This window comes from Metabacillus hrfriensis (assembly GCF_030127205.1).
GTDB lineage: Bacteria > Bacillota > Bacilli > Bacillales > Bacillaceae > Bacillus_P > Bacillus_P dongyingensis.
Map to the genome: position 1 here is coordinate 57,672 of NZ_CP126116.1, position 57,671 is coordinate 115,342.

Genomic DNA, 57,671 nt, shown 5'->3' on the forward strand with positions numbered 1-57,671 from the left:
TGACGATTTAGCAGTTATTGGAGATCGGGAACGCAATAAAAGGAAAGTGCATGAAAAAGAAATGCTTGAGCAGTCTCTGTACTTATTAAAGCAGGATTACCGCTTATTGCAGGAAAAGCGTGAGTATGGAGCGACGGCAAGCTACAGCCACAATGAGGAGTTTTTTCATTTGCCTGGGAAAGTGCTCCACTTAGATGGCGATCCGCTATACCTGCAAAAGTGTCTGACTCTCTATGAGCGTGTCGGTGTCCCGGTCTTTGGCGTACATGTGAAAGAAACGGAGATGCAGGAGGTTGTAACGGATCTTATTGAAGAATACCGGCCTAATATCCTTGTCATAACAGGTCATGATTCATACTCAAAGCATAAAGGCTCGATTAATGATCTCAATGCCTACCGTCATTCGAAGCATTTCGTTCAAACTGTGCGCAATGCAAGAAAAGCCGTCCCTCATCTAGACCAGCTGGTTATCTTTGCGGGTGCCTGTCAGTCTCACTTTGAATCTTTAATCAGTGCAGGAGCCAATTTTGCGAGCTCGCCATCGCGAGTTAATATTCATGCATTGGATCCAGTGTATATAGTCGCTAAAATAAGTTTTACTCCTTTTATGGAGAGAATTAACGTCTGGGATGTCCTGCGCAATACGCTTACAAGAGAGAAGGGTCTTGGCGGGGTTGAAACAAAAGGTGTCCTCCGTACAGGCATGCCTTATCACAGGCATGAGGATTCCAATTCTTAGGGCTGCTTTCCACTTTGAGAGAGCGGTCTTTTCTTCTGATGGTGAAAAAAAGCGCAGCTTTTATTGGAAAAATGAAAACATTTCCTATCTTTACATAAAAATTAAGAAATAGGTAAAGCCTAGTTTGTAGAGAGAACGTGAATTTTGTTGAAAATATTTTGTTGACAACGAACTTTTATCACTGTTATAATTTAAATTTTATTTGACTTAAAATAGGCTATCGTGTATACTGAAATTAGTGAGGTGGATGCAATGGCAAAAACTTTAGTCGATATCAAAAATTCCCTGGATTCTAATCTTGGAAAGCGGCTTACGCTTAAAGCAAACGGCGGCCGCAGAAAAACGATTGAGCGTTCAGGTGTTCTTACAGAAACATACCCAGCTGTTTTCGTTGTACAACTAGATCAAGATGAAAATGCATTTGAACGTGTATCATACAGTTATGCCGATGTATTAACTGAAACAGTGCAATTAACATTTTTTGAAGATACTTCAGGTTCAGTGGCAGTTGCTGGGCAGTAGACACATGTTTGCTGCTTTTTTTTTTGGTTAAAAATCATTTAATGATTCTTTATTTATTTTGGATAACACTAACGCAAAGCCGCACATACTAATAGTGCCGCTTTTTTTTATGCGGTTAAATCAAGCAGGATTTAGAATCAGACGTAAATTAAAGGGGTGTTCTGTGATGGGAAGACGTCAGGGAATCATGTCCGATGAATTTAAATACGAACTGGCTAAAGACTTGGGGTTTTATGATACGGTAAAAAATGATGGCTGGGGTGCAATCAGATCGCGCGATGCCGGCAACATGGTGAAGAGGGCGATTGAGCTTGCAGAACAGCACCTATCAAGTCAGAATAAATCATAAAGCATAAAAACAGACGGCAAAAGCCGGGGCGATAAGCTCCGGCTTTTTATCACAATAAAAACAGGCTCATTATTTCAAATGTTCCACCAATAAAGTGAAATGTCGAAAACTGCGTTATATTCATTCTATTTGTGGTACAATGTGGATAATTTCAGTTCGTTAAAAGTAGGTGAAAATGTTGCGTATTTTGGAGAAAGCGCCAGCTAAAATCAATCTATCGCTCGATGTCCTTCATAAGAGAACAGATGGTTTTCATGAAGTGAAAATGATCATGACGACCATCGACCTGGCTGATCGCGTCGAACTTGTGGAGCTTGCGTCTGATGAGATCAAAATCATTTCTCATAATCGATTTGTCCCGGATGACCAGCGGAATTTAGCTTATCAGGCTGCTTTATTATTAAAAAAGCGGTGCGGTGTAAGAAAAGGAGTCTCTATAGCCATTACAAAGGTGATTCCTGTGGCTGCCGGCCTGGCAGGGGGCAGCAGTGATGCAGCTGCTACTCTTAGAGGTTTGAACAGGTTATGGAAGCTTGGACTTAGCTTAGATGAGCTAGCAGAGCTTGGAGCCGAGATAGGCTCAGATGTTTCATTCTGTGTCTACGGAGGAACTGCACTGGCTACGGGCCGGGGTGAAAAGATTCAGCATATCGATACTCCGCCTCATTGCTGGGTCGTACTGGCAAAGCCGACGATTGGCGTATCTACTGCTGATGTGTACCGCAATTTAAATTTGAGTGCTGTTACTCACCCAGATGTAGAAGGGATGATTGAAGGAATCAAGGAACAGGATTTTGATCAGATTTGCAGCCTTTTGGGAAATGTGCTGGAAGATGTTACCTTAAAGATGTATCCAGAGGTAGCTAATATTAAAGATCAAATGAAGCGGTTTGGTGCTGATTCTGTGCTGATGAGCGGCAGCGGGCCTACTGTTTTTGGCCTTGTCCGCTATGAATCGAGGCTTCATCGTGTGTATAACGGATTAAGAGGTTTTTGCGATCAGGTATTTGCTGTAAGATTGCTTGGGGAACGGAATAACCTTGATTAAATCCGTATATTAAGTTATATTATCTTTAAAATATTCGGATTTTGGAGGTTATTCCATGAAATTTCGTCGCAGTGGAAGGCTTGTTGATATGACTTATTACTTGCTACAACATCCACATGCACTTGTTCCTTTAACTTTTTTCTCTGATCAGTATCAATCGGCCAAGTCTTCAATCAGTGAAGATTTGACGATTATAAAGCAAACTTTTGAACAGCGTGGCATTGGTTCACTCTTAACCGTGCCGGGCGCAGCCGGCGGAGTTAAATTTATTCCTAAAATCGGGATAAGCGAAGCAAAAGTAATTATTTCTGAACTTTGCAGTTTAATCGCTAAACCTGAACGCCTGCTGCCCGGGGGATATTTATATTTAACAGATATACTAGGAAACCCGACTATGGTGAATCAGATTGGACGTTTATTTGCATCTGTTTTCGCTGACCGCAAAATTGATATTGTCATGACGGTAGCAACAAAAGGGATTCCTGTTGCTTACGCAGTAGCAAATCAGCTTGACGTGCCAGTTGTCATTGTAAGAAGAGACAGCAAGGTAACAGAAGGGCCGACTGTCAGCATCAATTATGTTTCAGGTTCATCAAAGAGAATTCAGACAATGGTTTTATCAAAAAGAAGTCTTAAAGTGGGTTCGAATGTCCTGATTATTGATGACTTTATGAAAGCCGGCGGAACAATAAATGGAATGGTCAGCATGGTAGAAGAGTTTAATGCAAATCTTGCCGGAATTGGCGTGCTGGTTGAATCAGAAGGTGTAGAAGAACGCCTTGTGGATGAATACATATCTGTAGTGAAATTAACAGATGTTGATGTAAAAGAGAAACAAATCGATGTCATGGACGGAAACTTCTTTCGCTTCTTAAACCAAGTAACTTTATAGGGAGAGATTATGATGAGAAAAGTTGATACAAAAAAAGCTCCGGCGGCTATTGGACCTTATTGTCAGGGGATTGTCATTGACCGATTATTCTTCAGTTCGGGTCAAATTCCGCTTACTCCTGAAGGTGAAATGGTGAATGGCTCAATTGAAGAGCAGACACATCAGGTTTTTTCGAATTTAAAAGCTGTGCTTGAAGAAGCGGGTGCCTCTTTACAGACTGTTGTAAAAGCAACTGTATTTTTAAAAGATATGAATACCTTCGCTGCATTCAACGAAGTGTATTCCGAATACTTCAGCGAACATAAACCTGCCCGTTCATGTGTTGAAGTAGCAAGATTGCCTAAAGATGTGCTGGTAGAAATTGAAGTTATTGCTTCTGTTAACTGATCATTTTAGGATGGAGCTTTTGCAAGATGAGCCATTTATGATTAGCTGTATATTTAAAAAAATCATTAATTAATGGCAAAAACACAAGCATCCAGATTAAATGAGCACAATCACCTGATTTTTCAAAATATTTTTCCATTCTTGCAGGAAAAAGAAAAATTCCGTTGAATAACTTAACTAAAGTTTTTCATACAGGAAAAGGTGGTGAACAGAATGGAAGTAACTGACGTAAGATTACGCCGCGTAAACACCGAAGGCCGCATGAGAGCGATTGCATCAATAACGTTGGATCATGAGTTTGTTGTTCATGATATCCGTGTGATTGATGGAAACAATGGACTTTTTGTGGCAATGCCAAGCAAACGCACTCCGGACGGAGAGTTCCGTGATATCGCACATCCAATTAATTCTGGAACTCGCGGGAAAATTCAAGAGGCAGTATTAGCCGAGTATCATCGTTTAGGTGAACTTGAAGTTGAATTTGAGGAAGCAGGCGCTTCTTGATTATATGAAGCACTTTAAAAGTCGGGTAGGACTTAGTCCTATTCGGCTTTTTTTTTATCAAAACTACTGCTGAAATGATTGAAAGGGCCTTACATATCATGACAATTTTATGAAAAATTATGTACTTTCATATGTTTTCTTGAAATAAGGTGCTATTTGAGATATATTTTTCTATGGATAAAAAGGTATATTGGAGGCCTGAAAATGGATAACCGATACGCAGTAATTTTAGCTGCAGGACAAGGCACTAGAATGAAATCAAAGCTTTATAAAGTGCTGCATCCAGTTGGCGGCAAGCCGATGGTTCAGCATGTTGTTGATGAAGTTTCTAAATTAGAATTAAGCAAAATCGTTGCCATAGTAGGTCACGGAGCGGAAAAAGTACAAGATCAGCTTGGCGAAAGCGTCCAATATGCTGTGCAGGGCGAACAGCTTGGAACGGCACATGCTGTTATGCAGGCAGCAGCTCATTTAGAAGATCAAGAGGGAACGACTATTGTTATCTGCGGAGATACTCCTTTAATAACAGCAGAAACAATGGCATCTTTACTCTCTCATCATTCAGAAATGAAAGCAAAAGGTACAATTCTTACAGCGAAAGCAGAAGATCCTGCCGGTTACGGCCGCGTCGTCAGAAATGCGGAAGGCCACGTTGAAAAAATTGTAGAGCATAAAGATTCAAATGCAGAAGAGCTATTGATCAAGGAGATCAATACAGGCACTTATTGCTTTGACAACCGCGCTCTTTTTGATGCGCTGAAAAAAGTGTCAAATGATAATTCTCAAGGTGAATTTTATCTTCCTGATGTGATTGAAATTCTTAAAACAAACAATGAAATCGTTTCTGCATTCCAGACGGCATCATTCGAAGAGACGCTTGGAGTAAATGATAGAGTAGCTCTTGCGCAAGCTGAGCAGTATATGAAAAAGCGGGTAAACGCCTTTCATATGAAAAACGGGGTTTCCATTATTGATCCTGAGAACACATACATCTCAAGTGATGCTGAAATTGGACGGGACACTGTAATTTACCCCGGCACTATTATTTCAGGCAATACCGTCATTGGAGAAGATTCTATTATTGGACCTCACACTGAAGTGAAAGACTGCACGGTTGGAGATCGCACAACAATCCGCCAGTCTGTTGCACATGACAGTGAAATCGGTCATGATGTAAATATCGGGCCTTTTGCTCACATCAGACCTGCATCGTCTATTTCGGATGAGGTGAAGATCGGCAACTTTGTTGAAATCAAGAAATCCTCAATGGGCAAAGCAAGCAAAGCTTCTCATTTAAGCTATATTGGCGATGCTGAAGTCGGCGCAGATGTGAATCTTGGCTGCGGATCCATTACTGTCAATTACGACGGCAAGAATAAATTCCTTACAAAGATTGAGGACGGCGCTTTCATAGGCTGCAATTCAAACTTAATTGCACCGGTAACAGTAGGTCAAGGTGCGTATGTTGCGGCAGGTTCGACTATTACAGATGATGTACCAGGCAAGGCGCTTTCTATTGCGCGTGCAAGACAAGTGAATAAAGATGGATATGTGAAGTAAAGAGTGCACAAGAAATCATGCTTCTCAATATTATAAAACCTAGTGGAGGTCTCCTTTAAATATGTCTAATCGTTATGCAGATTCCAATTTAAAGATTTTTACATTAAACTCGAACACAGCTTTAGCTGAAGAGATTGCAGATGAAGTTGGTGTTGATTTAGGTAAATGTTCGGTAACTCGTTTTAGTGATGGAGAAGTTCAAATTAACATTGAAGAAAGTATCCGCGGCTGTGACGTTTTCGTTATTCAATCAACGAGCGCGCCAGTTAATGAACACTTGATGGAAGTATTGATCATGATTGATGCGCTTAAGCGAGCATCTGCTAAAACAATCAATATTGTTATGCCTTATTATGGCTATGCACGTCAAGACCGCAAAGCGCGCGCTCGTGAGCCGATTACTGCTAAGCTTGTTGCGAACTTGCTTGAAACGGCTGGCGCAGACCGCGTCATCACTCTTGATCTGCATGCTCCGCAAATTCAGGGATTCTTTGATATCTTAATTGACCATCTCATGGGTGTGCCGATTCTTTCAGAGTACTTCCTTGAAAAAGACTTAAAGGACATCGTTATTGTTTCGCCTGACCACGGCGGGGTAACACGTGCCCGCAAGCTTGCAGACCGTTTGAAAGCGCCGATTGCGATCATCGACAAACGCCGTCCGAGACCGAATGTAGCTGAAGTAATGAACATTGTAGGTAACATTGAAGGCAAAACAGCTATCCTAATTGATGATATAATTGATACAGCCGGAACGATTACACTTGCTGCTAACGCATTAGTGGAAAACGGGGCAACAGAAGTATATGCTTGCTGTACTCATCCTGTTTTATCAGGACCTGCGATCGAGCGTATCCAAAACTCAAATATTAAAGAATTAGTTGTAACGAATTCAATTAATTTGGGTGAAGAGAAGAAAATAAGCAAGCTGAAACAGCTATCAGTTGCTCCACTAATTGGTGAAGCCATTATCCGAGTTCATGAAGAGCAATCTGTCAGCACTCTTTTTGATTAATGCATTTGAAAAACACCCTCTTGCCTTTTAGGCCCTGAGGGTGTTTTTGTGTTATAAAATCGTTAAGAAACTTTATATGGAAAGAAAAATGTTTAGATGCCGGCAATAATGGGAATTAAATAAGACATAACTTATCGTTAGGAAGGTGTTTTGGACTATGACAACATTAAAGGTACAAGAACGAACAGTATTTACAAGCTCAGCAAGAAGAAAGGTTCGTGAACAGGGACAAGTTCCTGCTGTCATTTATGGAAAGTCAACGGATACAAAATCAATCTCCTTAGATAGCATTGAATTAATTAAAACGCTGCGTGAAGAAGGGCGCAACGCCATTATAAAGCTTGATTTAGATGGAAAATCACATTCGGTTATGCTGTATGAAATGCAGACAGACCCGCTCAAAAACGAAATCATTCATGCGGACTTTCATGTCGTTAACCTTAAAGAAGACGTTGTCGTTGAGGTTCCGATTACGCTGACAGGCGATGCAGCAGGGGTAAAAGACGGCGGAGTGCTTCAGCAGCCAATGTATCAGGCATCAATTACAGCTAAGCCTGGTGATATCCCTCAGTCCATTGAGGTCGATATTTCAGAGCTTGGCGTCAACGATACACTGATGATTAAAGATGTTAAGGTTTCAGGGAAGTACACATTCAATCATGAAGAAGATGAAGTTGTCGCTTCTATTCTGCCTCCGAAGCAAGAAGAAGAAATTGACAGCGGCGAGCAGCAAGAAGGCGGCGAACCAGAACGTGTTGAGGGCAGAGAGAACAACGAAGATTCCTCTGAAGACAATAAACAATCATAATTTACAGAACGTAGCCATTTAATGGCTGCGTTTTTTATGGTATTGTTTAAATAGAGAAAAAGATACTAAAATTAGGGTGATGATAGGTAATTGGGATAACTCTGCTCCAATCCGCATCATCCTTTTTGAACATAATTGAGCGAGTATGGCTAAGGTATACACTATTGGTTAGCTTAGTTGTACCACTTCTAGAATAAAGGCAGGTACGAGAATGAAACTATTCATTGGACTTGGGAATCCAGGGAAGCAATATGAGGATACACGGCACAATGTCGGCTTTATGGCGATTGACGAACTATCAAAGCGATTGAACATTCCTCTTGATCGTTCAAAGTTTAACGGAATCTTCGGAATCGGTCATGTTTCAGGCGAGAAAATCATATTATTAAAACCACTTACATATATGAACCTTTCAGGTGAATGCATCAGGCCCTTGATGGACTATTATGAAATCGAGGATAAAGACATTGCTGTCATTTACGATGATCTTGATTTACCCGCTGGAAAAGTGCGTCTGAGAATGAAGGGCAGTGCGGGAGGCCATAACGGAATCAAATCAATGATTACGCATTTAAACACCCAGGAATTTAATCGTGTGCGAATTGGAATCGACCGTCCGGCTGGCGGCATGAGTGTTTCAAATTATGTTTTGGGCTCATTTGGGAAAGAAGAACAGCCGAGCATAAAAGACGCGATTGCAATCTCTGCAGATGCATGTGAAAGCTTTATTACAGAGCCGTTTTTACAGGTGATGAACAAATATAACTAAAGAGTATAAGCGAGCTCCTGAAGGTTCATACTAGAGTTAAAAACCTTTTCAGGAGGGGCTTTTAAGTGGCGCTACATTATAAATGCCGTCATTGCGGCGTAAATGTTGGAACAATTGACAGCGTTTCAGTATACAGTGAACAATTGGGATTCCATCACCTGTCGCAGGAAGAGAGACAAGAAATGATATCATACGAGTCGAATGGCGATATACTTGTAAAAACCATTTGCGAGGATTGTCAGGAAGCATTAGAGAGAAATCCTGATTATCATCAGCTGCAGCGTTTTATTCAATAGGAAAAGCTTTGGTGACGAAAGGAACCAAGGCATTTTTCCGTTAAATCCAGTAACTGAGCTTATTGCGCAGGAGCCGTGTTATTTGGCCCCTGTGCTCTGCTTCTAATAGAGAGATCGACATCCGCCTTTCTATCACTAACAAAAGGGGAGGTTTTAGCCTTTGCAAAGTTTGCAGCATTACTTTTATGATAATGACGATTTTCAGACGATTATTGAAGGAGTTCATGGAGGCCTGAAAGAACAGCTCGTAGCAGGCTTATCCGGCTCTGCAAGGTCTGTCTTTACATCTTCACTTTATCAGCATTCAAAAAAACCGATTTTAATGATTACCCATAATCTGTTTCAGGCCCAGAAGATTTATGAAGACCTGGCCAACCTTCTCGGGGATCAGGTCCTTCTTTATCCTGTAAACGAATTAATTGCTTCTGAGCTTGCTGTAGCAAGCCCTGAGTTAAAAGCACAGAGAATGGAAGTCCTGAATCAATTATCTCAAAATAAAAGAAGAATTATTGTTGCTCCGGTCGCAGCGCTCAGAAGGTTCTTGCCGCCGAAGGAAGCTTGGCTTGAAAATCAGTTTCATTTAAAGCTTGGGCAAGATTTAGATCTTGAAAAAACAATGGCATCTTTAATTACGATGGGGTATGAAAGAGCCGGAATGGTTTCTGCTCCAGGAGAGTTCAGTTTAAGAGGCGGGATTATGGATATCTATCCTCTTACCGAAGAATACCCGATTCGGATTGAATTGTTTGATACAGAGATTGATTCGATCCGCTCTTTTAACAGCGAAGATCAGCGTTCAATTGCTAAGCTTAAAGAAGTTCATATCGGTCCTGCAGAGGAACTCGTTGTTGATCAAAGCAGAATCACTGCATGTATACAGAAGCTGGAAAGTGGTTTAGCCTACAGTTTGAAGCGGCTGAAAGATGAAAAACAAAAAGAGATTCTGGCAGAGAATATCGGCTATGAGCTTGAACAATTAAGGAACGGCCAATTTAATCAGGAAATGTTTAAATATCTTTCATACTTTTATGCCAAGCCTGCTAGTTTACTAGATTATTTTCATGAGCAGACCATTGTCGTCATGGATGAAGTCAGCAGAATTCAGGAAATGTACGAAAATCTTGAAAAAGAAGAGGCTGACTGGTATACGAGCCTGCTTGAGCACGGAAAAATTGTGAATGATGTTCAGATGTCACATAAATATACAGATGTTTTAACAAAAACAAAGCATCCGCTTGTCTATCTATCCTTATTTTTGCGTCATGTCCCGCATACAAGTCCTCAGAATATCTTAAATGTCTCATGTAAGCAGATGCAGAATTTTCATGGGCAAATGAATGTGCTGAAAAGTGAAATTGATAGATGGAAAAAAGCAAAATTCTCTGTTGTATTTCTTGGTGCTACAGAAGAGAGAGTCAAAAAGCTTGAGGGTGTGCTGGCTGATTATGAGATTACAGCTGCTTTTTTGAAAAAAAATGAAGCGCCAAAGCTTGGCAATCTCTACATTATGGAAGGCGATCTTCAAACGGGGTTTGAACTCCCGCTGCAAAAGCTTGCCGTTATTACAGAGGAAGAACTTTTTAAAAAGAGAGTGAAAAAACAGCCAAGAAGCCAGAAAATATCAAATGCAGAAAGAATCAAGAGCTATTCGGAACTTCAAGTCGGAGATCATGTTGTTCATGTGAATCACGGGATCGGTAAATACTTGGGCATAGAAACCCTTGTAATTAATGGCGTGCACAAAGATTATCTGCATATCCGCTATCATGGCAGCGACAAACTGTATGTCCCAGTTGAACAAATTGATCTGATCCAGAAGTATGTAGGTTCAGAGGGAAAAGAGCCAAAGATCTACAAGCTTGGCGGCAGTGACTGGAAGCGGGTTAAGAAGAAAGTTGAATCCTCTGTCCAGGATATAGCAGATGACTTAATCAAGCTTTATGCCGAGAGGGAAGCAAGTGTAGGCTATGGGTTTTCGCCTGATGGCGAGATGCAGCGCGAGTTTGAATCGATTTTTCCATACCAGGAAACAGAGGATCAGCTCCGCTCCATTCATGAAATCAAGCTTGATATGGAAAGAGAACGGCCGATGGACCGGCTTCTTTGCGGTGATGTGGGCTATGGTAAAACAGAGGTTGCAATCCGTGCTGCATTTAAAGCTATTGCTGATGGTAAGCAGGTCGCCCTTCTGGTTCCAACGACCATCCTTGCACAGCAGCATTTTGAAACAGTCCGGGAGAGGTTTCAGGATTACCCGATTAATATAGGCTTGCTAAGCCGCTTTAGATCAAGAAAAGAAATGAACGAAACAGTAAAAGGTCTGAAAAGCGGCACTGTTGACATGGTAATAGGGACACACCGACTATTATCTAAAGATGTTACGTACAAAGAGCTGGGCCTATTAATTATTGATGAAGAGCAGCGCTTTGGTGTTACACATAAAGAGAAAATTAAACAAATGAAGGCAAACATTGATGTCCTGACTTTAACAGCTACACCAATACCGCGTACGCTCCATATGTCAATGCTTGGAGTCCGCGATTTGTCTGTTATCGAAACACCGCCTGAGAACCGGTTCCCTGTACAGACATATGTCGTCGAATATAATGGCGGGTTCGTCCGTGAAGCAATTGAAAGAGAACTTGCAAGGGGCGGCCAAGTCTACTTTTTATACAACCGCGTAGACGATATAGACCGTAAAGCAGATGAAATATCTATGCTTGTACCTGATGCACGTGTGACATATGCTCATGGAAAAATGTCCGAGAATGAACTGGAATCAACGATGCTTAATTTCCTTGATGGGCAATTTGATGTGCTTGTCAGTACGACAATCATTGAAACTGGGGTTGATATTCCAAATGTAAATACGCTGATCGTCCATGATGCCGATAAGATGGGTCTCTCTCAGCTCTATCAGCTAAGAGGCCGTGTCGGACGTTCCAGCCGAATTGCGTATGCTTACTTTACGTACCGAAAAGACAAAGTGCTGACTGAAGTAGCGGAAAAACGTCTGCAGGCAATTAAAGAGTTTACAGAACTGGGTTCGGGCTTCAAAATTGCGATGCGCGACCTTTCGATTCGCGGAGCAGGGAATCTGCTTGGTGCACAGCAGCACGGATTCATCGATTCTGTTGGTTTTGATCTTTATTCTCAAATGCTGAAAGAAGCAATTGAGGAACGAAGAGAAGACGGCCCGAAAGAGAAACCGTTCCAGGTTGAAATTGATCTTGAAGTGGATGCTTACTTGCCGGAAGAGTACATTTCAGACGGCAGACAGAAGATTGACATCTATAAACGATTCAGAGCTGTTGCTTCTTTAGCTGATTTAGAAGAGCTGCAGGAAGAAATTGTCGACAGATTCGGGGATTATCCTGCAGAGGTTGGCTATCTTCTGCAGATTGCAAAACTTAAAGTTTTTGCTGTCCAGGAGAAGGTAGATATGATCAAGCAGGAAAAAGACTCAGTAGCCCTTTTCGTCAGTGAGGATGCGAGCAGGCTGGTCGACGGACAGAAGCTGTTTGATCTGAGCAACAAATACGGCAGAGCCGTCGGTCTGGGAATGGACGGAAAAAGGCTTAAAATCACCATCCAGACAAAAGGAGTTATTGCTGATAAATGGCTGAAGATTGCATCAGAGCTTTTAAATGGTTTAGGCTCGGTAAAAAAAGTAGAGATTTCTGCTAACTGAGTTTAATACCCGTTCTTTTTGTCTAAGCTGAAAAGAAAATACTGCCTATTCAAGAAAATTTCACTGTGTTTGTGTATATTGCGTGTTTTAGTGAAGGATACTATCCCTAAGCAATGGTGATTGTTGCAAAAAGAAGCTCACTTTAGCTGGAGCAAACAATCATCAAGTACACAATCATCAAGTGAAAGTGAGGCAGCATTAGATGAAAGCAACTGGTATAGTACGTCGTATTGATGATTTAGGCCGTGTGGTGATCCCCAAGGAAATTCGCAGAACCCTGCGCATCAGAGAAGGAGATCCGCTTGAAATCTTCGTCGATCGAGACGGAGAAGTGATATTGAAAAAGTATTCACCAATAAGCGAGCTTGGCGATTTTGCAAAGGAATATGCTGATGCTTTATATGACAGCCTTGGACATCCCGTGCTGATATGTGACCGTGACACATACATAGCAGTTTCAGGAGGCTCTAAAAAGGAATACATGAACAAAAATATAAGCGAACAGGTAGAAAAAGCAATGGAAGAACGCAGCTCTGTGCTTAACACAGAAGGCGGGAATATCCAATTGATAGATGGAACAAGCGAAGAGCTTAAATCCTTCACAGTTGGACCGATTGTTGCAAATGGAGATCCTATCGGTGCTGTTGTTATCTTTTCAAAGGATCAGGCAGTAGGAGAAGTAGAGCATAAAGCAGTAGAAACGGCAGCTGGGTTTTTGGCGCGCCAAATGGAACAGTAGTCATTATTTATATATTGTTTTATCCGGGCAGCGATTTTTGCTGCCTTTTCCTATTGAATGCACTTATATAGTCACAGAACGGATTTAATGGCGAATCCTAATCTGTCTGCCTGCGTTAAACGGGCGCTTCCGCTTTTCTGAAGATGGAGCTGCTTACATGTTGTGGTATAATAGGCACGTTCAGCTTAAAATTGGAAGGAGAATTGGGCGATGAACGTCCGTTCTGATACATCAGCAAATCTCTTTCTGCAAGGTGCCTTTGTACTGACACTTGCGGGACTGATTATAAAGATAATGAGCGCTGCTTACAGAGTGCCCTATCAAAATATTGTTGGAGACATAGGGTTTTACATATACCAGCAGGTTTATCCTTTTTACGGGATTGCCATTATGCTTGCTACAACCGGATTTCCGGTCATTATTTCAAAATTAATCATCGAATTTGGAGACAGAGAAAACGATACTTCGATTTTTTCTATAGTAAAGATTTCATTTTTGTTCTTAATTGCAGTTTGTACATTATTCTTTTTATGCCTCTATTTTGGGGCAGAGTACATTTCGGAAATCATGGGGGACACAGAGCTTGCCCCGCTGCTTAAAATTATTTCATTTTCTTTTCTGCTGCTTCCCTTTATATCTATTGCGAGGGGTTATTTTCAAGGATCTGATAATATGCTTCCAACTGCTCTCTCCCAAGTGACAGAACAAGGGATCCGAGTTATAACGATCCTTTTCTTTTCATATATTCTGATTCAAAATGGATACTCCCTATATGAAGCGGGCGAAGGGGCTTTATTCGGCTCATTGACAGGGGGGCTTGCTGCTGCTGCAGTTTTATCCGTATTTTTGGCAAGAGACAAAAGAAGAGGTTCGCCTTTTCAAACAAGGAAATCATCCATTCACATAAAAACAATCGTTAAGTATTTATTAATTAATACAATGACCATTTGCATCACAAGCTTAATGCTGATTTTCATCCAATTGATTGATGCGATGCAGCTATATTCGGCGCTTCGCTCTAACGGAATCGAAATGTCCGCTGCTAAAGCTCTAAAAGGCATATATGACAGGGGTCAGCCCTTAATCCAGATTGGGACTGTCGCAGCAACATCCTTTTCCTTATCATTAGTTCCGCTTATCTCATATGCGAAAAAGAATCATGAAGCTTACGTGATAGCAGATAAAATAAAAAGTTCCATGAAAATCTGCACAGTAGTCGGAACGGGTGCAGCAGCAGGACTGATTATGATTATGGAGCCGACAAACATCATGCTGTACCGGGATGCTTCAGGAACGAAAGTACTGGCTGTTTTAAGCGTTTCAGTCATTTTTACTTCCTATGCCCTGACACTTTCTGCGATCTTGCAAGGGCTAAGCTTCACTTTTTTTCCTGCAGCTGCAGTTCTGATTGGAACCTCAGTTAAACTTGGTTTAAACATTCTTTTGGTTCCGACGATGAATACGGAAGGAGCAGCTGTTGCAACAATTGCTGCATATGCAGTGATCAGTCTTCTGAATGCCTATTATTTGAAAATGAAAGGCTACATGCTGATCAGCTTGATGGATCTTCTCAAAACTGCCGCTGCTGCAGGTCTGATGATTGCGGTGCTTTTCCTTTATATGTCGGTCTTTGATCAATATTGGGCGGACTATGACCGTTTGGCGGCTGCACTAGGATCATTAACGGGTGCTTTAACAGGAGCGGTCATCTATCTAATGGCCATTTTAAAACTATCTATTTTTACAAAAAATGAACTAGCGGCATTTCCGGGCGGAAAAAAGCTTGAGAAGTTTTTAAAATAAATGAAACGGGGTATGGAATGATGACAAAAAAGATTACAGTTGTAGGACTTGGGGGCTCAGATGCCAGTCATCTGCCGCTTGGAGTTTATCGTAAACTTACATCAGCCTCCCACTTGTTTTTAAGAACAAAAGAACATCCTGTGGTCGATGAACTGAGGGCAGAACTGCCGGATTTCAGGACATTTGACCACCTTTATGAAGAGAATGACAAGTTCGGTGATGTTTACGCTGAAATTGAACTGGAGCTATACAAGGAAGCTGAAGATAAAGAGATTATTTATGCTGTTCCCGGACATCCTCTTGTTGCAGAGCAGACGGTGCAATTGCTTCTTCAAAATGGCGGACAGAGAGGCTATGAGATCCATATAGCTGGAGGTCAAAGCTTTTTAGATGCTACGTTTACTGCGCTTCAAATCGATCCGATTGATGGGTTTCAAATGGTTGACGGTCTGACGATGAAGAGAGAACAGTTAAATTTCAGACAGCATTTGATTATATGCCAGGTATATGACCAAATGGTTGCTTCTGAAGTGAAATTAACTCTGATGGAAGATTTGCCTGATGACTATGAGGTTAAGATTATTACGGCGGCAGGCAGCAGTGAGCAAAAGATCGTAAAGGTACCCCTTTTTGAGCTTGACCGGGTTACGTCGGTTAACAACTTAACAAGTGTGTATGTACCTCCTGTAGAAGATGAGAGCATTCTGAATCATCAATTTTCAGCACTGCGAGCGGTGATTGCGGAGCTTCGAGGGCCAAATGGGTGCCCGTGGGATTTAAAGCAGACCCATCAGTCCCTGAAAAAATATTTAATTGAGGAATGCTACGAGTTAATAGAGGCCATTGACGAAGAAGATGATGAAAATGTGGTTGAAGAGCTTGGAGATGTTCTGCTTCAGGTCATGCTGCATTCTCAAATTGGCTCAGACGATGGCATGTTTTCCGTTGATGATGTCATTAGAACATTAACAGAAAAAATGATCCGCAGACATCCTCATGTTTTTTCAACTGCTGTTGTTAGCGGAACAGACGAAGTCCTGTCGAACTGGCAGGAGATTAAACGTGCAGAGAAGGGATCAGGTAAAAAAGAGTCCTTATTGAAATCCATTGCCGGATCACTCCCTGCATTATCTAAGGCCTACCATATTCAAAAGAAGGCTGCTAAAGTCGGTTTTGACTGGGATCATGCTGAGTCAGCATGGGAAAAGGTTCAGGAAGAGATGCAGGAATTCAAGGCTGAAACAGCAGAAAATCATGCTGATCAAACAAAGATCCTGGCGGAGTTTGGGGACATCCTCTTTGCACTGGTCAACATCGGCAGATTTTACGGAGTTGAACCTGAGGAAGCCTTATCGGCAACCAATCAGAAATTTAAAAGACGATTCGAATATATTGAAAAAAAGGCAGATGAACTAAACCTAAACCTGGAACAAATGTCTCTTGAAGAAATGGATTCTTACTGGGATGAAGCGAAAAGCAAAGGGCTATGAAGGGGTGCTTAAAAGATGAGACTAGATAAATTTTTGAAGGTTTCGAGACTGATTAAAAGAAGAACACTTGCAAAAGAAGTGTCCGACCAAGGCAGAATAACGGTTAATGGCTCAGTTGCAAAAGCAAGCTCTATTGTAAAATTGGGTGATGAGCTTGCCATTCGATTTGGGCAAAAACGCATCATCGTAAAAATTGAAAACCTGCAGGATTCTTCTAAAAAAGAGGATGCAGCGGGTATGTATTCACTTGTAAAAGAAGAAAAAATCAGCGAAGAATAGAATTTGATATCATGTGAGGGCTTGTTCTATTTCGCATTCTTGGCTCATAGAAATAGGTAAGAATATTTCTTAGAAGAATGCGGGGGTTGGCAATGAATCAATATTATGATAATCAATCACAGCCTAAGGGAACGATCCAGGAGCATGATGTTATTATGAGAGGCCGTAAACTGCTCGATATTACAGGCGTAACACATGTAGAAAGCTTTGATAATGAAGAATTTCTGCTTGAGACGGTGATGGGTGCTCTTGCTATCCGCGGAGAAAATCTCCAAATGAAAAATTTGGACGTAGATAAAGGGATCGTCTCAATAAAAGGAAGAATTTTTGATCTCGTCTATCTGGATGAGCATCAGACGGAGAAAGCTAAAGGACTCTTTAGCAAGTTATTTAAATGACGCTCTCCACTCAATTCCTGACGATGCTTTCCATGGTTTGTTCAGGCTGTTTTATTGGCGCTTCACTTGATACTTACGGCCGCTTTCTTATGCGGCCGAGAAGAGCCAAATGGGTTGTATTCATAAATGACATCTTATTTTGGCTCGTTCAGGGCCTCCTTTTATTTTATATTCTCCTGAATGTGAATGAAGGAGAATTCCGCATATACATTCTGCTTGCCCTGCTGTGCGGATATGCGGCATATCAAAGCTTGATAAAAGGGATTTACTTAGCGCTTCTCGAATTCATTATTAAGTGTGCAGTAGGCATTTATAAGACGATGCTGAAGATGGGAAATTTCTTTTTAATTAAGCCTATTGTTGGCATTTTTAATTTATTGACAGCAATTATAAGCGGACTTGTCATTTTTTTGTGGAACTTGTTAAAATGGATGGCAAGAGTGGTTTATGCTATCGCAAAGGTACTGTTATCTCCTGTTTTTTGGATCTTAAAAGGATTGTGGAAACTGATTCCATTGTCCATCAGGAACTTTTTTTACAGGTTTTTCAAAAAAACGGCAGGACTTTATGAGAAAATCAAGAATAAGAGTGGTAACTTATGGATTTCGTGGAAAAAGAAGAAATAAAGGAGGCTAATGAATGAGTCTCGCTAAAGACCGGAAAATTACGCAGCTTCAATCACAGTATATGCAGCAGCAGGAGCGGAAAGATCAGATATTAAAAAGGCGAAAACGCGGATTGATCAGACGGTTGACATTATTTGGATTGATTGCGGCGGTAACTTCTGTTATCGTATTAACGACTCTCATATCTCAATCCAGTGCCATTAATGAGAAGGTTCATCAAAAGAAAGAACTTCAAACTCAATTAACGGAGCTCCAAAAAGATGAAAAGGTATTAGAGGAAGAAATCGTAAAGTTGAATGATGATGAGTATATTGCTAAAATTGCTCGTCGGGACTATTTTTTATCTGAAGACAATGAGATTATCTTCACGTTGCCAAAAAAAGATAAAGAGTAGTGTTGTTGACACTTGATTTTTGGATTATGTATAATTAAATAAATGAGTTTTTTATGTTTATTAAGGAGGAGCATTTTTTTTATGTCGATAGAAGTTGGCAGCAAGTTACAGGGTAAGGTAACGGGCATTACAAATTTCGGAGCGTTCGTAGAGCTTTCGGGTGGCACTACAGGACTCGTCCACATCAGTGAAGTTGCTGATAATTATGTGAAAGATATAAACGATCACTTAAAAGTCGGTGACGAGGTAACCGTTAAAGTCATCAATGTAGAGAAAGACGGAAAAATTGGCTTGTCAATTAAAAAGGCAATTGATCGTCCTGAGCGCCCAGAACGTTCAGAACGCCCGAATCGCTCAGACCGTCCAAACCGCTCAGATCGTCCAAGAGGCAGAACGAATACAAATGAATTCCGCCCTAAAGAGAATTTTGAGCAAAAAATGAGCAGATTCTTAAAAGACAGTGAGGATCGCTTATCATCACTTAAACGCAATACAGAATCAAAGCGCGGCGGTCGCGGAGCAAGAAGAGGTTAACTTGCTGCTATCTGATATAAATGCTGAAAACGGCAGAGAAAGTACATGAGAATGTGCTTTCTTTTTTTATGGAAAAAAGAATAGAATAAATGGGATAAACAATTCTGCTGCTTGCAGGGTTGAGTGGTCAGTCTGTTTTTTGTTTTTTCACTGCCGAAGCGTTTATGCGGTTCTGCATATCTTTATCACCCCAAAACGAGTGAACGATTTTTCATAATTAAACCCCATTTATTCCGACATTGTTTACTGAATATTTCAACTTTCTTTTTTTTGTTGACGAAAGTCGAAATCCTTTGTATTATATATCTTGTGCCTTATAACATTTGGCAGTTAAAATGGCGGTGTAGCTCAGCTGGCTAGAGCGTACGGTTCATACCCGTGAGGTCGTGGGTTCGACTCCCTCCGCCGCTACCATTTTTTCTGGCCCGTTGGTCAAGCGGTTAAGACACCGCCCTTTCACGGCGGTAACACGGGTTCGAATCCCGTACGGGTCATCATGATGAAAACCCTGATTTTCCTTAATGGAAAGTCAGGGTTTTTTTGTGTTTTATTATGAAAATAAAAAGCTTTATCGGGCATTTTGTCGCTATTCAAAAAAACAGTCGAACGTTTCTTGGGATAAGCTTCCTTCTTTTGACAAAATCTTTTTTTTGCCTTCGATATAATAACCACATCATTAAAAAGTGGGGGAATGAAAATATGGAAAAGGTAGAAAGAAGGGTTATCGAGCCGATTACGGAAGTGAATCTTGAGAGGACGCATCAATGGTTTAATCGTTCAGTTCATCGTTTTGGGACAAGACTGCAGCTGCTCTTTTTGCATAAAGGTCTTCTTTATGTGCTGATCGGCTTTCTGCTGGGAAGAGCACTCATTTTAACTGAAGTTCTTCCTTTTGCACTGCCGTTCTTTGGCGCTGTCCTCTTAATGAAAAAAGATAAAGCGCTATTCTCCTCGCTTGCTCTGATCGCAGGAGCTGTCACGATATCGTGGCAGACCTCTCTATTTGTCACTGCCTCTATTCTTATCTTTCTGATCATGAAAAAATTAACCTCTCTTATCTATAAAGATAAAATGAAAGCATTGCCGTTTGTTGTTTTCCTTTCGATGATGCTGACTAGAATCGGCTACTTTTATCTTCAGGATTCACTTACATTGTACGATTATATGATGGCAGGGGTTGAGTCAGGACTTGCTTTTATTCTGACACTTATTTTTCTGCAGAGCTTGCCTCTTATATCAGCCAGGAAGTACAAGCAGTCTCTTAAGATAGAAGAAATCATATGCATAATGATTCTGCTTGCTTCCGTGCTGACCGGTTTTGTTGGGGTCTCATACCAGGAGCTTCAGGCAGAGCATATTTTATCGAGATACATTGTCCTGCTGTTTGCTTTTATCGGCGGATCGAGCATTGGCTGCACAGTAGGTGTTGTAACCGGCTTAATTTTGAGTCTTGCCAATGTCGGAAACCTCTATCAAATGAGCCTCCTTGCCTTCTCGGGTCTGCTTGGAGGGCTCTTAAAAGAAGGCCAGAAATTTGGGGCAGCCATTGGTCTTTTAATCGGATCTCTGCTGATTTCCCTTTACGGAGAAGGGTCAAACGACCTGATAAAAAACTTATCAGAATCACTCATTGCCATTGGGTTATTTCTATTAACACCAAAGGCAATTACAAATAAATTAGCTAAGCATATTCCCGGAACAAACGAACATACACAGGAACAGCAGCAGTATGTAAGAAAAATCAGGGACGTAACGGCCCATCGGGTAGATCAATTCTCTCAAGTATTTCATGCCCTTTCAGAAAGCTTTGTCACATTCTATGAAAAAAGCGAAGAGTCAGAAGATCAAAGGGGGACCGATTTGTTTTTAAGCACCATAACTGAAAAAACGTGTCAGACCTGTTTCAAAAAAGAAAGGTGCTGGGTGCAGAACTTTGATACAACCTATGACTTTATGAAGACTATTATGCATGAAAGCAAAGAAAACACGTATCATGGTAACCGGAAATTAAAAAAGGAATTTGAGAGATATTGTTCAAAACCGAAAAAAGTAGAGGAGGCTATTGAACAGGAAATTAATTATTACGACGCTAATGAAAAGTTAAAAGAGCAGGTGCAGGAGAGCAGAAGGCTTGTAGCGGAACAGCTGATGGGAGTTTCGCAGGTCATGGAGGATTTTGCAAAGGAAATAAAGCGTGAACGAGAAAATCATTTTGTTCAGGAAGAACAAATTCTTGAGGCACTTCAAAGCTTTGGGATTGAAATTGGCCACGTAGATATATATAGCCTGGAGCAGGGAAATGTTGATATCGAGATGAGTATTCCATTTTGCAATGGACACGGGGAGTGCGAGAAGATCATCGCACCAATGCTCTCTGATATTCTGGAAGAGTCAGTGATTGTCAAACATGAAGAATGCTCGAGCTATCCGAACGGATATTGTCACGTATCCTTCGGTTCTTCGAGAACATATAGAGTTGATTCCGGTGTGGCTCACGCGGCAAAAGGAGGAGGTCTTGTTTCAGGAGACAGCTATTCAACGATTGAACTCGGTTTTGGAAAATACGCCATTGCAATCAGTGACGGCATGGGAAATGGAGTGAGAGCCCATTTTGAGAGCAATGAGACCATAAAGCTGCTTCAAAAGATTCTGCAGTCCGGAATTGAAGAAAAAGTTGCGATTAAGACAATAAATTCCATTTTATCCTTAAGAACAACAGATGAAATATTTTCAACGCTCGATCTGGCTATTGTTGATCTGCAGGATGCAAGCTGCAAATTTTTAAAGATTGGATCCACACCAAGCTTTATTAAACGCGGCGATCAAATCATGAAAATTCAAGCCAGCAATTTGCCAATGGGAATTATTGAGGAATTTGATGTTGATGTCGTTGGAGAGCAGCTGAAGGCGGGAGATCTTCTGATCATGATGAGTGATGGAATTTTCGAAGGGCCAAAGCATGTGGAGAATCATGATTTGTGGATGAAGAGAAAAATAAAAGAATTGGAGACAATGGATCCGCAAGAGGTGGCAGATTTAATTATGGAGGAGGTTATCCGTACGAGAGCAGGAAAGATTGAGGATGATATGACGGTGGTTGTAGCCAAAATCGATCATAATACTCCTAAATGGGCTTCTATTCCAACGTCCAAACATTACAAAAAACAGAATGTGATGTAGAAGAATCACCCTTTAAATAAGCCCCTTCTAAAGTATAAAACTCTTATTTCATGGCGAGGATGGTAGTACATTATTTCCTTGGTGATAAGAGGATATTAGGAGGGGACTAAAATGAATAAGGGAAAATTAAAACAAATTCTGCTTATAACCGACGGCTGCTCCAATCACGGTGAAGATCCGATTGCGATGGCGGCTCTGGCAAAAGAACAAGGCATTTCAGTAAATGTAATCGGAATCGTTGAAGAAAATGTGATTGATCAGGAGGCGATCGATGAGATTGAAGGGATTGCTATGTCGGGCGGAGGTGTAAGCCAGATTGTCTATGCTCATCAGCTCTCTCAAACGGTGCAAATGGTTACAAGGCAAGCGATGACTCAAACTCTGCAAGGGGTGGTCAATTCTGAACTTCAGCAAATCCTCGGGAAGAAAGTGACAATGGAGGAGCTTTCGCCTGAAAAACGGGGAGAGGTGATGGAAGTAGTCGATGAGCTTGGAGAAACGATCGGTATGGAGATTTTAATATTAGTAGATATGAGCGGAAGCATGAAGCCGAAACTGCCGACTGTAAAAGAATCACTTTTGGATTTATCTATCAGCTTGAATTCGAGAATAGGGGAAAATCAATTTTCAGTGTCTGTATTTCCTGGGAAAAAGGATGAAGTTGAAACCATTTTGGAATGGACACCGAAACTTGAATCGCTCTCCTCTATTTTTCCTAAACTTACAACTGGCGGCATTACCCCGACCGGACCGGCTATTCGTGATGGCATCCATTCGTTTAAGAAAAAGCGTTCTTTAAGGAGTTTGCTCTCAGATGATGAACAATACTTCAACGAATCAAACATGTAAAGCTGCACCAGGCACCATTATTAAGGGAAAGTGGCATAATCAGCAGTACCGGATATTGAAACCCCTTGGTCAGGGTGCTACAGGGATTGTCTATTTAGCGGAGGGAAAACATGGACTTTCAGCACTTAAAGTAAGTGAGAACAGCATGTCCATTACTTCTGAAGTGAATGTCCTTAAACACTTTTCAAAGGTCCAGGGGAATTCCCTTGGGCCTGCTTTAATTGATGTAGATGATTGGATGAATCCCAGAACCCAAACACAAGTTCCTTTTTATGTAATGGAATATATTAAAGGAAAGCAATATCTTGATTTTATCCAGAACAATGGCAACGAATGGATTGGTGTATTAATAATTCAGCTTCTCTCAAATCTGCAGGAGCTCCATCAGGCAGGCTGGGTTTTCGGCGACTTGAAACCGGAGAATCTGATTGTGGCTGACAGGCCGGTGCAGCTGAGGTTTATAGATGTTGGAGGAACAACGCTTAAGGGCAGGTCTATAAAAGAGTTTACCGATTTTTTTGATAGAGGATACTGGGGACTTGGGACCCGCAAGGCGGAGGCGGAGTATGATCTATTTGCAGCTGCTATGATCGTGATCAATTCTGTTTATCCTAAACGGTTTAAAAAGCAGGGAGACGGAAACGGTCAGCTAAATGCTGTTATTCAGTCAAATCCTTACTTGCGGCAGCATTCTGCCGTTTTAAATAATGCCATCTTGGGAAAATACAAGTATGCTTCTGAAATGAAACAGGATTTCCTGCAGTCTCTTTATCCTAAGACGAGCAGAAAGCCCCCTGCCGCAGCAAGACAGTCTGCTCCAAACCATCAGCAGAAAAAAACGCGGGTGCAGGTTAAAAAGAAGAGCAAAGTAAGCGGATGGATCGAAACCGTGATGATTATTGCTGCTTTATGCATTATCTATTCGTTCTATGTTTATCACTATCTCCTGTAAATTTGATAAATATGTGAACGGGGGACTTCTTTTTTGCAGACGCCAAAGCATAAGTGATAGTATTAATGTGCACTCAATATAGAATGTACTGTTCTCGGACAGGATGCGTTTTAGAAAAAAATTATTAAATCATGCTATAAAAGAGGAATGCCATGCTAGAACGTTTCCGGACTTTTCTTAATGTTAACGATATAAAAGATGCAACCGTTGTGATTGGGGTTTCAGGCGGACCTGATTCGCTTGCCCTGCTTCATTTATTTATGAGGTTTCAGCAAGCTTATCAGCTTAGAATCATTGCTGCTCATGTGGATCATATGTTTAGAGGTCGACAGTCTGAAGAAGAAATGGAATTTGTTAAGCACTATTGCCGTTCGAATGGGGTTCCGTGTGAAGCTGTTCAGCTGAACGTGTCTGATTTCGCCAGGAAGCACCCGGAAATGAGTGCTCAGAATGCAGCCAGAGAATGCCGCTACACTTTCTACAGCAAAGTAATGGAAAAGTATGAGGGAAAGTTTTTGTCTTTAGGGCATCATGGAGATGATCAGGTTGAGACCATTTTAATGAGAATGACTAGAGGCGGAATGGGTGCTTCTATTGCGGGAATTCCTGAAATGCGTGATTTTGACAGCGGGAAAATCATTCGTCCTTTTTTATCTTTTACAAAAGATCAAATTCTTACCTACTGTCATGAACACAAGCTGTCTCCGCGATTTGATCCAAGCAACGAGAAGCAGGACTATACAAGAAATCGCTTCCGCAAACATGTATTGCCGTTTCTTAAGGAAGAAAACCCTAAAGTTCATGAGAGATTTCAGTTTTTCAGCAGAACATTTAGAGAAGATGAGCAGTTCTTACAGGAATTAACGAAAGAAAAATTGAATACAGTATTGAAAAGGAAAAAGAACGAAATCGAATTGAATATTGAAATGTTTAAAACCCTGCCTATGCCTTTACAAAGAAGAGGTATTCAACTAATATTAAACTATCTTTACGAAGATATTCCATCTTCCCTTTCTTCTATACATATAGAGAGTCTTCAGTCTTTACTCTCGCAAAAACATCCTTCCGGTTCACTTGATTACCCAGACGGTCTAAAAGTAATCAAATCCTATCAAACGTGTTTGTTTACTTTTGAACAAAACACAGACCAGTCATATGAGATGCAAGTGCAGATACCTTCACGCACTTCCCTCCCAAACGGGTATATCATAACTTGTGAAATTTCGGACAGGAGTCCTGATGATCTGTCAGGGAACCATGTGTTCGTCATGCCATATTCTTCTTTGAACAAACCCTTGCTTATCCGCACAAGAAGGCAAGGTGATAAAATCAAACTGAAAGGCATGAACGGTACGAAAAAAGTAAAAGATATATTTATTGATGCTAAAGTACCGATCAATAAGAGAAACAGCTGGCCTGTTTTAGAAGATGGCAGCGGTAATATCCTCTGGCTTCCCGGCCTTAAGAAATCTTCATTTGAAGAATACGGGTTATCCGAGGGTGATTGTGTTGTACTGGAATATAAAGAGCAATGATTTTGTAGGGGGCAACTTGTAATGAAGCAGGATATCGAAAAAGTATTAATCACAGAAGAAGAGATCAGTGTCAAAGTAAAAGCATTGGGCAAAGCGCTAACAGAAGAATATAAAGACCGCTTTCCGCTCGCAATTGGTGTTTTAAAGGGTGCAATGCCTTTTATGGCGGATCTGCTGAAGAACATCGATACATACTTGGAAATGGACTTTATGGATGTTTCGAGTTATGGTACATCTACGGTCTCTTCCGGTGAAGTTAAGATTCTTAAGGATTTGGATACTTCAGTTGAAGGCAGAGACATTCTAATCATTGAAGATATCATCGACAGCGGTTTAACACTAAGCTACTTAGTAGAGCTTTTCCGTTACCGTAAAGCAAAAACAATCAGCATTGTGACTTTGCTTGATAAACCGACTGGACGCAAAGCTGATATCCAGGCAGATTATGTATGCTTTGAAGTTCCGGATGCATTTGTAGTCGGCTATGGTTTAGATTACATTGAACGCTACCGCAATCTTCCGTACATCGGCGTGCTGAAGCCTGAAATTTATCAAAATAAGTAACAATGGATTTTGTCAAGTATACAAATGGCTAATTAGTTGTATTGCCATGATTTTCTATGATACTATTTAAAATAGCTGTGTTTACTGTGGGAGGAGGTAAGGAATGAATCGGATCTTCCGTAATACCATATTTTATTTATTAATCTTTTTAGTGGTTATTGGAGTCGTCAGTTTTTTCCAAGGAAACAATACAAAAACTGAACCATTAACTTACAGTAAATTCATTTCCGAACTTGAGGCTGGAGATGTTGAAGAAATAACGATACAGCCGCTGCGTGGGGTTTATGAAGTTAAAGGTAAGTTAACTGATTATAAAGAAGATGAGTTATTTGTAACTCATGTATTAAGCGACAAAGCATTAGACCGTGTGGATGCTGCTGCTCAGGGGAAAACGAGCGTTAAGTTCGTACCTGCAGAAGAAACCAGCGGATGGGTAACGTTCTTTACATCCATCATTCCTTTTGTCATTATCTTCATTCTTTTCTTCTTCTTGCTCAACCAGGCTCAGGGCGGCGGAAGCCGTGTCATGAACTTTGGCAAAAGCAAAGCCAAGCTTTACAGCGAAGAAAAGAAAAAGGTCAGATTTAAAGACGTTGCAGGTGCAGATGAAGAGAAGCAGGAGCTTGTTGAAGTCGTGGAATTCCTAAAGGATCCACGTAAGTTTGCAGAGCTTGGCGCCCGCATTCCTAAAGGTGTTCTTCTTGTAGGACCTCCTGGAACAGGTAAAACGCTTCTTGCACGTGCTGCTGCCGGAGAAGCTGGCGTGCCGTTCTTCTCAATCAGCGGATCTGATTTCGTTGAAATGTTTGTCGGTGTAGGGGCTTCCCGTGTTCGTGACTTGTTTGAGAATGCGAAAAAGAACGCACCTTGTATTATCTTTATTGATGAAATTGATGCAGTTGGCCGTCAGCGCGGCGCGGGTCTTGGCGGAGGCCATGATGAGCGTGAGCAGACCCTTAACCAATTGCTTGTTGAAATGGACGGATTTGGCGGAAATGAAGGAATCATTATGATTGCTGCTACAAACCGCCCTGACATTCTTGATCCTGCTTTATTGCGTCCAGGCCGTTTTGACCGTCAGATTACGGTTGACCGTCCTGATCTTAAAGGTCGTGAGGCAGTTCTTCAAGTACATGCCCGCAACAAGCCTTTAGATGATGCTGTTAATTTAAAATCGATCGCCGCCCGTACACCTGGATTCTCAGGTGCAGATCTTGAAAACCTTCTGAATGAGGCTGCACTTGTTGCTGCCCGCCGCAATAAGAAAAAGGTCGATATGACAGATATTGATGAAGCTACAGACCGTGTAATTGCGGGTCCTGCGAAGAAGAGCCGTGTTATTTCTCAAAAAGAACGCAAAATTGTTGCCTATCATGAAGCAGGGCATACAATTATCGGAGTAATTCTTGATGAGGCTGATATGGTGCACAAAGTAACAATCGTACCTCGCGGTCAAGCTGGCGGATATGCTGTTATGCTTCCGAAAGAAGATCGTTACTTTATGACGAAGCCTGAGCTTCTTGATAAAATTACTGGACTTCTCGGCGGCCGTGTAGCTGAGGACATCGTATTCGGCGAAGTCAGCACAGGAGCATCCAATGACTTCCAGCGTGCGACAGGCATTGCCCGCCGCATGGTAACAGAGTTTGGTATGAGTGATAAGCTAGGGCCATTGCAATTTGGACAATCGCAAGGGCAAGTGTTCTTAGGACGCGACTTCAACAGCGAGCAGAACTATAGTGATGCCATTGCACATGAAATTGATATGGAAGTGCAGCGCTTCATTAAAGAAAGCTATGAGCGTGCTAAGAAGATTCTTACTGAGAATCGTGATAAATTAGAGCTGATTGCTCAAACACTGCTTGAAATTGAAACACTCGATGCAGAACAGATTAAACACCTTGTGGATCATGGCACATTGCCGGATCGGCCAGCTGCTGTCGACAAAAAACAAGAAGATGTGAAAGTGAACATCCTCCCGAAAAAGGATGAAGAACAAACATCTGAAATACATGAAGATCGAAAAGAAGATTAATCGGTCTTTAGAAGAACCGCATGTTCATTATGAGCTTGCGGTTCTTTCTTTTTGCATTTCATCTTCTAAAAAGAATAAAATGGAGATGTTGTTTATTCTGGGGAATAATAATTGATTCAGTTCTTATTTTTATACGATTCGATTTCTTAACTCATATGATATGATTGAAAAGAATGAGCCTTAAAAAGTGAAAAGAAACTATACAAAGTGGTGATACATATGTTTTTAGTATTGGATGTAGGGAATACAAATACCGTTTTAGGCGTTTTTGAGAGTGATGAATTAAAACATCACTGGCGAATTGAAACGACAAGAAATAAAACGGAAGATGAGTTTGGCATGCTGATTAAATCATTATTTGAACATGAAGGAATACAGCTTACCGATATTAAAGGGATTATTATTTCGTCCGTTGTTCCTCCAATTATGTTCTCGCTCGAGAGAATGTGTTCAAAGTACTTTAAGCAAAAGCCTTTAGTTGTAGGACCAGGAATTAAAACAGGTTTGAACATAAAATATGAGAATCCGCGTGAGGTTGGTGCTGACAGAATAGTTAATGCAGTGGCCGGCATTCATTTATACGGAGGACCTTTAATTATTGTCGACTTTGGTACAGCCACAACCTATTGTTATATAAATGAGGAAAAACAATATATGGGGGGAGCTATTGCCCCGGGAATTAACATTTCAACAGAAGCGTTATATTCAAGAGCAGCTAAACTTCCAAGAATTGAAATTGCAAGACCGGACGATATTATCGGAAAAAATACTGTGAGTGCGATGCAGGCCGGTATTTTATTCGGCTATGTGGGACAAGTAGAAGGCATTGTTAATAGAATGAAACAACAGTCAAAAGCAGAGCCTAAGGTTATTGCTACAGGAGGACTGGCATCATTGATTGCGTCTGAATCGAAAGTAATTGAAATTGTCGATCCTTTCCTTACGTTAAAAGGCCTGCAGCTTATTTATGAAAGAAACAGCATTTAATTTGGAAGGTGAGATTACAATGGATTATTTAGTAAAGGCGCTTGCGTTTGACGGGCAAGTGCGTGCGTATGCTGCCAAAACAACAGACACAGTAGGAGAAGCGCAAAGAAGGCACCAGACATGGCCGACTGCTTCAGCAGCTTTAGGCCGGTCTATGACAGCTGGAGTCATGCTTGGATCAATGCTTAAAGGCGAGAATAAAATGACGATCAAAGTTGAGGGAGGCGGGCCTATCGGTGTCATTGTTGTAGACAGCAATGCAAAAGGCGAGGTGAGAGGCTACGTCACAAACCCTCAAACTCATTTTGACCTTAATGAAAAAGGGAAGCTTGATGTCGCACGGGCAGTAGGCACCACAGGCATGCTTTCCATTGTGAAGGATCTTGGGATGAAAGAACATTTTACAGGTTCAGTTCCCATCGTGTCTGGCGAATTAGGTGAGGATTTCACCTATTATCTTGTATCCTCAGAGCAGGTTCCCTCGTCTGTGGGTGTCGGAGTACTTGTTAATCCGGATAATACAATCCTTGCAGCAGGAGGATTCATTGTTCAATTAATGCCGGGGACGGATGAATCAACTATTACAGAAATCGAGAAACGTCTAGGCAGTGTAGAGCCAATTTCGAAGTTAATTCAAAAAGGATTAACTCCAGAAGAAATTCTTTTTGAAGTATTAGGTAAAGAAAACGTGAAGCTGCTAGATAAACAATCCGTTGCATTCCATTGCCCTTGCTCCCGCGAAAGAATCGCAAATGCCATTATCAGCCTAGGTGCCGAAGAAATTCAAAGTATGATTGAAGAGGATGGCAAAGCAGAGGCAGAATGTCATTTTTGCAATGAAAGATATCATTTCAACAAAGAAGAATTAACAGCGCTGAAGGAAAGTGCGTTAAACTGAACAATGAAACAGGAGATGGAGAAATGAACGGGAAAGCAGTATGGCCAATCATTTTTGGTCTTGTCATCATTAATTGTTTTACCTTGGCCTATTTCTTATCTAAAGATGACAGTATAGCAGCTGTTGTTTCTGGAAACCAGAAATCGGAGTCCATTGCTGTTGTCGGAAAGAAAGAAATTACAAGGGAAGACTGGATGGCGGAGCTTGAAGAGCGTTTCGGAAAAGAAACACTTGAAGAGATGATTAATTTTACGGTAGTTGAGGAGCTTGCGGAAAAGCACAGCATTAAGATCCCTGAAGAAGAACTTGAACGCGAGCTTACGATGTACAAATCCATGTACAATTCCCTTGATAACGAACGGCTGACAGATACGAAAGAACTGCGCGAGCAAATCAGATACAGCATACTGTTAGAAGAATTGTTAACCAAGGATGTTGAAATATCTGATAAAGAACTGAAAGCTTATTATGACTCCAATAAAGAGCTGTATTCAATTGAAGATTCGTATCACTTATTCCATATTGTGACGGAGACCGAGGAAGATGCTTTAAAAGTGATAGAAGAACTAAAAGGCGGCTCAAGCTTTGAAGCGCTGGCTGCTGAAAAGTCAATTGATGAATTTACGGCAAACGAGGGAGGAGAGCTTGGGTTTGTGTCCGCAAATAATGATTACCTTCCATCACAATATGTTGGCGAGGCTGAGAAACTGAAAATAGATGAATGGAGCCACCCGATTAAGAGTAAGCTCGGCTATTCTGTTCTTTTATTAAAAGAAAAGCTTGATGGTGTCCAATACTCATATGAAGATGTGAAAAATCAAATGAGAAGGCAGATTGCACTGGAACAAATGGAATCTGCTGTATCTGTTAAACCATTGTGGGAAGAGGCAGGAGTTACGTGGTTTTATGATGATGATACTTCTAAGGAATAAGCAGTTTGTCCTATCCGATAAGTAAGAAAAGATTGACAATTCAGACTGAGTTTTGGTACATTCTTTTTAAAGCCAATAAAAATACTCGGAAATAGAGGTGGTCAGATTGACGCGTGTTGCAAATTCAATACACGAACTGATTGGGGAAACACCGATAGTGAAGTTAAATCGAATCGTAGATGAGGATAGCGCCGATGTTTATTTGAAGCTTGAGTTTATGAACCCGGGAAGCAGCGTAAAAGACCGGATTGCACTTGCAATGATTGAGGCAGCTGAAGAAAAGGGTCTTCTTAAAGCCGGAGATACGATTATTGAACCAACAAGCGGCAATACAGGTATCGGTTTAGCCATGGTAGCTGCTGCTAAAGGCATTAAGGCTATTTTAGTTATGCCTGAGACAATGAGTATGGAGCGCCGTAATCTTTTAAAAGCATATGGAGCAGAGCTTGTGCTTACACCAGGTCCCGAAGGAATGGGCGGAGCCATTCGCAAAGCTGAGGAACTTTCTAAAGAACATGGTTACTTCATGCCTCAGCAATTTAAAAATGAAGCGAATCCTGAGGTTCACCGCAGAACAACAGGTCCTGAAATTGTGAGCCAAATGGGTGATCAGCTTGATGCATTTATTTCAGGTATCGGAACAGGCGGTACAATCACTGGTGCTGGCCAAGTACTTAAGGAAGCTTATCCAGACATTAAGATTTATGCAGTTGAGCCTTCAGACTCACCAGTATTGTCTGGCGGTAAACCGGGCCCTCATAAAATTCAGGGTATCGGCGCAGGATTTGTGCCTGATATCTTAAAAACAGACATTTACGATGAAGTCATTACCGTCAAAAATGAAGAAGCATTTGAGGTTGCCCGCCAAGCAGCTAAAGAAGAAGGTTTGCTCGGAGGAATTTCTTCGGGTGCAGCTATTAAAGCTGCATTGCAGGTTGCGAAAGAATTAGGAAAAGGCAAAAAAGTTCTGGCCATCATTCCAAGCAACGGCGAAAGATACTTAAGCACTCCGTTATATCAATTCGATTAAAATAAAAACAGCCTTCGGGCTGTTTTTTCTATACTGTCTCTTTAGTTTCCTCTCCTTTCAATATTTTCATCATGTAATCTTCCTGTGTTTTAGGTAAAATGAAGGTATGAGTTTTTAAGGAGAGGGTATAGATGCATCTTGAGAGAAAGCCGCTCGCAAAAAAAGCGGAATACAATCTTGATTTCTTTAAACAATATCAGCATCTTTCTAAACATGAGGAGTATCATGCATTCTTAGAAAGCGGCAGAGGCGGACGGTACAGCATTGCAGGATTGAAGCCTGCAGCGATTGTAAGAGGGAAAGATTCTGTTTTAACAATACAGACGAATGATACGGCAGAAGAACGGAATGGGAATCTGCTCGATACCTTCAGAGATTGGTTTTCTGCTTATAAATCTGTTAAAGACGAAGAGCTTCCGGATTTTCAGGGAGGAGCTATTGGCTTTTTCAGCTACGATTGTGTAAGATATTTTGAAAAACTCGAACAGCATTCAAAAGATGATCTGGAAACGCCTGATTTGTTTTTCCTGCTGTTTGATGATCTTGCTGTTTATGATCACCAAGAGCGTGAGATTTGGTTCATTACCCATTACAGACAGGATCATGAAGTAGAAGAGGCTAAGAGACGCATTGCTGAAATGGAACGGAGCTGGACTGAGTTGCGTTCTGAGCCATTTATTCATAAACAGGCTGCGCCTAAAGGGGAAGCGTTGCAGGATGCTTTTACTAAAGAATCCTTCATGGAAGCAGTAGAGAAAATCAAAGAATATATAGAGAGCGGCGATGTTTTTCAGGTGAACTTATCCGTAAGGCAAACCCAGCCGTTAGAAGTTCATCCGCTTAAGATTTATGAAACGCTAAGAGAATTAAATCCTTCTCCTTATATGGCTTATCTCGAATTGAAGGATTTCCAGATTGTCAGCGGCTCTCCAGAGCTTTTAGTGAAGATTGATGGAGAAAAAGCAAGCACGCGCCCAATCGCAGGAACTAGGTCGAGAGGGGAAAATGAAGAGGAAGATACAAAGCTTGCAAATGAACTGATTCAAAATGAGAAGGAACGGGCAGAACATGTCATGCTTGTCGATCTTGAGAGAAATGACTTGGGAAGAGTGTGCAAATACGGAACAGTTGAAGTAAACGAGTTTATGGTCATTGAAAAATATTCGCATGTTATGCACATTGTTTCAAATGTACAAGGAACATTAGCCGAAGAAAAAGACTATATCGATGTTTTTAAAGGTGTTTTTCCTGGGGGCACGATAACAGGAGCTCCGAAAATAAGAACAATGGAAATTATTGAAGAACTAGAACCGTCACGAAGAGGCATTTATACGGGCTCCATCGGCTGGATTGGATATAATGGAGATATGGAGCTGAACATTGTCATCCGCACACTGCTTGCAAAGGATGGACATGCCTACATCCAGTCAGGAGCGGGGATCGTGATCGACTCAAACCCGAAACATGAATACAAAGAGTCATTAAAAAAGGCGCAGGCCTTATTGAGAGCAAAAGAGCTGAGTGAAGAAGAGAATATGACAGCAGAGGTGAGAGAAAGATGATTTTAATGATTGATAATTATGATTCATTTACATTTAATTTAGTGCAGTATTTAGGTGAGCTTGGTGAAGAACTGGTTGTCCGCAGAAATGATGAAATTACTTTGGCTGAAATGGAAGAGCTTGCCCCGGATTTCTTAATGATTTCACCTGGGCCCTGCAGCCCTAACGAAGCTGGAATCAGTCTTGCAGCCATAGAATACTTTGCAGGGAAAATTCCTATTTTTGGAGTATGCCTTGGTCATCAATCTATTGCTCAGGTATTTGGCGGTGATGTAGTCCGTGCAGAACGATTAATGCACGGGAAAACATCGGAGATGCATCATGATGGAAAAACGGTCTTTCAGGATATAGAAAATCCATTTACCGCAACACGCTATCATTCATTAATTGTGAAAAAAGAAACATTGCCAGACTGCTTTGAGATTACAGCATGGACAGATGAAGATGAAATTATGGCGATTCGGCATAAAACCCTTCCAATCGAAGGGGTGCAATTTCATCCTGAATCGATTATGACTTCCTTTGGAAAAAATCTGCTGGGCAATTTTATAAAAACATACCAGCCATCCAGAAAACTGGTTTAACGATATGTATATTTACCTTAATTCAGACTATGTAAAAGCAGAGGAAGCAAAAATCTCCCCTTTTGATCATGGATATTTGTATGGATTAGGGGCATTTGAAACATTCAGGCTGTATAAGGGGCATCCTTTTTTGCTGGACGATCACTTGCATCGTCTGCAGGGTGCCTTGGAAGAGCTTCACATCCGCTTAGAACTAACCGGTCTTAAGATTGAAGATGTGATTCAGAAGCTGCTTGTCCTTAATCAGCTGGAGAACGAGAACGTCTCTGTTCGTTTAAATGTTTCAGCAGGTGCCGGCGGGCTTGCCTTTGGGGCAATGGAATACTGGGAGCCGACTGTGATGCTCTTTATGAGGAAGCTGCCTGAAATGCCTGAGAATCTGGAAAAGAGCGGGCGTATCTTATCGCTGCCGCGCAATACCCCTGAGGGAGAGCAGCGCCTGAAATCGCATCATTATCTTAATAATATTCTGGCCAAGCATGAAATCGGCAATGACCCATCAATTGAAGGCATTTTTTTAACAAAAGAGGGTTTTGTGGCAGAAGGAATTGTATCTAACCTTTTTTGGATAAAAGATCATATCGTATATACTCCTTCAATTGATACTGGCATTTTAAATGGGATTACCCGCCAGTTTATTATGCGCTGTTTAGAAAAAATCGGCCTTCAAGCGGAGGAAGGTTTCTATCCAGCAGAAAAGCTGCTAAAGGCTGATGAGGTATTTGCGGTAAATTCTGTTCAGGAGATCATTCCTTTAAAAGAAATTGGTTCCCAATCTTTTTTAGGGAAAAAAGGTGAAATTACGCAAACACTACAGAAGATGTATAAGCAAAATACAATGCTGCTGAAAAGCAGATTTGAGCTGTAAAGGATTGATGAGAAGATGGAAACGATTTTACTTGCCAATAAGAAACAACTATCATGCGGCCCTTATAATTTAAACCTCAGTGAAAAGACCTTTATCATGGGGATCTTAAACCTCACTCCGGACTCTTTTTCTGATGGGGGGAAATTTAATCAGATAGATTCTGCCCTTGCACATGCAGAAGAGATGATTGCAAACGGGGCAGATATTATTGATGTTGGCGGGGAATCCACAAGACCTGGGGCAGAGTACGTTGATTCTGCTGAAGAGATCAAAAGAGTGGTTCCGATCATTGGAAAACTTTCTAAAGAAATCAATGTGCCAATATCTATTGACACGTATAAAGCGGATGTGGCTGAACAGGCCATACTTGCAGGAGCGACAATAATCAACGATGTATGGGGAGCTAAAGCAGATCCAAATATGGCTGCTGTAGCGGCTAAGTATAATGTTCCCATTGTTCTAATGCACAATAGGCAAGAGCGGAAATACGAAAGTTTGATTCCCGATATGATCGCAGATCTTAATGAAAGTGTTGAAATTGTTAAGCGGGCGGGTGTACAGGATGATAAGATTATTTTAGATCCGGGTATAGGCTTTGCAAAGACAATGGAGGATAACCTCGCTGTCATGAGAAATCTTGAAACATTTACGCAGCTTGGCTATCCGGTCCTTTTAGGGACATCAAGAAAATCCTTCATTGGCCGCATTCTTGACCTCCCTCCTTCTGATAGAATGGAAGGGACGGGCGCGACAGTTTGCCTCGGCATTGAAAAAGGGTGCAGCATTGTGCGTGTGCATGATGTTCAGGGTATTGCAAGAATGGCAAAGATGATGGATGCAATGCTTGGAAAAGGGGCGGCTGTTCATGGATAAAATAGTTGTGAGCGGAATGGAATTCTACGGGTATCACGGAGTATTCTCAGAAGAAACGAAACTAGGGCAGCGGTTTCGCGCGGATCTTACGGTCGAGCTTGACTTGCGGGAAGCTGGACGGACAGATGATCTTCAGCATACTGTAAATTATGCTTCTCTTTATCACATCTGCAAAAACATTGCTGAAGGGAAGCCGTATAAGCTTGTGGAGGCTGTTGCAGAAAAGATAGCTGAGCAAGTGCTGAAGGAATTTCAGCAGGTGAACAATTGCACAGTAAAGCTGTACAAGCCAGATCCTCCAATCCCGGGGCATTATCAGCATGTTTCGGTTGAAATCAAAAGAGGCCGGACATGAACAAGGCCTTTCTCGCACTTGGATCTAATATAGGAGACAGAGAGCGTTATGTAAAAGATGCCATCCTAAGCTTGAACGAGCATCCAGCTATAAAGGTGGAAAAAATTTCCTCTATTTATGAAACAGATCCAGTCGGGTACGTGGATCAGGATGCATTTTTGAACATGGTGCTCTCCGTCCGCACAGATTTATCAGCGTTTCAGCTGCTGGATGTCATGCAGGGGATTGAAAAAGAGCTTGGCAGAAAAAGAGAATTAAAATGGGGTCCTCGAACTTTAGACCTTGACATTTTGTTGTTTAATCACGAAAATATTGAAACAGAGCACCTAATTATTCCTCACCCAAGGATGTTAGAACGCTCGTTCGTGTTAATACCGCTTTATGAGATACAACCAGAAATAAAGATTCCAAACAGCGAGCAGCCGCTTTCGATAATTATAGATCAATTAACAGATAAAAAAGGAGTACGAATATGGAAGCAGAAAAATGGGGAAGACGTATTCGCGCTTTTCGAAAGCTGAAAGGATATACTCAAGAAAGCTTTGCAAAAGACCTGGGTATTTCTGTTTCTGTGTTAGGTGAAGTTGAACGGGGAAACAGACTGCCGAATGATCAGTTGATACAAGAAGTAGCGGCCGCTCTGAACGTCACCATAGAAGAATTATCACCAAGAGATTGAATCGCAGAAAAGGAGGTCAAATATTGTTTAAAATAGGCGATATTCAAATGAAAAACCGCGTTGTCCTTGCGCCGATGGCCGGAGTCTGCAACTCTGCATTCCGTCTGACAGTAAAAGAATTTGGAGCGGGTCTTGTTTGTGCTGAAATGGTCAGCGATAAAGCGATCCTTTATAACAATGCCAAAACAATGGGCATGCTGTATATTGATGAGCGCGAAAAACCATTAAGTCTTCAAATTTTCGGAGGCAAAAAAGATACGCTGGTAGAAGCAGCTAAATTCGTTGATAAGAATACGACTGCAGATATTATTGATATCAATATGGGGTGTCCTGTACCTAAGATTACGAAATGTGATGCAGGCGCAAGATGGCTCCTTGATCCGGACAAAATTTATGACATGGTTTCAGCTGTTGTTGATGCAGTAGATAAACCTGTAACTGTTAAAATGCGCATGGGCTGGGATGACAAACATATCTATGCTGTCAGTAATGCTCAAGCAGTTGAAAGAGCGGGCGGAAAAGCTGTAGCACTTCATGGCCGTACGAGAGTTCAAATGTATGAAGGAACAGCAAATTGGGATATCATTAAAGAAGTTAAACAATCTGTCAATATTCCCGTTATCGGAAATGGCGATGTCCAAACACCTCAAGATGCAAAAAGAATGCTTGATGAAACAGGTGTTGATGGCGTCATGATCGGGCGTGCAGCTCTTGGTAACCCGTGGATGATCTATCGTACAGTTCAGTATCTTGATACGGGAGAATTGATCGGTGAGCCGTCTGTACGCGAAAAAATGGATGTTTGCAAACTTCACTTAGATCGCTTGATCGCATTAAAAGGCGAAACTGTAGCTGTCAGAGAAATGAGAAAGCATGCTGCATGGTACCTTAAAGGAATCCGCGGCAACGCCATTGTAAGAAACGCCATTAATACAATGGATACAAGAGATGAACTGGTGAATTTGCTTGATGAGTTTACTTTAGAGGCAGAAGCAAAACAACAAAACAGCATTCAGGCAGGATAATCTGTCTTTTAACGCAGCGATTGCATACTGCCAGTTTGAACTGGCAGTTTTTCTGCTTTCGTTCGTAAATAATAGAATAGGAGCTGATTTTTTTGAGTCACGAAGAATTAACCCACGAAGAACTAAATGACCAGCTGAAAGTAAGACGGGAAAAACTACATACGCTTCGCGAAAAAGGTTTGGATCCATTCGGCAAACGTTTCGAACGTACAGGTTATACAGCACAATTAGTGCGCGAGTACGGTGAAATTTCAAAAGAAGATCTTGAAGAAAGAGAAATTTCTGTTACGCTTGCCGGAAGAATCATGACCAAGCGCGGCAAAGGCAAAGCGGGATTCGCTCACATTAAAGACATCGAAGGGCAAATTCAGATCTATGTGCGCAAAGATGCTGTAGGTGATGAGCAGTATGAGCTTTTCAACACAGCTGACTTAGGGGATATTGTCGGTGTTACAGGAGTTATGTTCAAAACAAAAGTGGGCGAGCTTTCTATTAAAGTCACAAGCTTTGAATTGCTGACAAAATCGTTGCGTCCTCTTCCGGACAAATTTCACGGCTTGAAAGACATCGAGCAGCGCTACCGTCAAAGATACCTGGATTTAATCATGAACGACGAAAGTAAAAGCACATTTATTGCACGCAGCAAGATCATTCAGTCTATGCGCCGTTATTTGGACCAAAACGGATACTTAGAGGTTGAAACACCAACTATGCATACAATTGCAGGCGGAGCATCAGCACGTCCATTTGTAACGCATCACAACGCACTTGATATGCAATTGTACATGCGCATCGCGATTGAGCTTCATCTGAAGAGACTAATTGTGGGCGGAATGGAAAAAGTATATGAAATTGGCCGTGTATACAGAAACGAAGGGATTTCTACACGCCATAACCCGGAATTCACGATGATTGAGCTTTATGAGGCTTATGCAGACTATAGAGACATCATGTCATTAACTGAAAATCTAATTGCTCATATTGCAAAAGAGGTAACTGGATCTACGAAAGTGACTTATGGCGAGTATGAGATTGATCTACAGCCTGAGTGGACAAGGCTGCACATGGTTGATGCAATCAAAGAACGTACTGGTGTAGACTTCTGGCAGGAAATGACCGTCGAAGAAGCGCGAGCACATGCAGCGGAGCATAATGTTGAAATTAACAAAAACATGACTGTAGGTCATATCATAAATGAATTCTTTGAGCAAAAAGTAGAAGAGCATCTAATTGAGCCGACATTTATCTTTGGTCATCCTGTTGAAATCTCTCCTCTTGCGAAAAAGAATGATGAAGATCCTCGTTTCACTGATCGATTTGAATTATTCATTGTAGCGCGCGAGCATGCGAACGCATTTACAGAACTCAATGATCCAATCGATCAAAAAGAACGGTTTGAAGCACAGCTTCAAGAAAGAGAGCAAGGAAATGACGAGGCACATATGATGGACGAAGACTTCATTGAAGCTTTGGAATACGGAATGCCTCCAACAGGCGGTCTTGGAATCGGAATTGACCGTGTAGTTATGCTTCTGACAAACTCATCTTCTATTAGAGATGTATTGTTATTCCCGCATATGAGACATCGTTAATATCGGTTAAAAACCTCCGTTTAAGTACGGAGGTTTTTTTATTTTGTTTTTTTATAAAAAAGTCTTGCTTAATAGTGTTAGCGGTGATATATTATTAAACGTTGCCGCAAAAAAGCGGACTAACAAAAAAATAAAAAGTTGAAAAGAGTGCTTGACTTAACAAATCAACAATGGTATGATTTAAAAGTTGCTCTTGAAGCAAATGATCTTTGAAAACTAAACAAAACCAAAAGCGTACCAAACGTTTTAAATTTTTGAAGTCAGCAACAAATTGAGTCACAAATTTTCTTCGGAGAGTTTGATCCTGGCTCAGGACGAACGCTGGCGGCGTGCCTAATACATGCAAGTCGAGCGGACCTCTTCGGAGGTCAGCGGCGGACGGGTGAGTAACACGTGGGCAACCTGCCTGTAAGACTGGGATAACTCCGGGAAACCGGAGCTAATACCGGATAGTATCTTGAACCGCATGGTTCAAGTTGGAAAGACGGTTTCGGCTGTCACTTACAGATGGGCCCGCGGCGCATTAGCTAGTTGGTGAGGTAATGGCTCACCAAGGCAACGATGCGTAGCCGACCTGAGAGGGTGATCGGCCACACTGGGACTGAGACACGGCCCAGACTCCTACGGGAGGCAGCAGTAGGGAATCTTCCGCAATGGACGAAAGTCTGACGGAGCAACGCCGCGTGAGTGATGAAGGTTTTCGGATCGTAAAACTCTGTTGTTAGGGAAGAACAAGTGCGAGAGTAACTGCTCGCACCTTGACGGTACCTAACCAGAAAGCCACGGCTAACTACGTGCCAGCAGCCGCGGTAATACGTAGGTGGCAAGCGTTGTCCGGAATTATTGGGCGTAAAGCGCGCGCAGGCGGTTTCTTAAGTCTGATGTGAAAGCCCCCGGCTCAACCGGGGAGGGTCATTGGAAACTGGGAAACTTGAGTGCAGAAGAGGAGAGTGGAATTCCACGTGTAGCGGTGAAATGCGTAGAGATGTGGAGGAACACCAGTGGCGAAGGCGACTCTCTGGTCTGTAACTGACGCTGAGGCGCGAAAGCGTGGGGAGCGAACAGGATTAGATACCCTGGTAGTCCACGCCGTAAACGATGAGTGCTAAGTGTTAGAGGGTTTCCGCCCTTTAGTGCTGCAGCTAACGCATTAAGCACTCCGCCTGGGGAGTACGGTCGCAAGACTGAAACTCAAAGGAATTGACGGGGGCCCGCACAAGCGGTGGAGCATGTGGTTTAATTCGAAGCAACGCGAAGAACCTTACCAGGTCTTGACATCCTTTGCCACTTCTAGAGATAGAAGGTTCCCCTTCGGGGGACAAAGTGACAGGTGGTGCATGGTTGTCGTCAGCTCGTGTCGTGAGATGTTGGGTTAAGTCCCGCAACGAGCGCAACCCTTGATCTTAGTTGCCAGCATTCAGTTGGGCACTCTAAGGTGACTGCCGGTGACAAACCGGAGGAAGGTGGGGATGACGTCAAATCATCATGCCCCTTATGACCTGGGCTACACACGTGCTACAATGGATGGTACAAAGGGCTGCGAGACCGCGAGGTTTAGCCAATCCCATAAAACCATTCTCAGTTCGGATTGCAGGCTGCAACTCGCCTGCATGAAGCTGGAATCGCTAGTAATCGCGGATCAGCATGCCGCGGTGAATACGTTCCCGGGCCTTGTACACACCGCCCGTCACACCACGAGAGTTTGCAACACCCGAAGTCGGTGGGGTAACCGCAAGGAGCCAGCCGCCTAAGGTGGGGTAGATGATTGGGGTGAAGTCGTAACAAGGTAGCCGTATCGGAAGGTGCGGCTGGATCACCTCCTTTCTAAGGAAGATATGAGGACGCTTTTGGTTTTTGTTTAGTTTTGAGAGATCATTCTCTCTATGATAGAAGACAAATCATCCGATTTGTCGGTTGTTCTTTGAAAACTAGATAACGTAATTGATAACAAGTAATTCACTGAGATTTACGCTTACCATAATTAGTGATTTTCTAGACATTTATGTCTAAACAAACAACGAAATGCGAAACGCATCTTATGATGCGGTTGACCATTTAGGTTAAGTTATGAAGGGCGCACGGTGGATGCCTTGGCACTAGGAGCCGATGAAGGACGGGACTAACACCGATATGCTTTGGGGAGCTGTAAGTAAGCTTTGATCCAGAGATTTCCGAATGGGGAAACCCACTGTTCGTAATGGAACAGTATCTTTATCTGAATACATAGGATAATGAAGGCAGACCCGGGGAACTGAAACATCTAAGTACCCGGAGGAAGAGAAAGCAAACGCGATTTCCCAAGTAGCGGCGAGCGAAACGGAATTAGCCCAAACCAAGAGGCTTGCCTCTTGGGGTTGTAGGACACTCTATACGGAGTTACAAAGGAACGGGGTAGATGAAGCGACCTGGAAAGGTCCGTCAGAGAAGGTAATAACCCTGTAGTCGAAACTTCGTTCCCTCCAGAGTGGATCCTGAGTACGGCGGGACACGAGAAATCCCGTCGGAAGCAGGGAGGACCATCTCCCAAGGCTAAATACTCCCTAGTGACCGATAGTGAACCAGTACCGTGAGGGAAAGGTGAAAAGCACCCCGGAAGGGGAGTGAAAAGATCCTGAAACCGTGTGCTTACAAGTAGTCAGAGCCCGTTAATGGGTGATGGCGTGCCTTTTGTAGAATGAACCGGCGAGTTACGATCCCGTGCAAGGTTAAGTTGATGAGACGGAGCCGCAGCGAAAGCGAGTCTGAATAGGGCGTTTTAGTACGTGGTCGTAGACCCGAAACCAGGTGATCTACCCATGTCCAGGGTGAAGTTCAGGTAACACTGAATGGAGGCCCGAACCCACGCACGTTGAAAAGTGCGGGGATGAGGTGTGGGTAGCGGAGAAATTCCAATCGAACCTGGAGATAGCTGGTTCTCTCCGAAATAGCTTTAGGGCTAGCCTCAAGTATGAGAGTCTTGGAGGTAGAGCACTGATTGGACTAGGGGCCCTCATCGGGTTACCGAATTCAGTCAAACTCCGAATGCCAAAGACTTGCTCCTTGGGAGTCAGACTGCGAGTGATAAGATCCGTAGTCAAGAGGGAAACAGCCCAGACCACCAGCTAAGGTCCCAAAGTATACGTTAAGTGGAAAAGGATGTGGAGTTGCTTAGACAACCAGGATGTTGGCTTAGAAGCAGCCACCATTTAAAGAGTGCGTAATAGCTCACTGGTCGAGTGACTCTGCGCCGAAAATGTACCGGGGCTAAACGTATCACCGAAGCTGTGGACTGTTCTTACGAACAGTGGTAGGAGAGCGTTCTAAGGGCGTTGAAGCTAGACCGTAAGGACTGGTGGAGCGCTTAGAAGTGAGAATGCCGGTATGAGTAGCGAAAGAGGGGTGAGAATCCCCTCCACCGAATGCCTAAGGTTTCCTGAGGAAGGCTCGTCCGCTCAGGGTTAGTCGGGACCTAAGCCGAGGCCGAAAGGCGTAGGCGATGGACAACAGGTTGATATTCCTGTACCACCTCCTCACCATTTGAGCAATGGGGGGACGCAGGAGGATAGGGCAAGCGCGCTGTTGGATATGCGCGTCCAAGCAGTTAGGCTGAGAAGTAGGCAAATCCGCTTCTCATATAAGGCTGAGCTGTGATGGCGAGGGAAATTTAGTACCGAAGTTCCTGATTCCACACTGCCAAGAAAAGCCTCTAGCGAGGTGAGAGGTGCCCGTACCGCAAACCGACACAGGTAGGCGAGGAGAGAATCCTAAGGTGAGCGAGAGAACTCTCGTTAAGGAACTCGGCAAAATGACCCCGTAACTTCGGGAGAAGGGGTGCTTTTTAGGGTTCATAGCCCTGAAAAGCCGCAGTGAATAGGCCCAGGCGACTGTTTAGCAAAAACACAGGTCTCTGCGAAGCCGCAAGGCGAAGTATAGGGGCTGACGCCTGCCCGGTGCTGGAAGGTTAAGAGGAGAGGTTAGCGCAAGCGAAGCTTTGAATTGAAGCCCCAGTAAACGGCGGCCGTAACTATAACGGTCCTAAGGTAGCGAAATTCCTTGTCGGGTAAGTTCCGACCCGCACGAAAGGCGTAACGATCTGGGCACTGTCTCAACGAGAGACTCGGTGAAATTATAGTACCTGTGAAGATGCAGGTTACCCGCGACAGGACGGAAAGACCCCGTGGAGCTTTACTGTAGCCTGATATTGAATTTTGGTACAGCTTGTACAGGATAGGTAGGAGCCTTGGAAGCCGGAGCGCCAGCTTCGGTGGAGGCATTGGTGGGATACTACCCTTGCTGTATTGAAATTCTAACCCACAGCCCTGATCGGGCTGGGAGACAGTGTCAGGTGGGCAGTTTGACTGGGGCGGTCGCCTCCTAAAATGTAACGGAGGCGCCCAAAGGTTCCCTCAGAATGGTTGGAAATCATTCGCAGAGTGTAAAGGCACAAGGGAGCTTGACTGCGAGACCTACAAGTCGAGCAGGGACGAAAGTCGGGCTTAGTGATCCGGTGGTTCCGCATGGAAGGGCCATCGCTCAACGGATAAAAGCTACCCCGGGGATAACAGGCTTATCTCCCCCAAGAGTCCACATCGACGGGGAGGTTTGGCACCTCGATGTCGGCTCATCGCATCCTGGGGCTGTAGTCGGTCCCAAGGGTTGGGCTGTTCGCCCATTAAAGCGGTACGCGAGCTGGGTTCAGAACGTCGTGAGACAGTTCGGTCCCTATCCGTCGTGGGCGCAGGAAATTTGAGAGGAGCTGTCCTTAGTACGAGAGGACCGGGATGGACGCACCGCTGGTGTACCAGTTGTCTTGCCAAAGGCATCGCTGGGTAGCTATGTGCGGAAGGGATAAGTGCTGAAAGCATCTAAGCATGAAGCCCCCCTCAAGATGAGATTTCCCATCACATTAGTGAGTAAGAACCCTGAAAGATGATCAGGTTGATAGGTCTGAGGTGGAAGCGCGGTGACGTGTGGAGCTGACAGATACTAATCGTTCGAGGACTTAACCACAGTCTAATAAAGTGTAAAAACTGAGTGAAACTTGTTATCATACGTTATTTAGTTTTGAAAGAATAACATTCTTTCTTCAATTGCATATTGTCTGGTGACGATGGCAAAGAGGTCACACCCGTTCCCATGCCGAACACGGAAGTTAAGCTCTTTAGCGCCGATGGTAGTTGGGGGTTTCCCCCTGTGAGAGTAGGACGTTGCCAGGCAGTATACTTTTATACTTAAGCACGAAAGTGCTGTAATGGAGGATTAGCTCAGCTGGGAGAGCATCTGCCTTACAAGCAGAGGGTCGGCGGTTCGAGCCCGTCATCCTCCACCATTTATTCTTTTCAGCTGCATAATATCAGCAAACCTTACTATTAAATGCCGGTGTAGCTCAATTGGTAGAGCAACTGACTTGTAATCAGTAGGTTGGGGGTTCAAGTCCTCTTGCCGGCACCACTTTTTTACCGTAACATGTTTTATTTATAAACTATGTGCCATTAGCTCAGTCGGTAGAGCACGACCGAGCAATCTTCGAAGCTTGCGCTTCAGCACACAAATTGAGCCACTCCTTGAATAATCTTTCTGAGATTTGGGTGTCTTGCAAAACTAAAGAGTGTATTTTAACTATGTGCCATTAGCTCAGTCGGTAGAGCATCTGACTTTTAATCAGAGGGTCGAAGGTTCGAGTCCTTCATGGCACACCATTTTTCCTTAATATGCGGGTGTGGCGGAATTGGCAGACGCGCTAGACTTAGGATCTAGTGTCTTTGACGTGGGGGTTCGAGTCCCTTCACCCGCATCATATTTTGCGGAAGTAGTTCAGTGGTAGAACACCACCTTGCCAAGGTGGGGGTCGCGGGTTCGAATCCCGTCTTCCGCTCTTTACTTGCGCCGGGGTGGCGGAACTGGCAGACGCACAGGACTTAAAATCCTGCGGTAGGTGACTACCGTACCGGTTCGATTCCGGTCCTCGGCACCACTTATATCACATATGCGCCCGTAGCTCAATTGGATAGAGCGTTTGACTACGGATCAAAAGGTTATGGGTTCGACTCCTATCGGGCGCGCCATATACGGGAAGTAGCTCAGCTTGGTAGAGCACTTGGTTTGGGACCAAGGGGTCGCAGGTTCGAATCCTGTCTTCCCGACCATCTTTACCTTTTAATTGGGGCCTTAGCTCAGCTGGGAGAGCGCCTGCCTTGCACGCAGGAGGTCAGCGGTTCGATCCCGCTAGGCTCCACCAATTATTATTAAAAAGTTGTTGACTTAACAAACCAACAATGGTATGATTTAAAAGTTGCTCTTGAAGCAAATGATCTTTGAAAACTAAACAAAACCAAAAGCGTACCAAACGTTTTAAATTTTTGAAGTCAGCAACAAATTGAGTCACAAATTTTCTTCGGAGAGTTTGATCCTGGCTCAGGACGAACGCTGGCGGCGTGCCTAATACATGCAAGTCGAGCGGACCTCTTCGGAGGTCAGCGGCGGACGGGTGAGTAACACGTGGGCAACCTGCCTGTAAGACTGGGATAACTCCGGGAAACCGGAGCTAATACCGGATAGTATCTTGAACCGCATGGTTCAAGTTGGAAAGACGGTTTCGGCTGTCACTTACAGATGGGCCCGCGGCGCATTAGCTAGTTGGTGAGGTAATGGCTCACCAAGGCAACGATGCGTAGCCGACCTGAGAGGGTGATCGGCCACACTGGGACTGAGACACGGCCCAGACTCCTACGGGAGGCAGCAGTAGGGAATCTTCCGCAATGGACGAAAGTCTGACGGAGCAACGCCGCGTGAGTGATGAAGGTTTTCGGATCGTAAAACTCTGTTGTTAGGGAAGAACAAGTGCGAGAGTAACTGCTCGCACCTTGACGGTACCTAACCAGAAAGCCACGGCTAACTACGTGCCAGCAGCCGCGGTAATACGTAGGTGGCAAGCGTTGTCCGGAATTATTGGGCGTAAAGCGCGCGCAGGCGGTTTCTTAAGTCTGATGTGAAAGCCCCCGGCTCAACCGGGGAGGGTCATTGGAAACTGGGAAACTTGAGTGCAGAAGAGGAGAGTGGAATTCCACGTGTAGCGGTGAAATGCGTAGAGATGTGGAGGAACACCAGTGGCGAAGGCGACTCTCTGGTCTGTAACTGACGCTGAGGCGCGAAAGCGTGGGGAGCGAACAGGATTAGATACCCTGGTAGTCCACGCCGTAAACGATGAGTGCTAAGTGTTAGAGGGTTTCCGCCCTTTAGTGCTGCAGCTAACGCATTAAGCACTCCGCCTGGGGAGTACGGTCGCAAGACTGAAACTCAAAGGAATTGACGGGGGCCCGCACAAGCGGTGGAGCATGTGGTTTAATTCGAAGCAACGCGAAGAACCTTACCAGGTCTTGACATCCTTTGCCACTTCTAGAGATAGAAGGTTCCCCTTCGGGGGACAAAGTGACAGGTGGTGCATGGTTGTCGTCAGCTCGTGTCGTGAGATGTTGGGTTAAGTCCCGCAACGAGCGCAACCCTTGATCTTAGTTGCCAGCATTCAGTTGGGCACTCTAAGGTGACTGCCGGTGACAAACCGGAGGAAGGTGGGGATGACGTCAAATCATCATGCCCCTTATGACCTGGGCTACACACGTGCTACAATGGATGGTACAAAGGGCTGCGAGACCGCGAGGTTTAGCCAATCCCATAAAACCATTCTCAGTTCGGATTGCAGGCTGCAACTCGCCTGCATGAAGCTGGAATCGCTAGTAATCGCGGATCAGCATGCCGCGGTGAATACGTTCCCGGGCCTTGTACACACCGCCCGTCACACCACGAGAGTTTGCAACACCCGAAGTCGGTGGGGTAACCGCAAGGAGCCAGCCGCCTAAGGTGGGGTAGATGATTGGGGTGAAGTCGTAACAAGGTAGCCGTATCGGAAGGTGCGGCTGGATCACCTCCTTTCTAAGGAAGATATGAGGACGCTTTTGGTTTTTGTTTAGTTTTGAGAGATCATTCTCTCTATGATAGAAGACAAATCATCCGATTTGTCGGTTGTTCTTTGAAAACTAGATAACGTAATTGATAACAAGTAATTCACTGAGATTTACGCTTACCATAATTAGTGATTTTCTAGACATTTATGTCTAAACAAACAACGAAATGCGAAACGCATCTTATGATGCGGTTGACCATTTAGGTTAAGTTATGAAGGGCGCACGGTGGATGCCTTGGCACTAGGAGCCGATGAAGGACGGGACTAACACCGATATGCTTTGGGGAGCTGTAAGTAAGCTTTGATCCAGAGATTTCCGAATGGGGAAACCCACTGTTCGTAATGGAACAGTATCTTTATCTGAATACATAGGATAATGAAGGCAGACCCGGGGAACTGAAACATCTAAGTACCCGGAGGAAGAGAAAGCAAACGCGATTTCCCAAGTAGCGGCGAGCGAAACGGAATTAGCCCAAACCAAGAGGCTTGCCTCTTGGGGTTGTAGGACACTCTATACGGAGTTACAAAGGAACGGGGTAGATGAAGCGACCTGGAAAGGTCCGTCAGAGAAGGTAATAACCCTGTAGTCGAAACTTCGTTCCCTCCAGAGTGGATCCTGAGTACGGCGGGACACGAGAAATCCCGTCGGAAGCAGGGAGGACCATCTCCCAAGGCTAAATACTCCCTAGTGACCGATAGTGAACCAGTACCGTGAGGGAAAGGTGAAAAGCACCCCGGAAGGGGAGTGAAAAGATCCTGAAACCGTGTGCTTACAAGTAGTCAGAGCCCGTTAATGGGTGATGGCGTGCCTTTTGTAGAATGAACCGGCGAGTTACGATCCCGTGCAAGGTTAAGTTGATGAGACGGAGCCGCAGCGAAAGCGAGTCTGAATAGGGCGTTTTAGTACGTGGTCGTAGACCCGAAACCAGGTGATCTACCCATGTCCAGGGTGAAGTTCAGGTAACACTGAATGGAGGCCCGAACCCACGCACGTTGAAAAGTGCGGGGATGAGGTGTGGGTAGCGGAGAAATTCCAATCGAACCTGGAGATAGCTGGTTCTCTCCGAAATAGCTTTAGGGCTAGCCTCAAGTATGAGAGTCTTGGAGGTAGAGCACTGATTGGACTAGGGGCCCTCATCGGGTTACCGAATTCAGTCAAACTCCGAATGCCAAAGACTTGCTCCTTGGGAGTCAGACTGCGAGTGATAAGATCCGTAGTCAAGAGGGAAACAGCCCAGACCACCAGCTAAGGTCCCAAAGTATACGTTAAGTGGAAAAGGATGTGGAGTTGCTTAGACAACCAGGATGTTGGCTTAGAAGCAGCCACCATTTAAAGAGTGCGTAATAGCTCACTGGTCGAGTGACTCTGCGCCGAAAATGTACCGGGGCTAAACGTATCACCGAAGCTGTGGACTGTTCTTACGAACAGTGGTAGGAGAGCGTTCTAAGGGCGTTGAAGCTAGACCGTAAGGACTGGTGGAGCGCTTAGAAGTGAGAATGCCGGTATGAGTAGCGAAAGAGGGGTGAGAATCCCCTCCACCGAATGCCTAAGGTTTCCTGAGGAAGGCTCGTCCGCTCAGGGTTAGTCGGGACCTAAGCCGAGGCCGAAAGGCGTAGGCGATGGACAACAGGTTGATATTCCTGTACCACCTCCTCACCATTTGAGCAATGGGGGGACGCAGGAGGATAGGGCAAGCGCGCTGTTGGATATGCGCGTCCAAGCAGTTAGGCTGAGAAGTAGGCAAATCCGCTTCTCATATAAGGCTGAGCTGTGATGGCGAGGGAAATTTAGTACCGAAGTTCCTGATTCCACACTGCCAAGAAAAGCCTCTAGCGAGGTGAGAGGTGCCCGTACCGCAAACCGACACAGGTAGGCGAGGAGAGAATCCTAAGGTGAGCGAGAGAACTCTCGTTAAGGAACTCGGCAAAATGACCCCGTAACTTCGGGAGAAGGGGTGCTTTTTAGGGTTCATAGCCCTGAAAAGCCGCAGTGAATAGGCCCAGGCGACTGTTTAGCAAAAACACAGGTCTCTGCGAAGCCGCAAGGCGAAGTATAGGGGCTGACGCCTGCCCGGTGCTGGAAGGTTAAGAGGAGAGGTTAGCGCAAGCGAAGCTTTGAATTGAAGCCCCAGTAAACGGCGGCCGTAACTATAACGGTCCTAAGGTAGCGAAATTCCTTGTCGGGTAAGTTCCGACCCGCACGAAAGGCGTAACGATCTGGGCACTGTCTCAACGAGAGACTCGGTGAAATTATAGTACCTGTGAAGATGCAGGTTACCCGCGACAGGACGGAAAGACCCCGTGGAGCTTTACTGTAGCCTGATATTGAATTTTGGTACAGCTTGTACAGGATAGGTAGGAGCCTTGGAAGCCGGAGCGCCAGCTTCGGTGGAGGCATTGGTGGGATACTACCCTTGCTGTATTGAAATTCTAACCCACAGCCCTGATCGGGCTGGGAGACAGTGTCAGGTGGGCAGTTTGACTGGGGCGGTCGCCTCCTAAAATGTAACGGAGGCGCCCAAAGGTTCCCTCAGAATGGTTGGAAATCATTCGCAGAGTGTAAAGGCACAAGGGAGCTTGACTGCGAGACCTACAAGTCGAGCAGGGACGAAAGTCGGGCTTAGTGATCCGGTGGTTCCGCATGGAAGGGCCATCGCTCAACGGATAAAAGCTACCCCGGGGATAACAGGCTTATCTCCCCCAAGAGTCCACATCGACGGGGAGGTTTGGCACCTCGATGTCGGCTCATCGCATCCTGGGGCTGTAGTCGGTCCCAAGGGTTGGGCTGTTCGCCCATTAAAGCGGTACGCGAGCTGGGTTCAGAACGTCGTGAGACAGTTCGGTCCCTATCCGTCGTGGGCGCAGGAAATTTGAGAGGAGCTGTCCTTAGTACGAGAGGACCGGGATGGACGCACCGCTGGTGTACCAGTTGTCTTGCCAAAGGCATCGCTGGGTAGCTATGTGCGGAAGGGATAAGTGCTGAAAGCATCTAAGCATGAAGCCCCCCTCAAGATGAGATTTCCCATCACATTAGTGAGTAAGAACCCTGAAAGATGATCAGGTTGATAGGTCTGAGGTGGAAGCGCGGTGACGTGTGGAGCTGACAGATACTAATCGTTCGAGGACTTAACCACAGTCTAATAAAGTGTAAAACCTGAGTGAAACTTGTTATCATACGTTATTTAGTTTTGAAAGAATAACTCTTTCTAATTGCATATTGTCTGGTGATGATGGCAAAGAGGTCACACCCGTTCCCATGCCGAACACGGAAGTTAAGCTCTTTAGCGCCGATGGTAGTTGGGGGTTTCCCCCTGTGAGAGTAGGACGTTGCCAGGCACGCAAAAAAAAAGAACAGCAGAGATGCTGTTCTTTTTTGTATGAAAAAAATAAAAGGGCAGAGGACCTTTAGAGGGTTGGCGGCTGGAAGCAGGTTTTACTTTTTAGTAAGACTGCACGGATAAAAAGTAATTGGCTGAAAGGGGCATAAAACCGTGCAGAGCACGCATAAATGTTGTTCCAGCGCGTATAACTTGGCCGTGAACGAGCTCATATGCCCGGTGAGTGTGGCATAACATAAATTCTCTTCTAGGAAGGAGACAGGAGACAAAACCAGTGTATGATGGGGATGAGGCTCAAAATAAGAAGAGTAGTTTCAAAATGAGAACAAGTAAAATTAATCATTTATAGCATTTTAAACAGTGCTTCAGCAGTCTGAACTGTGAGGAAGAGATAAACCGCCCTTCTATTAGAAAAAGATATTCCCTTTCATGAATCCTGTTTTTTAGACGTATATATAACGTAACCCTCCATGTTTTTATCCCTTAATTAAAAATTCCTCTAAGCAGCCAGTAAATAAAATGGTGATTCCTGTTTAAAAACGTTTCACTGCCGTTAATAATGGAAATAGATAAATGAGTGGTTATAAGTTGAAAAAAAGTGAACTTCGTTTTATATTAGTGTTAAAGTCAAATATAGTCAAAGTCAAGTTAGGGGGAGGCGGAGTGCGGAATATTTCGGATGTCATTGAACAGTATTTGAAGCAGGTGCTCACTACGAGCGGTAAAGAAATCGTTGAAATCAAAAGAAGCGAGATTGCGGATAAGTTTCAATGTGTGCCCTCACAAATAAATTATGTGATTAATACGCGTTTTACTATTGAAAGAGGGTATATAGTAGAGAGTAAGAGAGGCGGCGGAGGCTACATTCGTATCATTAAGGTGAAATCGAACGATGCTGCCCACTTAATTGATCAGATATTGGGAATTATCGATAGACGGATTTCGCAAACCGCTGCTGAAGATCTTATTTTAAGGCTGGTTAATGAAGAAGTGATTTCAAGACGTGAAGCGAAGATTATGCTGAGTGTAATTGACCGTTCCGTCTTATATATTGATTTGCCGCATAGAGACGAGTTAAGAGCAAGGATGATAAAAGCTATGCTGACTTCCTTGAAATACCGATGAAAGCAGGTGAACAGACTTGATTTGCCAGGAATGCAATGAAAGGCCGGCAACTTTTCATTTTACAAAAGTAGTGAACGGCGAAAAGACAGAGATTCATATTTGTGAACAATGTGCACAGGATAACAGTTCGATGTTTATTGACAACAGTACTGGTTTTTCAATTAATAACTTATTAGCAGGTTTATTAAATATGGAACCTTCTATTTCAAAAACTAAGCAGGATGTTTTTAAGAAAAATGAAGTTTTGCAGTGCAGCAGATGTCAGATGACATTTCAGCAGTTTACAAAAGTCGGCCGTTTTGGCTGTTCGGAGTGCTATCGGACTTTTAATGATCAGATAAATCCTATTTTAAGGAGGGTCCATAGCGGAAACACTGTTCATGCGGGTAAAATTCCTGAACGAATTGGCGGTAGCATTCACGTCCGCAAACGAATAGAGTTATTAAAACAGAATCTTAAAGATTTGATACATCAAGAAGAATTTGAAAAAGCTGCTGAGACTCGAGATGAAATCCGTTCGCTTGAACTGAAATTAAAGAGTTCCAGAGGAGGAGAATCCTGATATGTCACTTCAGCAATTTATCAATCAGGCAATGAGCGCCTGGATGAGCAAGGAAGGACCTGATTCTGACATTGTTCTCAGCAGCAGGGTCAGGCTTGCAAGAAATATTGAGAAATATAAGTTTCCAACGATCGCGTCAAATGAAGAATCACAGGAAATTTTAAGCCTTTTTGAAGAAACTTTTTCGGATAAAAGTGTGAATGAAATTGGCAAGCTTGAAATGCTCAGGATGGAAGATCTGCAGCCCAATCAAAAAAGGGTTTTAGTTGAAAAACATTTAATTAGTCCAAATTTAGCGGAAGATTCTTCTTTTGGCGGATGTTTATTATCAGAAAATGAAGAAGTCAGCATTATGCTGAATGAAGAGGATCATATTCGAATTCAATGTTTATATCCAGGACTTCAGTTAAAAGAAGCATTAAAATCAGCAAGTGAGCTGGATGATTGGATGGAACACGCTGTAGATTACGCATTTGACGAGCAGAGAGGATACTTAACAAGCTGTCCGACAAATGTCGGAACAGGCCTTAGAGCATCAGTTATGATGCACTTGCCTGCACTTGTCCTGACACAGCAGATGAACCGGATAATTCCGGCAATTAATCAATTAGGTCTGGTTGTTAGAGGAATTTACGGGGAAGGCAGCGAAGCATTAGGTAACATCTTTCAGATTTCAAATCAGATTACACTGGGGAAGTCTGAAGACGATATAGTAGAGGATTTGCTGAGTGTTGTCCATCAGCTGATTGACAAGGAGCGTTCTGCACGCGAAGCCTTATATAAAACGTCGCAAATGCCTCTTGAAGACCGTGTGTTCAGATCTCTCGGCACTCTGACATACAGCCGTATAATCGAGTCTAAAGAAGCCGCCAAATGTTTATCAGATGTCAGGCTGGGAATAGACTTAGATATTATTAAAGACATTTCCAGAAACATATTAAATGAGTTAATGATTTTAACTCAGCCTGGTTTTCTGCAGCAATATTCTGGCGGGGCTTTAAGACCGGATGAACGGGATATAAGAAGAGCTTCCTTAATAAGAGAAAGATTAAACCTAGAAATGGTCAAAAGGATGGAGGATGATGAAGTATGATGTTTGGAAGATTCACTGAGCGGGCTCAAAAAGTTCTTGCACTGGCACAAGAGGAAGCAGTTCGACTGGGACATAATAATATCGGCACAGAACATATTCTTCTTGGTCTTGTACGTGAAGGCGAAGGAATTGCTGCAAAAGCATTGACAGCACTTGGCCTTGGTTCAGATAAAATTCAAAAAGAAGTAGAGAGCCTAATCGGGAGAGGGCAAGAAATTTCTCAAACGATTCACTATACTCCGCGGGCGAAAAAAGTCATCGAGCTTTCAATGGATGAAGCAAGAAAGCTTGGTCATTCTTACGTTGGCACTGAGCATATCCTTTTAGGTCTTATCCGTGAAGGTGAAGGTGTAGCAGCAAGAGTTCTTAACAATCTTGGAGTAAGTTTAAATAAAGCACGCCAGCAAGTTCTTCAGCTTTTGGGCAGCAATGAATCAGGATCGGGGCATCAGGGCGGCTCAATGAACAATGCCAATACACCCACCCTTGACAGTCTTGCACGCGACTTGACTGCCATTGCACGTGAAGGCAGCTTAGACCCTGTTATCGGCCGAAGCAAAGAGATTCAGAGGGTCATTGAGGTACTGAGCCGCAGAACGAAAAACAATCCAGTCTTAATTGGGGAGCCTGGAGTAGGTAAAACGGCAATCGCAGAGGGATTGGCTCAGCAGATCGTAAATAATGAGGTTCCTGAAATTCTCCGTGATAAACGAGTGATGACTCTAGATATGGGAACTGTTGTAGCAGGAACGAAATACCGCGGTGAGTTTGAGGACCGTCTTAAGAAAGTGATGGACGAAATTCGCCAGGCTGGCAACATTATTTTATTCATTGATGAATTGCATACACTAATTGGAGCTGGAGGCGCAGAGGGCGCAATCGACGCTTCAAATATTCTTAAGCCATCACTTGCAAGAGGTGAATTGCAGTGTATTGGAGCAACAACTCTTGATGAGTACCGCAAATATATTGAAAAAGATGCTGCTTTGGAACGACGCTTCCAGCCAATCCAGGTTGATGAGCCTACAGCTGAAGAAAGCATCCTGATTTTAAAAGGGCTTCGTGACCGCTATGAGGCTCATCACAGAGTATCCATTACAGATGAAGCGATCGATGCTGCAGTAAAACTATCAGACCGTTACATTTCAGATCGGTTCTTACCAGATAAGGCGATCGATTTGATTGATGAGGCAGGTTCAAAAGTGCGCCTTCGTTCATTCACGACTCCTCCAAATTTAAAAGAGCTTGAAATGAAGCTTGAAGAAGTGCGAAAAGAAAAGGATGCATCTGTTCAGAGCCAGGAGTTTGAAAAGGCAGCTTCATTGCGGGATACAGAACAGCGCCTTCGTGAACAGCTTGAGGAAACGAAGAAAACATGGAAAGAAAAACAAGGTCAGGAAAACTCCGAGGTCACAGTTGAGGATATTGCCATGGTTGTGGCCAGCTGGACTGGAATACCTGTATCACGACTTGCTCAAAAAGAAACAGATAAACTTCTGAACATGGAGCAAATCCTTCATAACCGTGTAATTGGCCAAGACGAGGCTGTTGTTGCAGTTGCGAAAGCCGTACGCCGTGCAAGAGCAGGCTTAAAGGATCCAAAGCGCCCAATCGGTTCTTTCGTTTTCTTGGGACCTACTGGAGTAGGGAAAACAGAGCTTGCACGTGCACTTGCAGAATCTATTTTTGGTGACGAAGATGCCATGATCCGCATTGATATGTCTGAATATATGGAGAAGCATTCTACATCCAGACTTGTCGGTTCACCTCCAGGGTATGTCGGCTATGAGGAAGGCGGACAACTGACAGAGAAAGTGCGCAGAAAGCCTTACTCAGTTGTACTTCTTGATGAGATTGAAAAAGCACATCCGGATGTCTTTAACATTCTCCTTCAAGTTCTAGAGGATGGACGTTTAACAGATTCTAAAGGAAGAACAGTTGATTTTAGAAATACGATTTTAATCATGACTTCTAATGTAGGGGCAAGCGAGCTTAAACGCAACAAATACGTTGGCTTCAATGTACAGGACGAAGCGCAGGATTATAAAGATATGAAAGGCAAGGTAATGAGTGAACTCAAAAAAGCATTCAGACCTGAGTTCTTAAACCGTATTGACGAAATCATCGTGTTCCATTCTCTTGAGAAGAAGCACATTAAAGAAATCGTAACGCTGATGGCGGATCAGTTGATGAAACGTCTAGCAGAGCAGGATCTAGTGCTTGAGCTGACGGATGCCGCTCAGGATAAAATAGCAGATGAGGGATTTGATCCTGAATATGGTGCCCGTCCTCTAAGAAGAGCCATTCAAAAGCATGTAGAAGATCGTCTGTCAGAAGAGCTGCTGAGAGGCACAATCGAGAAAGGCCAAAAAGTCGTACTTGATGTAACGGACGGTGAATTTATCGTAAAAAGCTCTGAGGCAGAAGCAGAGAAAATAAAATAATCATCTTAGGCGAAATAATCATGAGGCATACACTTTTTACGTATGCCTCGATTTCGTTTCTGTGATTCACATCAAAAATAACCATTTCTTATTCAAATAGGTAATCTAGTAAGGAAGGACCGAAATAATGGCTAAAACAAAATCGAAATTCATGTGTCTGACGTGCGGATATGAATCTGCCAAATGGATGGGGAAATGTCCAGGCTGCGGCGCATGGAACACGATGACAGAGGAAATTGTCAAAACAGGAACTGCAAATAGAAGAGTTGCCTTTGCGCACTCAGCTCCAGGTCAAACCGCCAATAAACCTTCACCCATTACAAACATTGAAACAACTCAAGAACCGCGCATTAAAACAAACCTGCAGGAATTTAACCGTGTCCTTGGAAGCGGAATTGTAAGGGGCTCCTTAGTGTTAATAGGAGGAGATCCTGGAATAGGAAAATCAACACTTCTGCTTCAAGTTTCTTCTCAGTTAGCCGACAATGGAAACGATGTCTTATATATTTCAGGCGAAGAATCGGTCAAGCAAACGAAAATGAGGGCTGACAGACTTGGTGTTAAATCTGAAAAGCTCTATGTACTTGCTGAAACAGATCTTGAATTTATTTCAAAAGCGATTGATGAAACGAATCCTGCATTTGTAATCGTGGATTCGATCCAAACGGTTTTTCAAAGTGACATTACATCTGCACCGGGGAGTGTTTCACAAGTGCGGGAATGTACTGCTGAACTGATGAGACTCGCGAAAACAAAAGGCATTGCGATCTTTATTGTGGGACATGTCACGAAGGAAGGGTCCATTGCAGGTCCGAGAATCCTAGAACACATGGTTGATACCGTGCTTTATTTTGAAGGAGAACGTCATCATACGTACCGGATTTTAAGGGCGGTGAAAAACCGCTTTGGCTCTACAAATGAAATGGGTATTTTTGAAATGAAAGAAAGCGGTCTTGAGGAGGTACTGAACCCTTCAGAGATTTTTCTTGAGGAACGTTCAAAAGGTGCAGCTGGCTCAACGGTTGTTGCATCGATGGAAGGAACAAGGCCGGTTCTTGTGGAAATTCAGGCGTTAATCTCGCCTACAAGCTTCGGGAATCCGCGAAGAATGGCAACCGGGATTGACCATAATCGTGTACCGCTGTTAATGGCTGTCCTTGAGAAAAGAGTTGGCTTGCTTCTGCAAAACCAGGATGCCTATTTAAAAGTGGCAGGAGGAGTGAAATTAGATGAACCTGCTATTGATTTAGCAATAGCAGTCAGCATAGCTTCAAGCTTTAAGGACGTACCATCAAAAGCGACGGATATCATTATTGGAGAAGTAGGCTTAACAGGCGAAGTCAGACGCGTTTCAAGAATCGAACAGCGCGTCATGGAAGCAGCCAAGCTTGGGTTTAAGCGTGCAATCGTTCCAGAGGCCAACATTGGGGGATGGACGGTGCCGGGGGACATCGAGGTTGTGGGAGTAAAGAACGTCTCAGAGGCCCTGCAGACTACATTAGGGGGGTAGGACAATGATTGATAAAGAGAAAAAAACACATGAAAAAAGCATGAAAGAAATCTTGCAATTTATTGCTCCGGGGACACCTCTCAGAGCTGGAATTGAAAATGTATTGCGGGCGAAAACCGGAGGTCTGATTGTGGTCGGCTTCAGTGATAAAGTAAAAGAGCTGGTAGATGGAGGATTTTACTTAAACTCTGCATTTTCCCCGGCTCATCTTTATGAACTGGCTAAAATGGACGGAGCTATTATCCTGAGCGATTCGGGCAATAAAATATTATATGCAAATGCTCAGCTTGTTCCAAATGCTTTTATAGGGTCAATCG

Annotated in this window: 46 protein-coding genes, 11 tRNA genes and 6 rRNA genes (2 of these 63 cut by a window edge); all 63 read left to right on the forward strand. The window is 43.3% G+C overall.

Translation table 11 applies throughout. The features are described from left to right. A protein-coding gene (yabG, locus tag QLQ22_RS00300; protein WP_223438879.1) for a sporulation peptidase YabG crosses the window boundary here: on the forward strand, positions 1–739 show its 3' portion. Its footprint begins 149 nt before the window's first position; only the last 739 of its 888 coding nucleotides appear in the window; its start codon lies off the left edge, out of view; the stop codon is at positions 737–739. Between the two features lie 252 nt (positions 740–991). Continuing rightward, positions 992–1,261 (forward strand): biofilm formation stimulator Veg, encoded by a 270-nt coding sequence (veg, locus tag QLQ22_RS00305; RefSeq protein ID WP_070877642.1) that lies wholly within the window; start codon positions 992–994, stop codon positions 1,259–1,261. A 166-nt stretch (positions 1,262–1,427) separates the two neighbouring features. After that, a complete protein-coding gene (locus QLQ22_RS00310; protein WP_223438880.1) occupies positions 1,428–1,610 on the forward strand; it encodes a small, acid-soluble spore protein, alpha/beta type in 183 nt (60 codons plus the stop codon). A 178-nt stretch (positions 1,611–1,788) separates the two neighbouring features. Next, positions 1,789–2,658: a 4-(cytidine 5'-diphospho)-2-C-methyl-D-erythritol kinase gene (ispE, locus tag QLQ22_RS00315; protein WP_223438881.1), complete on the forward strand. Its 870-nt coding sequence runs from the start codon at positions 1,789–1,791 to the stop codon at positions 2,656–2,658. 55 nt (positions 2,659–2,713) lie between these two features. Beyond that, positions 2,714–3,550, forward strand: a complete 837-nt coding sequence (purR, locus tag QLQ22_RS00320; protein ID WP_223438882.1) for a pur operon repressor — start codon at positions 2,714–2,716, stop codon at positions 3,548–3,550. 9 nt (positions 3,551–3,559) lie between these two features. Further along, complete coding sequence (locus QLQ22_RS00325; RefSeq protein WP_223438883.1) at positions 3,560–3,937, forward strand: RidA family protein; 378 nt, start codon at positions 3,560–3,562, stop codon at positions 3,935–3,937. A 213-nt stretch (positions 3,938–4,150) separates the two neighbouring features. Next, a complete protein-coding gene (gene spoVG, locus QLQ22_RS00330) occupies positions 4,151–4,441 on the forward strand; it encodes a septation regulator SpoVG (protein ID WP_070877647.1) in 291 nt (96 codons plus the stop codon). A 204-nt stretch (positions 4,442–4,645) separates the two neighbouring features. Continuing rightward, positions 4,646–6,001: a bifunctional UDP-N-acetylglucosamine diphosphorylase/glucosamine-1-phosphate N-acetyltransferase GlmU gene (gene glmU / locus QLQ22_RS00335; RefSeq protein ID WP_284015799.1), complete on the forward strand. Its 1,356-nt coding sequence runs from the start codon at positions 4,646–4,648 to the stop codon at positions 5,999–6,001. A 61-nt stretch (positions 6,002–6,062) separates the two neighbouring features. Next, the gene (locus QLQ22_RS00340) at positions 6,063–7,016 is read left to right on the forward strand and encodes a ribose-phosphate diphosphokinase (protein ID WP_223438885.1); all 954 of its coding nucleotides are present in this window, start codon (positions 6,063–6,065) and stop codon (positions 7,014–7,016) included. 157 nt (positions 7,017–7,173) lie between these two features. Beyond that, positions 7,174–7,824, forward strand: coding sequence for a 50S ribosomal protein L25/general stress protein Ctc (locus QLQ22_RS00345; protein ID WP_223438886.1), 651 nt, complete (start codon positions 7,174–7,176; stop codon positions 7,822–7,824). 211 nt (positions 7,825–8,035) lie between these two features. Next, positions 8,036–8,593 carry an aminoacyl-tRNA hydrolase gene (gene pth / locus QLQ22_RS00350; protein WP_223438887.1) on the forward strand — a complete coding sequence of 186 codons (558 nt, stop codon included), beginning with the start codon at positions 8,036–8,038 and terminating at the stop codon, positions 8,591–8,593. Positions 8,594–8,658: 65 nt separating this feature from the next. Continuing rightward, entirely contained in the window at positions 8,659–8,889 is a 231-nt protein-coding gene (gene fin, locus QLQ22_RS00355) for an anti-sigma-F factor Fin (RefSeq protein WP_223438888.1), read from the forward strand. Between the two features lie 160 nt (positions 8,890–9,049). Next, positions 9,050–12,580 carry a transcription-repair coupling factor gene (gene mfd, locus QLQ22_RS00360; protein WP_223438889.1) on the forward strand — a complete coding sequence of 1,177 codons (3,531 nt, stop codon included), beginning with the start codon at positions 9,050–9,052 and terminating at the stop codon, positions 12,578–12,580. A gap of 202 nt (positions 12,581–12,782) precedes the next feature. Beyond that, the gene (gene spoVT / locus QLQ22_RS00365) at positions 12,783–13,319 is read left to right on the forward strand and encodes a stage V sporulation protein T (protein WP_070877654.1); all 537 of its coding nucleotides are present in this window, start codon (positions 12,783–12,785) and stop codon (positions 13,317–13,319) included. Positions 13,320–13,529: 210 nt separating this feature from the next. Beyond that, entirely contained in the window at positions 13,530–15,122 is a 1,593-nt protein-coding gene (locus QLQ22_RS00370; protein WP_284015800.1) for a putative polysaccharide biosynthesis protein, read from the forward strand. Between the two features lie 20 nt (positions 15,123–15,142). Then, the gene (gene yabN / locus QLQ22_RS00375) at positions 15,143–16,612 is read left to right on the forward strand and encodes a bifunctional methyltransferase/pyrophosphohydrolase YabN (RefSeq protein WP_284015801.1); all 1,470 of its coding nucleotides are present in this window, start codon (positions 15,143–15,145) and stop codon (positions 16,610–16,612) included. A 15-nt stretch (positions 16,613–16,627) separates the two neighbouring features. Further along, positions 16,628–16,891, forward strand: a complete 264-nt coding sequence (locus QLQ22_RS00380; protein ID WP_284015802.1) for an RNA-binding S4 domain-containing protein — start codon at positions 16,628–16,630, stop codon at positions 16,889–16,891. A gap of 92 nt (positions 16,892–16,983) precedes the next feature. Beyond that, positions 16,984–17,289, forward strand: a complete 306-nt coding sequence (gene yabP, locus QLQ22_RS00385) for a sporulation protein YabP (RefSeq protein ID WP_070877658.1) — start codon at positions 16,984–16,986, stop codon at positions 17,287–17,289. Beyond that, positions 17,286–17,915, forward strand: coding sequence for a spore cortex biosynthesis protein YabQ (gene yabQ / locus QLQ22_RS00390; protein ID WP_223438893.1), 630 nt, complete (start codon positions 17,286–17,288; stop codon positions 17,913–17,915). The genes yabP and yabQ overlap by 4 nt, the downstream gene beginning before the upstream one ends. Positions 17,916–17,928: 13 nt before the next feature. Continuing rightward, complete coding sequence (locus QLQ22_RS00395; RefSeq protein ID WP_223438894.1) at positions 17,929–18,309, forward strand: FtsB family cell division protein; 381 nt, start codon at positions 17,929–17,931, stop codon at positions 18,307–18,309. An 81-nt stretch (positions 18,310–18,390) separates the two neighbouring features. Further along, a complete protein-coding gene (locus tag QLQ22_RS00400) occupies positions 18,391–18,843 on the forward strand; it encodes a S1 domain-containing RNA-binding protein (RefSeq protein WP_070877661.1) in 453 nt (150 codons plus the stop codon). Between the two features lie 337 nt (positions 18,844–19,180). Beyond that, positions 19,181–19,257, forward strand: a tRNA-Met gene (locus tag QLQ22_RS00405). Positions 19,258–19,265: 8 nt separating this feature from the next. Then, positions 19,266–19,337, forward strand: a tRNA-Glu gene (locus QLQ22_RS00410). A gap of 205 nt (positions 19,338–19,542) precedes the next feature. Further along, the gene (spoIIE, locus tag QLQ22_RS00415; RefSeq protein ID WP_223438895.1) at positions 19,543–22,023 is read left to right on the forward strand and encodes a stage II sporulation protein E; all 2,481 of its coding nucleotides are present in this window, start codon (positions 19,543–19,545) and stop codon (positions 22,021–22,023) included. Positions 22,024–22,134: 111 nt separating this feature from the next. Next, on the forward strand, positions 22,135–22,872 hold the full coding sequence (locus tag QLQ22_RS00420; RefSeq protein WP_223438896.1) for a vWA domain-containing protein: 738 nt from the start codon (positions 22,135–22,137) through the stop codon (positions 22,870–22,872). Next, positions 22,838–23,824 carry a protein kinase domain-containing protein gene (locus tag QLQ22_RS00425; protein ID WP_252207845.1) on the forward strand — a complete coding sequence of 329 codons (987 nt, stop codon included), beginning with the start codon at positions 22,838–22,840 and terminating at the stop codon, positions 23,822–23,824. The genes QLQ22_RS00420 and QLQ22_RS00425 overlap by 35 nt, the downstream gene beginning before the upstream one ends. A 152-nt stretch (positions 23,825–23,976) precedes the next feature. Beyond that, positions 23,977–25,359 carry a tRNA lysidine(34) synthetase TilS gene (gene tilS, locus QLQ22_RS00430; RefSeq protein ID WP_284015803.1) on the forward strand — a complete coding sequence of 461 codons (1,383 nt, stop codon included), beginning with the start codon at positions 23,977–23,979 and terminating at the stop codon, positions 25,357–25,359. Positions 25,360–25,380: 21 nt separating this feature from the next. After that, positions 25,381–25,923, forward strand: a complete 543-nt coding sequence (gene hpt, locus QLQ22_RS00435) for a hypoxanthine phosphoribosyltransferase (RefSeq protein WP_223438899.1) — start codon at positions 25,381–25,383, stop codon at positions 25,921–25,923. A 103-nt stretch (positions 25,924–26,026) separates the two neighbouring features. Continuing rightward, positions 26,027–27,958, forward strand: a complete 1,932-nt coding sequence (ftsH, locus tag QLQ22_RS00440) for an ATP-dependent zinc metalloprotease FtsH (protein ID WP_223438900.1) — start codon at positions 26,027–26,029, stop codon at positions 27,956–27,958. A 219-nt stretch (positions 27,959–28,177) separates the two neighbouring features. Continuing rightward, positions 28,178–28,945, forward strand: a complete 768-nt coding sequence (locus tag QLQ22_RS00445; protein WP_223438901.1) for a type III pantothenate kinase — start codon at positions 28,178–28,180, stop codon at positions 28,943–28,945. 19 nt (positions 28,946–28,964) lie between these two features. Beyond that, entirely contained in the window at positions 28,965–29,843 is an 879-nt protein-coding gene (gene hslO, locus QLQ22_RS00450) for an Hsp33 family molecular chaperone HslO (RefSeq protein WP_223438902.1), read from the forward strand. Between the two features lie 23 nt (positions 29,844–29,866). Next, positions 29,867–30,775, forward strand: coding sequence for a peptidyl-prolyl cis-trans isomerase (locus QLQ22_RS00455; RefSeq protein ID WP_284015804.1), 909 nt, complete (start codon positions 29,867–29,869; stop codon positions 30,773–30,775). Between the two features lie 106 nt (positions 30,776–30,881). Then, a complete protein-coding gene (cysK, locus tag QLQ22_RS00460) occupies positions 30,882–31,805 on the forward strand; it encodes a cysteine synthase A (RefSeq protein ID WP_223438904.1) in 924 nt (307 codons plus the stop codon). A 131-nt stretch (positions 31,806–31,936) separates the two neighbouring features. Beyond that, the gene (gene trpE / locus QLQ22_RS00465) at positions 31,937–33,367 is read left to right on the forward strand and encodes an anthranilate synthase component I (protein ID WP_284015805.1); all 1,431 of its coding nucleotides are present in this window, start codon (positions 31,937–31,939) and stop codon (positions 33,365–33,367) included. Further along, on the forward strand, positions 33,364–33,951 hold the full coding sequence (gene pabA / locus QLQ22_RS00470; RefSeq protein WP_284015806.1) for an aminodeoxychorismate/anthranilate synthase component II: 588 nt from the start codon (positions 33,364–33,366) through the stop codon (positions 33,949–33,951). The genes trpE and pabA overlap by 4 nt, the downstream gene beginning before the upstream one ends. A 4-nt stretch (positions 33,952–33,955) precedes the next feature. Next, a complete protein-coding gene (gene pabC / locus QLQ22_RS00475) occupies positions 33,956–34,819 on the forward strand; it encodes an aminodeoxychorismate lyase (protein ID WP_223438907.1) in 864 nt (287 codons plus the stop codon). Positions 34,820–34,834: 15 nt separating this feature from the next. Continuing rightward, positions 34,835–35,692: a dihydropteroate synthase gene (folP, locus tag QLQ22_RS00480; protein ID WP_284015807.1), complete on the forward strand. Its 858-nt coding sequence runs from the start codon at positions 34,835–34,837 to the stop codon at positions 35,690–35,692. Beyond that, positions 35,685–36,047: a dihydroneopterin aldolase gene (folB, locus tag QLQ22_RS00485; RefSeq protein ID WP_223438909.1), complete on the forward strand. Its 363-nt coding sequence runs from the start codon at positions 35,685–35,687 to the stop codon at positions 36,045–36,047. Before folP ends, folB begins: the two co-directional genes overlap by 8 nt. Next, positions 36,044–36,568 (forward strand): 2-amino-4-hydroxy-6-hydroxymethyldihydropteridine diphosphokinase, encoded by a 525-nt coding sequence (folK, locus tag QLQ22_RS00490; protein WP_223438910.1) that lies wholly within the window; start codon positions 36,044–36,046, stop codon positions 36,566–36,568. Before folB ends, folK begins: the two co-directional genes overlap by 4 nt. Next, positions 36,520–36,726 (forward strand): helix-turn-helix domain-containing protein, encoded by a 207-nt coding sequence (locus QLQ22_RS00495; RefSeq protein ID WP_223438911.1) that lies wholly within the window; start codon positions 36,520–36,522, stop codon positions 36,724–36,726. The genes folK and QLQ22_RS00495 overlap by 49 nt, the downstream gene beginning before the upstream one ends. A 23-nt stretch (positions 36,727–36,749) precedes the next feature. Then, positions 36,750–37,751, forward strand: a complete 1,002-nt coding sequence (gene dusB / locus QLQ22_RS00500) for a tRNA dihydrouridine synthase DusB (RefSeq protein WP_223438912.1) — start codon at positions 36,750–36,752, stop codon at positions 37,749–37,751. Positions 37,752–37,843: 92 nt separating this feature from the next. Beyond that, a complete protein-coding gene (lysS, locus tag QLQ22_RS00505) occupies positions 37,844–39,343 on the forward strand; it encodes a lysine--tRNA ligase (RefSeq protein ID WP_070877679.1) in 1,500 nt (499 codons plus the stop codon). A 286-nt stretch (positions 39,344–39,629) separates the two neighbouring features. After that, a 16S ribosomal RNA gene (locus QLQ22_RS00510) occupies positions 39,630–41,167 on the forward strand. Positions 41,168–41,401: 234 nt separating this feature from the next. Further along, positions 41,402–44,332: ribosomal RNA gene (locus QLQ22_RS00515) — 23S ribosomal RNA — on the forward strand. Positions 44,333–44,422: 90 nt separating this feature from the next. Further along, positions 44,423–44,538 (forward strand): 5S ribosomal RNA (gene rrf, locus QLQ22_RS00520). A 37-nt stretch (positions 44,539–44,575) separates the two neighbouring features. Then, positions 44,576–44,651 (forward strand) — tRNA-Val (locus tag QLQ22_RS00525). A 46-nt stretch (positions 44,652–44,697) separates the two neighbouring features. Continuing rightward, positions 44,698–44,773 (forward strand) — tRNA-Thr (locus QLQ22_RS00530). A 172-nt stretch (positions 44,774–44,945) separates the two neighbouring features. Next, positions 44,946–45,021: transfer RNA gene (locus QLQ22_RS00535), tRNA-Lys, on the forward strand. A 14-nt stretch (positions 45,022–45,035) separates the two neighbouring features. Continuing rightward, positions 45,036–45,116: transfer RNA gene (locus tag QLQ22_RS00540), tRNA-Leu, on the forward strand. Positions 45,117–45,125: 9 nt separating this feature from the next. Beyond that, positions 45,126–45,197: transfer RNA gene (locus tag QLQ22_RS00545), tRNA-Gly, on the forward strand. A 10-nt stretch (positions 45,198–45,207) separates the two neighbouring features. Beyond that, a tRNA-Leu gene (locus QLQ22_RS00550) sits at positions 45,208–45,296 on the forward strand. Positions 45,297–45,310: 14 nt separating this feature from the next. Beyond that, positions 45,311–45,387: transfer RNA gene (locus QLQ22_RS00555), tRNA-Arg, on the forward strand. A 4-nt stretch (positions 45,388–45,391) separates the two neighbouring features. Next, positions 45,392–45,468 (forward strand) — tRNA-Pro (locus QLQ22_RS00560). Positions 45,469–45,484: 16 nt separating this feature from the next. Beyond that, positions 45,485–45,560 (forward strand) — tRNA-Ala (locus QLQ22_RS00565). A gap of 153 nt (positions 45,561–45,713) precedes the next feature. After that, positions 45,714–47,251 (forward strand): 16S ribosomal RNA (locus QLQ22_RS00570). A gap of 234 nt (positions 47,252–47,485) precedes the next feature. Then, positions 47,486–50,416 (forward strand): 23S ribosomal RNA (locus QLQ22_RS00575). A gap of 86 nt (positions 50,417–50,502) precedes the next feature. Continuing rightward, a 5S ribosomal RNA gene (gene rrf / locus QLQ22_RS00580) occupies positions 50,503–50,618 on the forward strand. The 16S, 23S and 5S rRNA genes sit together here with 9 tRNA genes alongside, the layout of an rRNA operon. A 665-nt stretch (positions 50,619–51,283) precedes the next feature. Continuing rightward, positions 51,284–51,745 (forward strand): CtsR family transcriptional regulator, encoded by a 462-nt coding sequence (locus QLQ22_RS00585; protein WP_223438914.1) that lies wholly within the window; start codon positions 51,284–51,286, stop codon positions 51,743–51,745. Between the two features lie 16 nt (positions 51,746–51,761). Continuing rightward, entirely contained in the window at positions 51,762–52,307 is a 546-nt protein-coding gene (gene mcsA, locus QLQ22_RS00590; protein ID WP_223438915.1) for a protein-arginine kinase activator protein McsA, read from the forward strand. Position 52,308: 1 nt separating this feature from the next. Next, entirely contained in the window at positions 52,309–53,400 is a 1,092-nt protein-coding gene (gene mcsB, locus QLQ22_RS00595) for a protein-arginine kinase McsB (protein WP_223438916.1), read from the forward strand. Further along, positions 53,397–55,844, forward strand: coding sequence for an ATP-dependent protease ATP-binding subunit ClpC (clpC, locus tag QLQ22_RS00600; protein WP_223438917.1), 2,448 nt, complete (start codon positions 53,397–53,399; stop codon positions 55,842–55,844). Before mcsB ends, clpC begins: the two co-directional genes overlap by 4 nt. 127 nt (positions 55,845–55,971) lie before the next feature. Next, positions 55,972–57,354, forward strand: a complete 1,383-nt coding sequence (gene radA / locus QLQ22_RS00605; protein WP_223438918.1) for a DNA repair protein RadA — start codon at positions 55,972–55,974, stop codon at positions 57,352–57,354. Between the two features lie 4 nt (positions 57,355–57,358). Beyond that, positions 57,359–57,671: the beginning of a DNA integrity scanning diadenylate cyclase DisA gene (gene disA / locus QLQ22_RS00610; RefSeq protein WP_284015808.1), read on the forward strand. It continues 770 nt past the right edge of the window; 313 of the gene's 1,083 nt are visible here — the first part of the coding sequence; it begins with the start codon at positions 57,359–57,361; the stop codon falls past the right edge of the window.

Bases quoted from the DNA above. Each gene is read 5' to 3' on its own strand.
- tilS (WP_284015803.1), top strand. From the start codon at position 23,977: ATGCTAGAACGTTTCCGGACTTTTCTTAATGTTAACGATATAAAAGAT.
- QLQ22_RS00455 (WP_284015804.1), top strand. From the start codon at position 29,867: ATGAACGGGAAAGCAGTATGGCCAATCATTTTTGGTCTTGTCATCATT.
- pabC (WP_223438907.1), top strand. From the start codon at position 33,956: ATGTATATTTACCTTAATTCAGACTATGTAAAAGCAGAGGAAGCAAAA.
- hslO (WP_223438902.1), top strand. From the start codon at position 28,965: ATGGATTATTTAGTAAAGGCGCTTGCGTTTGACGGGCAAGTGCGTGCG.
- pabA (WP_284015806.1), top strand. From the start codon at position 33,364: ATGATTTTAATGATTGATAATTATGATTCATTTACATTTAATTTAGTG.
- hpt (WP_223438899.1), top strand. From the start codon at position 25,381: ATGAAGCAGGATATCGAAAAAGTATTAATCACAGAAGAAGAGATCAGT.
- QLQ22_RS00495 (WP_223438911.1), top strand. From the start codon at position 36,520: ATGGAAGCAGAAAAATGGGGAAGACGTATTCGCGCTTTTCGAAAGCTG.
- folK (WP_223438910.1), top strand. From the start codon at position 36,044: ATGAACAAGGCCTTTCTCGCACTTGGATCTAATATAGGAGACAGAGAG.
- QLQ22_RS00345 (WP_223438886.1), top strand. From the start codon at position 7,174: ATGACAACATTAAAGGTACAAGAACGAACAGTATTTACAAGCTCAGCA.
- veg (WP_070877642.1), top strand. From the start codon at position 992: ATGGCAAAAACTTTAGTCGATATCAAAAATTCCCTGGATTCTAATCTT.
- yabQ (WP_223438893.1), top strand. From the start codon at position 17,286: ATGACGCTCTCCACTCAATTCCTGACGATGCTTTCCATGGTTTGTTCA.
- QLQ22_RS00425 (WP_252207845.1), top strand. From the start codon at position 22,838: ATGATGAACAATACTTCAACGAATCAAACATGTAAAGCTGCACCAGGC.
- yabP (WP_070877658.1), top strand. From the start codon at position 16,984: ATGAATCAATATTATGATAATCAATCACAGCCTAAGGGAACGATCCAG.
- QLQ22_RS00340 (WP_223438885.1), top strand. From the start codon at position 6,063: ATGTCTAATCGTTATGCAGATTCCAATTTAAAGATTTTTACATTAAAC.
- folP (WP_284015807.1), top strand. From the start codon at position 34,835: ATGGAAACGATTTTACTTGCCAATAAGAAACAACTATCATGCGGCCCT.
- pth (WP_223438887.1), top strand. From the start codon at position 8,036: ATGAAACTATTCATTGGACTTGGGAATCCAGGGAAGCAATATGAGGAT.
- spoIIE (WP_223438895.1), top strand. From the start codon at position 19,543: ATGGAAAAGGTAGAAAGAAGGGTTATCGAGCCGATTACGGAAGTGAAT.
- QLQ22_RS00395 (WP_223438894.1), top strand. From the start codon at position 17,929: ATGAGTCTCGCTAAAGACCGGAAAATTACGCAGCTTCAATCACAGTAT.
- QLQ22_RS00380 (WP_284015802.1), top strand. From the start codon at position 16,628: ATGAGACTAGATAAATTTTTGAAGGTTTCGAGACTGATTAAAAGAAGA.
- mcsB (WP_223438916.1), top strand. From the start codon at position 52,309: ATGTCACTTCAGCAATTTATCAATCAGGCAATGAGCGCCTGGATGAGC.
- spoVT (WP_070877654.1), top strand. From the start codon at position 12,783: ATGAAAGCAACTGGTATAGTACGTCGTATTGATGATTTAGGCCGTGTG.
- folB (WP_223438909.1), top strand. From the start codon at position 35,685: ATGGATAAAATAGTTGTGAGCGGAATGGAATTCTACGGGTATCACGGA.
- yabN (WP_284015801.1), top strand. From the start codon at position 15,143: ATGACAAAAAAGATTACAGTTGTAGGACTTGGGGGCTCAGATGCCAGT.
- glmU (WP_284015799.1), top strand. From the start codon at position 4,646: ATGGATAACCGATACGCAGTAATTTTAGCTGCAGGACAAGGCACTAGA.
- QLQ22_RS00310 (WP_223438880.1), top strand. From the start codon at position 1,428: ATGGGAAGACGTCAGGGAATCATGTCCGATGAATTTAAATACGAACTG.
- QLQ22_RS00420 (WP_223438896.1), top strand. From the start codon at position 22,135: ATGAATAAGGGAAAATTAAAACAAATTCTGCTTATAACCGACGGCTGC.
- trpE (WP_284015805.1), top strand. From the start codon at position 31,937: ATGCATCTTGAGAGAAAGCCGCTCGCAAAAAAAGCGGAATACAATCTT.
- QLQ22_RS00445 (WP_223438901.1), top strand. From the start codon at position 28,178: ATGTTTTTAGTATTGGATGTAGGGAATACAAATACCGTTTTAGGCGTT.
- radA (WP_223438918.1), top strand. From the start codon at position 55,972: ATGGCTAAAACAAAATCGAAATTCATGTGTCTGACGTGCGGATATGAA.
- QLQ22_RS00325 (WP_223438883.1), top strand. From the start codon at position 3,560: ATGATGAGAAAAGTTGATACAAAAAAAGCTCCGGCGGCTATTGGACCT.
- QLQ22_RS00370 (WP_284015800.1), top strand. From the start codon at position 13,530: ATGAACGTCCGTTCTGATACATCAGCAAATCTCTTTCTGCAAGGTGCC.
- ftsH (WP_223438900.1), top strand. From the start codon at position 26,027: ATGAATCGGATCTTCCGTAATACCATATTTTATTTATTAATCTTTTTA.
- QLQ22_RS00400 (WP_070877661.1), top strand. From the start codon at position 18,391: ATGTCGATAGAAGTTGGCAGCAAGTTACAGGGTAAGGTAACGGGCATT.
- spoVG (WP_070877647.1), top strand. From the start codon at position 4,151: ATGGAAGTAACTGACGTAAGATTACGCCGCGTAAACACCGAAGGCCGC.
- clpC (WP_223438917.1), top strand. From the start codon at position 53,397: ATGATGTTTGGAAGATTCACTGAGCGGGCTCAAAAAGTTCTTGCACTG.
- purR (WP_223438882.1), top strand. From the start codon at position 2,714: ATGAAATTTCGTCGCAGTGGAAGGCTTGTTGATATGACTTATTACTTG.